This window comes from Escherichia sp. E14V7, assembly GCF_004212225.1.
Taxonomy (GTDB): domain Bacteria; phylum Pseudomonadota; class Gammaproteobacteria; order Enterobacterales; family Enterobacteriaceae; genus Escherichia.
Genome location: NZ_RHJJ01000010.1, coordinates 115,343 through 173,013 on the forward strand (window position 1 = coordinate 115,343; position 57,671 = coordinate 173,013).

Here is a 57,671-nt window from a genome sequence, read left to right on the forward strand (position 1 = left end):
CGTACCACCGACGCTGGCACGCAAAGATATTCTGCCAAAGGTGCGTAACGATCCTGGTTATCTGGAAAGTCATGGCTATACGGTGATGCGCGGCTGGAACAGCAAAGATGCGCTTGACCCGTGGCAGATTGACTGGTCGACGATAACCGCATCGAATTTGCCGTTCCGCTTCCAGCAAGCTCCTGGTCCGCGAAATTCGCTAGGACGGTATAAATTTAATATGCCGAGTTCAGACGCTATCTATTTGCATGACACGCCGAATCACAATCTTTTCAAACGTGAAACGCGCGCGTTGAGTTCTGGCTGTGTGCGGGTGAACAAGGCGTCGGATCTGGCAAACATGCTGCTGCAGGATGCTGGCTGGAATGACAAGCGTATCTCCGATGCTCTGAAGCGGGGTGATACCCGTTACGTTAATATTCGTCAATCGATACCGGTTAATCTTTACTATCTGACCGCCTTTGTTGGTGCAGATGGTCGTACCCAATATCGTACAGATATTTACAATTATGATCTGCCTGCACGATCCAGCTCGCAAATTGTCTCAAAAGCGGAACAATTAATCAGATAAATGAAGTAGTTCGGGAAAATCTGTTGTCGTAATAATTGGCATGTTCGGGGGCTATTCTCTGTAGCCCCCGTCGCTGCTGGGGGTGAGTCATCTTGACGTCAGCTTTATGGGCGGTTAAGGTGCCTCTTGTGCGCCAGAAGTGCATATAAACGATAACATTGACCTGTAGACTTGATTATCATGGACAAATTCGACGCTAATCGCCGCAAACTACTGGCGCTTGGTGGCGTTGCACTTGGTGCCGCCATCCTGCCGACGCCTTCATTTGCGACACTATCTACCCCACGTCCGCGCATTTTGACACTTAACAATCTCCATACCGGAGAGTCAATTAAGGCGGAGTTTTTCGATGGCAGAGGCTATATTCAGGAAGAATTGGCAAAACTAAACCATTTTTTCCGCGATTTCCGCGCGAACAAAATAAGGTCCATCGACCCAGGATTATTCGACCAGTTATATCGCCTGCAAGGGTTGTTAGGCACTCGCAAGCCAGTACAGCTCATTTCTGGCTACCGTTCTATTGACACCAATAATGAATTACGCGCCCACAGCCGTGGAGTAGCAAAGAAAAGCTATCACACTAAAGGGCAGGCGATGGACTTCCATATTGAAGGTATTGCGTTAAGCAATATACGCAAAGCAGCGTTATCTATGCGCGCAGGTGGTGTAGGATATTACCCACGCAGTAACTTTGTGCATATTGATACCGGGCCAGCGCGGCACTGGTAACAATCGCTTAACGAAACAGGGGCAGTATGAACTATCGTATTATTCCGGTCACCGCATTTTCCCAGAACTGTTCATTGATCTGGTGTGAGCAAACTCGCCTGGCCGCACTGGTCGATCCCGGCGGCGATGCGGAAAAAATCAAACAGGAAGTTGACGCCAGTGGCCTGACGCTAATGCAGATCCTGCTGACGCATGGTCATCTGGACCACGTTGGCGCAGCGGCGGAACTGGCACAACACTACGGCGTGCCAGTGCTTGGCCCGGAAAAAGAAGATGAGTTCTGGCTGCAAGGCTTGCCTGCGCAGAGTCGCATGTTTGGCCTGGAAGAGTGTCAGCCATTAACGCCAGATCGCTGGCTGAATGAAGGCGACACTATCAGCATAGGGAATGTGACTTTACAGGTGTTACATTGCCCAGGGCATACGCCAGGCCATGTGGTTTTCTTTGATAATCAGGCAAAACTGTTGATTTCTGGCGACGTCCTTTTCAAAGGCGGAGTAGGGCGCAGTGACTTCCCACGAGGCGATCACAATCAACTGATTTCTTCAATCAAAGATAAATTGCTGCCATTGGGGGATGACGTGACATTTATTCCGGGTCACGGACCATTATCCACTCTTGGTTATGAGCGCCTGCATAATCCCTTCCTGCAAGACGAAATGCCCGTCTGGTAAAAGCACATAAAAAAGCCCGCTTTTAATGCGGGCCTGGATTTCTGGCAAAGTGTGCTTTGTTTATGCCGGATGCGGCGCGAGCACCTTATCCAGCTTACAAAATCGTGCAAATTCAAAATATTGCAGGGGACGCATAGGTCTGATAAGCGTAGCGCATCAGGCAATGTTGCGTTTATCATCAGTCTCAGCCCGCTTTCAGCGGGCTGCATTGGTTTTAACGCTTACAGCACAGCCACAATCGCTTCGCACAGCGGCGCCATGTTATCTGGCGTCATTCCGGCCACGTTTACGCGACCAGAAGCAACAGCATACACGCCAAACTCTTCACGCAGACGCAGTACCTGTTCTTTTGTCAGGCCACTGAAAGAGAACATACCATTCTGTTTGATGATAAAGCTAAAGTCGCGGTTTGCGCCTTTCTCCTGCAGTGTATTAACAAATAACTGACGCATACGCTGAATGCGCTGGCGCATATCGGTCAGCTCTTGTTCCCAGATCGCACGCAAAGCCTCGTTGCTCAGGATCGTAGCAACAACCGAAGCCCCGTGAGCCGGTGGGTTAGAATAGTTTGCGCGAATTACTGCTTTCATCTGGCTGAATGCACGATCGACAGTTTCACTGTCTGCGGCAACCAGAGTACAAGCGCCAACACGCTCGTTGTACAGGCCAAAGTTCTTAGAGTAGGAACTGGCGACGATCAGCTCTTTATGCAGAGCCGCGAAAGCGCGCAGACCTTCAGCATCCTCTTCCAGACCACGGGCGAAACCCTGGTAAGCGAAGTCAAATAGCGGCAGCCAGCCTTTCTCAACAGAAAGCTGCGCCAGTGTTTGCCATTGCTCCAGTGTAGGATCGATGCCGGTAGGGTTATGGCAGCAGCCGTGGAACAGGACAACGTCACCAGCCTGAGCTTCGTTCAGACTGTTAACTAAAGCGTCGAAGTCCAGAGTGTGATTTTCCGCATCGTAATAAGCGTATTCACGAACTTCCAGACCCGCAGAGTTAAATACGCTCTTATGGTTTGGCCAGCTTGGGTTGCTCACCCACACACGCTTAACGCTGGTATTTTTTGCCAGGAAATCGGCAGCTACACGTAATGCACCGGTACCACCTGGGGTCTGGGCTGTACGTGCGCGTTTGTCATTGATTAAGGCGCTACCTTTACCAAACAGCAGTTCCTGAGTACAACGACCAAATTCAGGAATACCGTCAATGCCGAGGTAGTTTTTGGTGGTTTCATTTTCGAGCAGATACTGTTCAGCCTTTTTAACGCTGGTCAATACCGGGGTTTTGCCCGTCTCATCTTTATAGACACCAATCCCGAGGTTAATTTTGCCGGGACGTGCATCGGCACGAAACAGATCGGCCAGGCCCAGAATCGGGTCGGCAGGAGCGGCGGTAATGTTCTCAAACATGACGAGGTTCCATTATGGTTACAGAAGGGAAGTCCGCTATCAGGGTAACGGGAGATTTACAAAATTCCAACTATTACTGATGAAAACGCAGGCTGTTTTTTCAAGACGTGAGATTGCTCTGGAAGGCATAAAAAAACAGGACCAAAGTCCTGTTTTTTCGGCATTTAACAAAGAGGTCTGCTATTAGAACTGGTAAACGATACCTACAGCAACGGTATCATCAGAACCTACGCCCAGTTTGTTGTCAGAATCGATCTGGTTGATGATGTAGTCAACATAAGTGGACATGTTTTTGTTGAAGTAGTAGGTTGCGCCCACTTCAACGTAGTTCACCAGATCAACATCACCGATGCCTTCTACGTCTTTCGCTTTAGATTTGGTGTAAGCGATGGACGGACGCAGACCAAAGTCAAACTGGTATTGCGCAACTAACAGAACGTCTTGCGTTTTGTTGGCAAAGCCACCAGTGATCGGGGTAGCGTTACGGGTTTCACCGTAGTTTGCTGCCAGGTAGATGTTATTTGCATCATACTTCAGGCCAGTTGCCCACTGTTCAGCTTTTTTACCCTGGCCGAGAGGCTGAGCTTCTTGCAGGTCGGTGCGGTCAGCTGCACCATAAGCACCAACGATACCAAAGCCTTCGAATTCGTAGCTGATGGAACCGCCAACACCGTCGCCGTTAGAACGTCGTGCAGTATCACGCTCGTTTTTACCGAGGTACTGAACAGCGAAGTTCAGGCCGTCAACCAGACCAAAGAAGTTGGAGTTACGGTAAGTTGCAACGCCGCCAACACGACCTACGAAGAAGTCATCGCTGTATGCGGTATCGCCACCGAACTCTGGCAGCATATCGGTGTAGCCCAGTGCGTCATAAACAACACCGTAATTACGACCGTAATCGAAAGAACCTACGTCAGCGTATTTCAGACCAGCGAATGCCAGACGGGTTTTGTTGCCAGTTTGAGCGTCAGCACCTTCAGAGTTATTACCCTGGAAGTTGTATTCCCACTGACCGTAACCGGTCAGATCGGAATTGATTTGAGTTTCCCCTTTAAAACCAAGACGGGCATAGGTCATGTCACCATTGCCACCGTAACTGTTTTCACCGTTATCCTTGGAAAAATAATGCAGACCGACAGCTTTACCGTACAGATCTACTTTGTTGCCATCTTTGTTATAGATTTCTGCAGCGTTTGCAGTACCTGCTACTAACAGAGCAGGGACAATCACTGCCAGAATATTGCGCTTCATCATTATTTATTACCCTCATGGTTTTTTTTATAACACCTGCCACTGCCGCCAATAAGTTCTGTCAATGAATCTTTACGGAACTATTGATGAGAGTTTGGTGTTTTATGTATCTGCAGGCATCTTTCCATTCAAACTAACGTTTCGCTACCGTGAAAGTGCTACAAAGATAAAGATATAGTTACAAAAAGCAAAAGTGTGTAACCAATAGTAAAATTTAAGGAACTTTGTGAACGCCGTCATATTTCCATTGGACTTTAATGATATTTGCAGTGGATTTTATCTATTTATATGATTTCCTTATATTTAAATTAACTAAACGAAAATTTTCTTTCTGATCATTTATCCCCGCAGTCACACTGAATCACGCTTTCAGGCGTCCAGAAAGCCAAAAATAAGTATAAAAATTGTGCTATCAGCTAAGAAATTGCTAATCCGCAATAAGACTGTGGGTTAATTTTTTGTTCGCAAATATTTCAGAGAAATATTCCGTAACAGGAAGAGGGGCCTTGAGGGGTTGCAAATAGATTGATTGACTTAACAAACAGATAACTTGACAGAAGGGGATGAAAAAAGAGCCAGCGTGCGCTGGCTCTTTCAGGAAGTGAATTAGAAGCTGGCGTTACGCGGGGTACGTGGGAAAGGAATCACGTCACGCACGTTCTGTACGCCGGTCACGTAGGCAATCAGGCGTTCAAAGCCAAGACCGAAACCGGAATGTGGAACAGTACCGTAGCGACGCAGATCGCGATACCACCAGTAATCTTCTTTGTTCAGGCCCATCTCCAGCATGCGCTCGTCCAGCACGTCCAGACGCTCTTCACGCTGCGAACCACCAATGATCTCACCGATACCCGGCGCCAGAACGTCCATTGCGGCAACGGTTTTACCGTCTTCGTTAAGGCGCATATAGAACGCTTTAATGTCTTTCGGATAGTTTTTAACCACTACCGGTGCTTTAAAGTGTTCTTCCGCCAGATAACGCTCGTGCTCAGAAGAGAGATCGACGCCCCAGTAAACCGGGTTTTCAAACTTCCTGCCGCAGTTTTCAAGGATGGTGACTGCGTCGGTGTAATCAACCTGGGCGAAGTCTGCTTCAATGAAGCGTTCCAGACGTGAAACGGCATCTTTATCTACGCGTTCAGCGAAGAATTTCATGTCGTCAGCGCGTTCTTCGAGAACTGCTTTGAAGACATATTTCAGCATGGCTTCAGCCAGACCGGCGATATCGTTCAGATTAGCAAACGCGACTTCTGGCTCCAGCATCCAGAATTCCGCCAGGTGACGGCTGGTGTTGGAGTTTTCAGCACGGAATGTCGGGCCGAAGGTATAAATTTTCGACAGCGCACAGGCATAGGTTTCGCCGTTCAACTGACCAGATACGGTCAGGAAGGACTCTTTACCAAAGAAGTCTTTGTCGAAATCCACTTTGCCCTGATCGTTACGTGGTAGGTTTTCCAGATCCAGCGTTGAAACGCGGAACATTTCACCAGCGCCTTCGGTATCGGACGCGGTAATAAGCGGCGTAGAAACCCAGAAGAAACCCTGCTCGTTAAAGAAGCGATGCAGCGCCTGTGCCAGCGTGTGGCGAACGCGTGCTACTGCGCCAATCAGGTTGGTACGCGGACGCAGGTGAGCGACTTCACGCAGATATTCGATGCTGTGGCGTTTTGCGGCCATCGGGTAAGTGTCTGGATCTTCAACCCAACCGGCAACTTCAACGTTGCTGGCCTGAATTTCAAATTGTTGCCCCTGGCCCGGCGATGCCACGACTTTACCCGTCACAATAACCGAGCAACCGGTGGTCAGACGCAGTACGTCTTCATTGTAATTGGGCAGAGAATTATTGATGACAGCCTGTACAGGATCAAAGCAGGAACCGTCATAAACGGCGAGGAAGGAGATGCCAGCTTTTGAATCTCGGCGGGTACGTACCCATCCGCGCACGGTGACTTCGCTGTCAACGGCTATGCGGCCCTGGAGTACGTCGGCTACAGGCACAACGCTCATAATATTCTCTCTGTTAATAGTCGGAAAAAATAAACACTTGTCCACCCGTCAATGGGGGGATACCTATGTTACCTGGCATCTGCAATCAGACAAGCAGAATTCGCAGATGGGACAAAAGATTTCGGAATAAAAGGCAAAAAAGGGAGCCGTTATGGCTCCCTGATGATATTAACTGGCTTTTTTAATGTGCGGAAGGTCGAATGCTTTACGTAGCGCGCGGACAAACGCTTTGTCATGGCAGATAGTTTTGCCAGGGCTGTCAGAAAGTTTCGCCACCGGTTTACCGTTACACTCCACCAGTTTAATCACGATATTCAGGGGTTTTACCTGAGGAATATCACAAGTCAGGCGTGTGCCAATGCCAAAACTTAATTGCACGCGAGAAGAGAAGTGGCGATAAAGCTCAACCGCGTTAGGTAAATCCAGATTGTCGGAGAAAACCAGTATTTTGCTTTGCGGATCAATCCCCAGTTTCTCATAATGTGCAATCGCTTTTTCGCCCCATTCTACCGGGTCGCCAGAGTCATGACGCAAGCCCTGATAGCGGCTGGCAAACTCCACGCCGAAATCACGTAAGAATGCATCCATCGTAATACAGTCGGTTAACGCAATCCCCAGTTGATCGGGATACTCTTCCAGCCAGGCAGCAAGTGCAGCTCGCTGGCTGTTGGCAAGGTCCGGGCTGATTTGCTGATGTGCCTGGAACCATTCGTGTGCCTGGGTTCCCATCGGCGTGAGGGAAAGTCGACGCGCCAGATCGTAATTACTGGTGCCAACGAACCACTTTTCCTGTTGTAGGCGTTTAACGATGGTTTCTTGTACTTCGCGAGAAAAACGGCGGCGAGTGCCAAAATCCATCAGATGGAAGCGCGACATATCAAGGTCGGCGGTTAACGCCGAGAAGTTGACTAATTTGCTTTCCAGTGTGTCGAGGGCTTGCGCAACGTCGGCCTGCGGTGAGCGATAGCGATGTACCAGTTCACTAATGACCGCCAGCAAAGGAACTTCCCATAGGATGACTTCACGCCACGGACCGCTTAAACGAATATCCAGCTTACCGTTATCGTTGCTAACAGTGACCTGTTCCGGATTAAAGCGGAATTCACGCAGCCAGTCGAGATAGTCGGCTTTAAAAAAAGGTAGGGCAGAGAGCCACTGATATTCATCATCCCGCAGGCACAAGTTTTCCATCGCCTGAACCTGTTCACGAATAGCATCGGCATAAATACCCAGCAGATCGTCACCACGGCAACGAAATTCCGCCGCGACATGCACATCATAGTAGTGATGAAACACGGCTTGCTGCATATGCAACTTATAAGCATCTGTATCCAGCAACGAGTGCAGAACAGGAGAAGCGAATTGTGTCATAGGTGCGCAGTAGCGTCCTCTTACGGGAGCGTTTAGTACAATAAACATCTTAGGAAACTGCTGGAGTATACCTTGTTTCGCAATTTATTGAACCCCGATCACACCATATGCCACCTTTATGGTCGATAGCGTTGCGCTGTGTATGTTATACAAATGTAGCAATAAAAGCGTTTGTACCTGAAAAGATGAAGATTCTGCGTAGCGAGATTTACGCAACAGGAATAGACTGAACACCAGACTCTATAAAAGATGCTAAAGGTTATTTATGACTCAACAGCCACAAGCCAAATACCGTCACGATTATCGTGCGCCGGATTACCAGATTACTGATATTGACTTGACCTTTGACCTGGACGCGCAAAAGACGGTAGTTACCGCAGTCAGCCAGGCTGTCCGTCACGGTGCATCAGATGCACCGCTTCGTCTTGATGGCGAAGATCTTAAACTGGTTTCTATTCATATTAATGATGAGCCATGGACCGCCTGGAAAGAAGAAGAGGGCGCACTGGTCATCAGTAATTTACCGGAGTGTTTTACGCTCAAGATTGTTAATGAAATTAGTCCGGCAGCGAATACCGCGCTGGAAGGACTTTATCAGTCAGGCGATGCGCTTTGCACCCAGTGTGAAGCCGAAGGTTTCCGCCATATTACGTATTATCTTGACCGCCCGGACGTGCTGGCGCGTTTTACCACCAAAATTATTGCCGATAAAACCAAATATCCATTCCTGCTTTCCAACGGTAACCGCGTTGCGCAAGGCGAGCTGGAAGATGGACGTCACTGGGTGCAGTGGCAGGATCCGTTCCCGAAACCGTGCTACCTGTTTGCGCTGGTGGCAGGCGACTTTGATGTACTGCGCGACACCTTCACCACGCGTTCTGGTCGCGAAGTAGCGCTGGAACTGTATGTCGATCGCGGCAACCTTGATCGCGCTCCGTGGGCGATGACCTCGCTGAAAAACTCCATGAAGTGGGATGAAGAACGCTTCGGCCTGGAGTATGACCTCGACATCTATATGGTCGTCGCGGTCGATTTCTTCAATATGGGCGCAATGGAGAATAAAGGTCTGAATATCTTTAACTCCAAGTATGTACTGGCGCGCACCGACACCGCCACCGACAAAGATTACCTCGATATTGAACGCGTTATTGGTCACGAGTATTTCCACAACTGGACCGGTAACCGTGTGACCTGCCGCGACTGGTTCCAGCTCAGCCTGAAAGAAGGTTTAACCGTCTTCCGCGATCAGGAATTCAGCTCTGACCTCGGCTCCCGCGCGGTAAACCGTATCAATAATGTGCGCACCATGCGCGGATTGCAGTTTGCGGAAGATGCCAGCCCGATGGCGCACCCAATCCGCCCGGATATGGTCATTGAGATGAACAACTTCTACACCCTGACCGTTTACGAGAAGGGCGCGGAAGTGATTCGTATGATCCACACCCTGCTGGGCGAAGAAAACTTCCAGAAAGGGATGCAGCTCTATTTCGAGCGCCATGATGGCAGTGCAGCGACCTGTGACGACTTTGTTCAGGCAATGGAAGATGCGTCGAATGTCGATCTCTCCCATTTCCGCCGTTGGTACAGCCAGTCCGGCACGCCAGTTGTGACCGTCAAAGACGACTACAATCCGGAAACTGAGCAGTACACCCTGACCATCAGCCAGCGCACGCCAGCCACACCGGATCAGGCAGAAAAACAGCCGCTGCATATTCCGTTTGCCATCGAACTGTATGATAACGAAGGCAAAGTGATCCCGTTGCAGAAAGGCGGTCATCCGGTCAATTCCGTGCTGAACGTCACTCAGGCAGAACAGACCTTTGTCTTTGATAATGTCTACTTCCAGCCGGTGCCTGCGCTGCTGTGCGAATTCTCTGCGCCAGTGAAACTGGAATATAAGTGGAGCGATCAGCAACTGACCTTCCTGATGCGTCATGCGCGTAATGATTTTTCCCGCTGGGATGCGGCGCAAAGCCTGCTGGCGACCTACATCAAGCTGAACGTCGCCCGTCATCAGCAAGGACAGCCGCTGTCTCTGCCGGTGCATGTGGCTGATGCTTTCCGCGCGGTGCTACTCGATGAGAAGATTGACCCGGCACTGGCGGCAGAAATCCTCACGCTGCCATCCGTCAATGAAATGGCGGAACTGTTCGATATCATTGATCCGATTGCCATTGCCGAAGTGCGCGAAGCACTCACCCGTACTCTGGCGACTGAACTGGCGGATGAGCTGCTGGCAATCTATAACGCGAATTACCAGAGCGAGTATCGCGTTGAGCATGAAGATATTGCGAAACGCACTCTGCGTAATGCCTGCCTGCGCTTCCTCGCTTTTGGTGAAACGCATCTGGCTGATGTGCTGGTGAGCAAGCAGTTCCACGAAGCGAACAATATGACCGATGCGCTGGCGGCGCTCTCTGCGGCGGTTGCTGCGCAGTTGCCATGCCGTGACAAGTTGATGCAGGAATATGACGATAAGTGGCATCAGGACGGTCTGGTGATGGATAAATGGTTTATCCTGCAAGCCACCAGCCCGGCGGCGAATGTGCTGGAGACGGTGCGTGGCCTGTTGCAGCATCGCTCATTTACCATGAGTAACCCGAACCGTATTCGTTCGTTGATTGGCGCGTTTGCGGGCAGCAACCCGGCAGCGTTCCATGCCGAAGATGGCAGCGGTTACCAGTTCCTGGTGGAAATGCTTACCGACCTGAACAGCCGTAACCCGCAGGTGGCTTCACGTCTGATTGAGCCGTTGATTCGCCTGAAACGTTACGATGCCAAACGTCAGGAGAAAATGCGCGCGGCGCTGGAGCAGTTAAAAGGGCTGGAAAATCTCTCTGGCGATCTGTACGAGAAGATAACTAAAGCTCTGGCTTGATACAAATATGCCTGATGCGACGCTGACGCGTCTTATCAGGCCTACAAGCCCGTTGAAACTGCTGGTTTTGTGCGCCGCATCCGGCAACCGTGTCCAACTGCCTGATGCGACGCTTGACGCGTCTTATCAGGCCTGCAAGCCCGTTGAAATTGCTGGTTTTGTAGGCCGGAAAAGGCGTTCACGCCGCATCCGGCAACCGTGTCCAACTGCCTGATGCGACGCTTGCCGCGTCTTATCAGGCCTACAAGTCCGTTGAAACTGCTGGTTTTGTGCGCCGCATCCGGCATATTAACCTTGACGCCGAATCGGTTGTTCAGAATTCCCACGATGCATCACCCGCTGCAACACTTCCGCTTCCAGCTCCGCTAATCGCACTGATCCTAACCGGCGCGGACGGGGGATATCCACCGTCAAATCCAGACCAATTTTTCCTTCTTCAATTAACAGCACCCGGTCAGCCATCGCCACCGCTTCGCTCACATCATGCGTCACCAACAGTACGGTAAAGCCGTGCTCCTGCCAAAGTGACACAATCAAATCCTGCATCTCGAGTCGCGTTAAGGCGTCCAGCGCACCGAGTGGTTCATCAAGCAACAATAAACCCGGTCGATGAATCAGCGCCCTTGCCAGCGCCACTCGCTGTTTCTGCCCGCCTGAAAGTGCGGCAGGCCATTCCCCGGCACGATTCTCCAGTCCTACCGCAGCCAACGCCCGACGCGCGGCATCGCGCCACTGACCTTTAAGGCCTAACCCAACGTTATCAATCACCGATTTCCATGGCAGCAGACGCGCATCCTGAAACATCATTCGCGTATCATCCTGAATCTCAGCCAGCGGTGTTGTGCCTGCCAGCACATCGCCTGCGGTTGGCGTTTCCAGCCCGGCCATTAGTCGCAGCAGGGTACTTTTACCGCCGCCGCTGCGGCCCACCACCGCCACAAACTGACCTGCCGGAATATGTAAATCCAGTTGGTTCAGGACGATATTTTCCGCGTAATATTTGCTTACTGCATTGAGCAACAATGGTGTGCCCTGGTTCAGACGAGCCGTATTCATACCGTGGCCTCCTTCAGATGATAAGCCGGGTTCCAGCGCAACCAGAGGCGCTCTAACAGCTGCGCGCTGACGTCAGCAAGTTTGCCGAGTAGGGCGTAGAGAATAATGGCAACCACCACCACGTCCGTTTGCAAAAACTCCCGCGCATTCATCGCCAGATAACCAATACCGGAATTGGCCGAAATGGTTTCGGCAACTATCAGCGTCAGCCACATCAGACCCAACGCAAAACGCACGCCGACCATAATTGAGGGTAGGGCGCCAGGCAGGATCACATGGATAAACAGCGGTAATCCGGATAAGCCATAGCTACGCGCCATTTCCACCAGCCCGCGATCGATATTACGGATGCCGTGCCAGGTGTTGATATAAATGGGGAATAGCGTACCGAGCGCCACCAGAAATATTTTTGCGGATTCATCAATGCCAAACCACAAAATCACCAGCGGGATCAGCGCCAGATGCGGCACGTTGCGCAACATCTGAATGGAGGTATCCAGCAGCCTTTCTCCCCAGCGCGACAGCCCGCTAATCAGCCCCAGAATCAAGCCCAGCGATCCGCCAATTGAAAAGCCAATCAGCGCCCGCCAGGAGCTGATCGCCAGATGCTGCCACAGTTCGCCGCTGGTGGAGAGCGTCCAGAACGCCATCATCACCCCTTCCGGTGAGGGCAAAATACGCGTCGACAGCCAGCCAACTGACGAGGCCAGTTGCCACACCGCCACGATGCCCACCGGTAAAAACCAGGGGGCAACGCGCAATAACCACTTCTTCACTGGCGTTGCCATCATCGTGTTCCTTAGCTTTGCGCGACTTTACGGGGGATAAAATCATTCGCCACTGCTTCGCCTTGCGGATTCAGCGGTTGTGGCTGGGGAATTTCCGGGACGGCGACATCCAGATGCGGGAACAGCAACTCGCCAACCCGATACGCTTCTTCCAGATGCGGGTAGCCCGAAAGCACAAAACTGTCGATGCCAAGCGCGGCGTATTCGTTGATTCGCGCAGCGACCGTCGGACCATCGCCCACCAGCGCCGTCCCGGCACCACCGCGTACTAAGCCAACGCCCGCCCATAAATTGGGGCTGATCTCCAGATTGTCGCGCTTGCCGTTATGTAACGCCGCCATTCGCTGTTGTCCTACGGAATCCGTCCGAGCGAATGCGGCCTGTGCTTTGGCGATAGTTTCATCATCAAGATGCGAGATTAGCCGCTCGGCGGCCTGCCACGCTTCGTCGTTAGTTTCACGAACAATCACATGCAGACGAATACCGAAACGAATTTTGCGTCCATGCGCGGCAGCTTTCGCACGCACTTGTTCGATTTTCACTTTAACCAGTTCCGGCGGTTCTCCCCAGGTGAGATAAAGATCAACCTGTTCGGCGGCCAGATCCTGGGCGATGTCTGACGATCCACCAAAGTAAAGCGGGGGGTAGGGCTGTTGAATTGGTGGAAAGAGCAGTTTGGCTCCGCGTACATGAATATGTTTGCCGTTGAAATCGACGGTTTCGCCCAGCAATAAACGTCGCCAGACCTGGGTAAATTCCGCCGAAGCTTCGTAACGCTCGCTATGGTCGAGGAATACGCCGTCGCCTGCCAACTCTTGTGGATCGCTGCCTGTGACCAGGTTAAACAACGCGCGTCCGTTAGAGAGACGATCAAGCGTGGCGGCCTGGCGAGCGGCAACGGTAGGTGAGGTTACGCTGGGGCGCAGGGCGACAAGAAACTTCAGCCGCTGCGTCACCGGGATCATCGACGCCGCCACCAGCCACGCATCTTCACACGATCGCCCCGTTGGAATTAGCACACCGGTATAGCCCAGACGATCCGCCGCTTGCGCAATTTGTTGCAGATAACCATGATCAACCGGGCGTGAACCTTCTTCCGTTCCCAGATAATGCCCGTCACCGTGGGTCGGTAAAAACCAGAACATATTCAGACTCATAATTGTTTTCCTTCCAGTTGCGTGGGCTGCCAGATGCGCTGGCGAATATCGACTTTTTTCGGCACCAGACGGTTTTCATAAAACAGATCTGCCGTTTGCTGCTGTAAGGCGGCAACCTCGGCGTTAACCGGTTTGATGGTGGTGGGAGGACGATGATCCAGATACGAGGCAATTACCGGAGCCGGTAAGCCCATTGTTTTTGCCAGTAAAGCGATGCTTTGCTCGCGCTGGCTGCGGGTTAATGAATCGGCCTCACTAAAGGTTGTGAGCACACCCTGAATAAAGGTGCCGTTTTTTTCTGCATAGGGACGAGCTGCCAGATAAAACGATCCGGTTTGATTGAGACTAGTGCCATCTTTCAACACCCGCACGCCGCCCTGTAATAACGCGGCGGAGTAGTAGGGATCCCAGATAGCCCAGGCGTCGACGTTACCTTGCTGGAACGCGGCGCGGGCATCGGCGGGCGTCAGGTAAGTGGGCTGGATATCGGTGAATTTAAGCCCGGCCTGTTGCAGGGCGCGCAGTAAAAGGTTGTGCGAACTGGAACCTTTCTGAAAGGCAACTTTGTGGCCTTTAAGATCGGCTACGGTTTTGATCGGACTGTTTTCTGGAACCAGAATCACTTCGGCTTTTGGCTTCGGCGGCTCGACGCCCACGTATACCAAATCAGCCCCGGCGGCCTGAGCAAAGATGGGTGGAATATCCCCCGTACTGCCGAGATCAATACTGCCAACGTTTAACGCCTCCAGCATTTGCGGACCTGCGGGAAACTCCACCCACGAGATTTTTGTTTGCGGATAGCGTTTTTCCAGTAACTGGTGGCTTTTTGCCAGCACCATACCAATGCTACCTTTCTGGTAGCCAATATGTAACGCTTCTGGAGTCGACTCCGTAGCAACTGCAAGTGTTGAGACGCTAAGTAATCCCGCCAGCGCCAGTTTAATGATGTTACGCATGGGCATTACCTCGCAGAGAATGAAGGTCAGGAACCTGAACATCACGGCGGTGCAGCGCCTGCCAGAAGGTTTCCAGCGCGGTATCAAGACGGGTTTGCAGATTTGGCGTGAACAGGGGTTTGTGCTGGTAATCAATCACCTGCGAGTCATCGGCAAACACGCCGTGCAGGATCTCCTGGGCTTTCAGCGCGCTTAAAACTGGTTTAAGGGCGTAATCGACCGCCAGCAGATGAGCCACCGTGCCGCCCGTCGCCAGTGGCAGTACCACTTTGCTTTGCAAAGCGCGTTCTGGCAGTAGGTCGAGCAGGGTTTTCAGCGCGCCAGAATAGGCGGCTTTATACACAGGTGTAGCGACTATCAGTCCATCGGCCTGTTGCAGCTGTTCGGTGAAGGTCTTGAGTGCCGGACTATCGAAACGGGCATAGAGCAGATCTTCCGGGGCGAAGTTTTGCAGATTCCAGTGATAAACCTCAACATCCAGGCCATTCAGTTTTTCCCGCGCATATTCCAGTAAGGAACTGGAGCGAGAAGGAAAGCGAGGACTACCCGCCAGGGTGATGACACGCATACTCTCTCCTTATAACCAATTGTTCTTGTTTTGTTAACATTGATAACAATTCGGTCAGTCTGACAGAGGGCGTTCGTGAGTCGAAATGATTTATCTGAAGAAGGAAAGCCAAAAAAAGCATAAAAAAGGCGCAACAAGAAAACGTTTGCTATTTATTGCCGCAGGTCAATTCCCTTTTGCTGCGAACTCGCACATAATACGCCCCCGGTTTGCACACCGGGAATCCAGGAGAGTTCATGTACTACCCCTTCGTTCGTAAAGCCCTTTTCCAGCTCGATCCAGAGCGCGCACACGAGTTTACTTTTCAGCAATTACGCCGCATCACCGGAACACCCTTTGAAGCGCTTGTTCGGCAAAATGTTCCAGCGAAGCCGGTTAACTGTATGGGACTGACCTTTAAAAACCCGCTTGGCCTGGCTGCCGGTCTTGATAAAGACGGGGAGTGTATTGATGCCCTTGGTGCAATGGGATTTGGATCGATCGAGATCGGTACTGTCACCCCGCGTCCACAACCAGGAAACGACAAACCGCGTCTTTTTCGCCTGGTCGATGCTGAAGGTTTAATAAACCGTATGGGCTTTAATAACCTCGGCGTTGATAACCTTGTAGAGAACGTTAAAAAAGCCCACTACGACGGTGTTCTGGGAATCAATATCGGCAAAAATAAAGATACGCCGGTTGAGCAAGGCAAAGATGACTATCTGATTTGTATGGAAAAAATCTATGCCTATGCAGGATATATTGCCATCAATATTTCATCACCAAATACCCCGGGATTACGCACTCTGCAATATGGCGAAGCACTGGATGATTTATTAACGGCAATTAAAAATAAACAAAATGATCTGCAAGCGCACCACCATAAATATGTACCAATAGCAGTGAAGATCGCGCCGGATCTTTCTGAAGAAGAGTTGATCCAGGTTGCCGATAGTTTAGTTCGCCATAATATTGATGGCGTCATTGCAACTAATACGACACTCGATCGTTCTTTGGTTCAGGGGATGAAAAATTGTGATCAAACCGGTGGCTTAAGTGGTCGTCCTTTACAATTAAAAAGTACGGAAATTATTCGTCGCTTGTCGCAGGAATTAAACGGTCGCTTACCGATTATTGGTGTTGGTGGTATTGACTCGGTAATTGCTGCTCGCGAGAAGATAGCTGCAGGGGCTTCTTTGGTGCAAATTTATTCCGGTTTTATTTTTAAAGGTCCGCCGCTGATTAAAGAAATCGTTAACCATATCTAATTATTTCTTTCATTTTCTCTTTATAAGATAATCAGGGCTTTATTTTCAGCCCTGGTTGTTTTATATTCATTGCTGTTACTTATTTAGACATTTTGTACTTTTTTGTTGAGGTTATTAAGCGAAGCGACAATGGAATATGTTGCAGTGGATTTATAGGGTAGAGGAGAAGCATATGCGAATTAAACCAGACGATAACTGGCGTTGGTATTATGATGAAGAGCATGATCGAATGATGCTTGATTTAGCCAATGGCATGCTATTTCGCTCACGTTTTGCGCGCAAGATGTTGACACCAGATGCCTTTTCTCCAGCGGGATTCTGCGTTGATGACGCCGCGCTCTATTTCTCGTTTGAAGAAAAATGCCGCGACCTTAACTTATCAAAAGAACAAAAAGCTGAACTGGTGCTTAATGCGCTGGTGGCAGTTCGTTATCTCAAACCGCAAATGCCGAAAAGCTGGCATTTTGTTTCTCATGGTGAAATGTGGTCGCCAGTGCCGGGTGATGCAGCCTGTGTCTGGTTAAGCGATACCAATGAACAAGTCAGCCTGCTGGTTGTTGAATCTGGCGAAAATGCCGCGCTGTGTCTCCTTGCGCAGCCTTGTGTTGTCATCGCTGGTCGCGCCATGCAACTGGGTGACGCCATCAAAATTATGAATGACAGACTGAAACCTCATATGAGTTATGACAGCTTCAGCCTTGAACAGGCCGTTTAACCTTTCAGTTTCAATGCAGTCTTCGGTACACAACTACAGCAAAGAATTGTCCCGTCGTCGCTCATAGCTGATTTTTTCAGCGGGGTGACTTCGCCTTCCAGAAGCTGAACCCGACAACTTCCGCATATGCCCGCGCGGCAAGAATAGGGGATCCGAATCCCTTGATTTTCTAATTGCTCCAACAAAACCTGTTGATTATTACCGCGAAATGCCAGTCCTTGCCAGTCGATATCTACATTTGCATCCATTTGCTGCGTTGTCGGGAGAGTATCGTCTGCGGCTGCCGCGCCGTAGATTTTCGCCGGTGCAGTTGCAAGAATTTCCACTGCATCACCAACACGAACAACGCCACTATTGCGGGCAATTAAATTCTGACCAAAATCGACATCGCCATTATCCTGGGCAGTGCGGAATGATTGCAGCGTTTTTAACGGTTCGCCTGCCGGATGCTTTTGTCCTTTTTCCGGGCTGACAGTGGTGAAAATACAGCGGCTGCAGGGCTTTACCACGTCAAACACCACATCGCCAATGCGAATCACTTTCCAGGTATCTTCTTCCCAGGCTGCCGCGCCGGAAACCACCAGATTGGGGCGAAATTGCTCCATTTTTACACTTGCCGGGCAGCGTTGCTGCACATCACGCAGTGAGGCTTCATTAGCGAGCAGATACGGATAGCCATCAGCAAACGACAAGGGTACAGTGTTATGGCGTTTTACGCGCCGTGTCATCTGCGGTCCTACCCAGCGCAGTTGCACTTCACGGGAGAAAAAGCCGCTTAACCATTTGTTGATCTCATCTGGCGCAATGCGTGCAGTAAAATGGTTACCCCACACTTCGGTTGGCGCGTCCTGCATAGCGAAATCAGCAAAACGGATGTATGCGCTGCTGCCATCTGGCGCGGTGAGATGTAAGCCGTCATGCACGGGCGAAGGGGTAAACCGCACCATTTGCGGAAACTGGCGGGCAGTAATAAACGTACCGTCAGGTTCTGTGACCATGAAGATGCGATCGAAGGCCAGACCGCTGACATCAGCCAGAGCATGTGTCAGACCGATGCCGCGCATCGATTTAACAGGATGAATAAAAAGCCGGGTTAATGTCGTCACAGTGCGGTCCTCAAATGAAAATAAGCCCTCAACTTTATGACATGACGCGCTTATTAGCTATAATGCGCAACAATTTTCTTAGTGCCTATCCCGTTAGGCTATTTTATTTGTCAGTTTAGCCTTGGGCAGTGCTCGAAATCCTCATGTACTGGTGTACGTTCCGGTTTCTCCGTGCTGTCCATGTCCAAACTGACTGCAACAATTACGCCTACTGCGGTAGGCCTTAGAGTAAAAGTGACGATATGAATTCTCTGTTTGCCAGTACGGCCCGTGGGCTGGAAGAGCTGTTAAAAACTGAACTCGAAAACCTGGGGGCCGTTGAATGCCAGGTGGTTCAGGGTGGGGTCCATTTCAAGGGCGACACGCGGCTTGTTTACCAGAGCCTGATGTGGAGTCGCCTGGCCTCGCGTATTATGTTGCCGCTGGGCGAGTGTAAGGTTTACAGTGACTTAGACCTTTATCTCGGCGTTCAGGCGATCAACTGGACAGAGATGTTTAATCCTGGCGCGACCTTTGCTGTCCACTTCAGCGGTCTGAATGACACCATCCGCAACAGCCAGTACGGCGCGATGAAAGTCAAAGATGCGATCGTTGATGCTTTCACCCGTAAGAATCTGCCGCGTCCGAATGTCGATCGCGATGCGCCGGATATCCGCGTGAACGTCTGGCTAAATAAAGAAACCGCCAGCATCGCTCTCGATTTAAGTGGTGATGGTTTGCATCTGCGCGGCTATCGTGATCGTGCAGGTATTGCGCCGATCAAAGAAACTCTGGCGGCGGCAATTGTGATGCGTTCCGGTTGGCAGCCAGGAACACCGCTGCTCGATCCAATGTGTGGTTCTGGTACGTTGTTGATTGAAGCGGCGATGCTGGCGACCGACCGCGCACCGGGCTTGCACCGCGGGCGTTGGGGCTTTAGCGGCTGGGCGCAACATGATGAAGCTATCTGGCAAGAAGTAAAAGCGGAAGCGCAAACCCGCGCCCGTAAAGGTCTGGCTGAGTACAACTCTCATTTCTACGGTTCCGACAGCGATGCGCGGGTGATTCAACGTGCGCGCACCAACGCCCGTCTTGCGGGGATTGGCGAACTGATCACTTTTGAAGTGAAAGATGTCGCGCAATTGACCAATCCGCTGCCGAAAGGGCCATACGGTACAGTGTTGAGTAACCCGCCTTACGGCGAACGTCTGGACAGCGAACCGGCGCTGATTGCGCTGCATAGCCTGCTGGGCCGAATCATGAAAAACCAGTTCGGCGGCTGGAATCTCTCTTTATTCAGTGCCTCGCCGGATCTGTTAAGTTGCCTGCAGTTGCGTGCAGACAAACAGTACAAAGCGAAAAACGGTCCATTAGACTGCGTGCAGAAAAATTACCACGTTGCCGAAAGCACTCCAGACAGCAAACCGGCAATGGTGGCAGAAGACTACGCCAACCGCCTGCGTAAGAACCTCAAAAAATTCGAGAAGTGGGCGCGTCAGGAAGGCATTGAATGCTACCGCCTGTACGACGCCGATCTACCGGAATACAACGTTGCCGTTGACCGCTACGCCGATTGGGTGGTGGTGCAGGAGTATGCGCCGCCGAAAACCATTGATGCGCACAAAGCGCGTCAACGTCTGTTCGATATTATCGCGGCGACCATTTCGGTACTCGGGATTGCGCCAAACAAACTGGTGCTGAAAACCCGTGAACGCCAGAAGGGCAAAAATCAGTACCAGAAACTGGGCGAGAAGGGCGAGTTTCTTGAAGTCACCGAATATAACGCTCACCTGTGGGTGAACCTGACGGATTATCTTGATACCGGTTTGTTCCTCGATCACCGTATCGCCCGTCGTATGCTCGGTCAGATGAGCAAAGGCAAAGATTTCCTCAACCTGTTCTCCTATACCGGGAGCGCCACCGTGCACGCGGGATTAGGCGGCGCGCGCAGCACCACGACGGTGGATATGTCGCGTACTTATCTGGAGTGGGCAGAACGCAACCTGCGTCTGAATGGCTTAACTGGCCGTGCGCATCGCCTGATTCAGGCCGACTGCCTGGCGTGGTTGCGTGAGGCTAATGAACAGTTCGATCTGATCTTTATCGATCCGCCAACCTTCTCTAACTCAAAACGAATGGAAGATGCGTTTGATGTTCAGCGCGATCATCTGGCGCTGATGAAAGATTTGAAACGTCTGCTGCGTGCAGGTGGGACGATCATGTTCTCGAACAACAAACGTGGTTTCCGTATGGATCTTGACGGACTGGCAAAACTGGGACTGAAAGCACAAGAAATTACGCAAAAAACGCTCTCCCAGGATTTCGCCCGTAACCGCCAGATCCACAACTGCTGGCTGATTACCGCAGCCTGAAAGGAATAGTAATGTCATTAATCAGTATGCATGGCGCATGGCTGTCGTTCAGCGACGCGCCGCTTCTCGATAACGCAGAACTGCATATCGAAGATAACGAACGTGTTTGTCTGGTGGGCCGTAACGGCGCAGGCAAATCGACGTTAATGAAAATCCTCAACCGTGAACAGGGGCTGGATGACGGTCGCATTATTTACGAGCAGGATCTGATCGTTGCGCGTTTGCAGCAGGATCCGCCGCGTAACGTTGAGGGTAGCGTTTATGATTTCGTTGCCGAAGGCATTGAAGAACAAGCGGAATACCTGAAACGCTATCACGATATTTCGCGCCTGGTGATGAACGACCCGAGCGAGAAGAATCTCAACGAACTGGCGAAGGTTCAGGAACAGTTGGATCACCACAACCTGTGGCAACTGGAAAACCGTATCAACGAAGTGCTGGCACAGCTGGGATTAGATCCTAACGTTGCGTTGTCGTCGCTTTCCGGCGGCTGGTTGCGTAAAGCCGCATTAGGGCGAGCGCTGGTGAGCAATCCGCGCGTGTTGCTGCTCGATGAACCGACTAACCACCTGGATATTGAAACCATAGACTGGCTGGAAGGTTTCCTGAAAACGTTCAACGGTACGATTATTTTCATCTCCCACGACCGTTCATTTATTCGCAATATGGCGACGCGTATTGTCGATCTCGATCGCGGCAAACTGGTCACCTATCCGGGTAATTACGACCAGTATTTGTTGGAAAAAGAAGAAGCCCTGCGCGTGGAAGAACTACAAAATGCCGAGTTCGATCGCAAACTGGCACAGGAAGAAGTGTGGATCCGTCAGGGGATCAAAGCGCGTCGTACCCGTAATGAAGGCCGCGTGCGTGCGCTGAAAGCAATGCGTCGCGAACGCGGTGAACGTCGCGAAGTTATGGGTACCGCAAAGATGCAGGTAGAAGAGGCCAGTCGCTCCGGTAAGATCGTTTTCGAAATGGAAGACGTTTGCTACCAGGTTGACGGTAAGCAACTGGTGAAAGATTTTTCTGCCCAGGTACTACGTGGCGATAAAATTGCCCTGATTGGCCCGAATGGCTGTGGCAAAACCACGCTGCTGAAACTGATGCTTGGTCAACTTCAGCCGGACAGCGGACGCATTCACGTCGGCACTAAACTGGAAGTCGCCTATTTTGACCAGCACCGTGCGGAACTCGATCCCGACAAAACGGTGATGGATAACCTTGCTGAAGGTAAGCAAGAGGTGATGGTTAATGGTAAACCGCGCCATGTACTGGGTTATTTACAGGACTTCCTGTTCCATCCGAAACGGGCGATGACGCCGGTGCGCGCGCTCTCTGGCGGGGAACGTAACCGTCTGCTTTTGGCGCGTCTGTTCCTGAAACCCAGTAACTTACTGATCCTCGACGAACCGACCAACGATCTCGATGTTGAAACGCTGGAACTGCTTGAAGAGCTGATCGACAGCTACCAGGGTACAGTATTGCTGGTTAGTCACGATCGTCAGTTTGTTGATAACACCGTAACAGAGTGCTGGATCTTCGAAGGTGGCGGCAAAATTGGCCGTTATGTCGGCGGTTATCACGACGCGCGCGGACAGCAAGAACAGTATGTGGCGTTAAAACAGCCTGCGGTGAAAAAAAACGAAGAAGTAGCTGCGCCGAAAGCAGAAACTGTAAAACGCAGCAGTAGCAAACTAAGCTATAAATTGCAGCGCGAATTAGAACAGCTACCGCAACTGCTTGAAGATTTGGAAGCAAAACTGGAAGCCTTACAGGCGCAGGTGGCAGATGCCTCTTTCTTCAGCCAGCCCCATGAGCATACGCAACAAGTGCTCGCTGATCTGACTGCCGCTGAACAGGAACTGGAGCAGGCTTTTGAACGTTGGGAGTATCTTGAAGCGTTAAAAAATGGTGGCTGATCGCTAATCAGTTAAGTGAAAAGAGAGACTGCTGACAACGGCCAAATTGTCTGATGCGCTACGCTTGTCTGGCCTGGGTGGAAACGTCAATTTATTGCGTTTCCACGAGCTCCCTGAGCGGATAATGCGGTAGTTCAGCATCCGGCATTAAAAGCGAGTGCTATGTCAGCATTCTGTAGAATAGCGCATCATTAAGGAGTACCAATGTGCGAACATCATCATGCCGCGAAGCACATCCTGTGCTCGCAGTGTGACATGCTGGTGGTTTTACCCCACCTTGAGCATGGTCAGAAGGCGGCATGTCCTCGGTGTGGCACAACGTTAACCGTTGCGTGGGATGCCCCTCGACAGCGTCCTACCGCTTATGCGTTGGCTGCACTGTTCATGCTGCTGCTGTCCAACCTGTTCCCTTTTGTCAATATGAACGTTGCAGGGGTAACCAGTGAGATTACGTTGCTGGAAATCCCGGGCGTACTGTTTTCCGAGGACTATGCCAGCCTTGGTACTTTTTTCCTGTTGTTTGTACAACTGGTCCCCGCGTTTTGCCTGATTACTATTTTACTGTTGGTTAATCGCGCGGAAATACCAGTTCGTTTAAAAGAACAACTGGGGCGGGTACTTTTTCAGCTCAAAACCTGGGGAATGGCGGAGATTTTCCTTGCCGGTGTGTTGGTCAGTTTTGTCAAACTGATGGCTTACGGCAGCATTGGCGTGGGCAGTAGTTTCATTCCCTGGTGTTTATTTTGTGTGCTGCAATTACGCGCCTTTCAGTGCGTTGATCGCCGCTGGTTATGGGATGATATTGCCCCGATGCCAGAGCTTCACCAGACGCTGAAACCGGGCATAACGGGAATACGCCAGGGGCTGCGCTCTTGCTCATGCTGTACGGCAATTCTTCCTGCCGATGATCCAGTGTGTCCGCGCTGTGGCACCAAAGGATATGTTCGACGCAAAAACAGTCTGCAATGGACGCTGGCACTGCTTTTTACGTCGATCATGTTATATCTCCCGGCGAACATCTTACCCATTATGGTGACCGATTTTTTAGGCTCTAAGATGCCGTCGACCATTCTCGCCGGGGTTATCTTATTATGGAGCGAAGGCTCTTATCCGGTTGCCGCCGTCATCTTTTTAGCCAGTATCATGGTGCCAACTTTAAAGATGATCGCCATAGCCTGGCTGTGCTGTGATGCGAAAGGGCACGGCAAGCGTGATAGTGAAAGAATGCATTTGATTTACGAAGTTGTTGAGTTTGTAGGCCGCTGGTCAATGATTGACGTTTTCGTGATAGCGGTGCTCTCGGCGCTGGTGCGTATGGGAGGCTTAATGAGTATTTATCCGGCAATGGGTGCATTAATGTTTGCTTTAGTCGTCATTATGACAATGTTTTCTGCGATGACGTTTGATCCACGTTTGTCGTGGGATCGTCAACCTGAACCAGAGCATGAGGAGTCCTGACAGTATGGAATCTAATAGTGGGGAAGCCAAAATCCAGAAAGTGAAGAACTGGTCCCCTGTGTGGATATTTCCCATCGTTACGGCACTCATCGGGGCCTGGGTACTTTTTTATCATTACAGTCATCAAGGGCCGGAAGTTACCCTGATCACTGCTAATGCGGAAGGAATAGAAGGCGGCAAGACTACCATTAAAAGTCGTAGCGTGGACGTCGGTGTGGTCGAAAGTGCCACGCTGGCTGATGATTTAACGCATGTTGAAATCAAAGCGCGTCTCAACGCCGGTATGGAAAAACTGCTGCACAAAGATACTGTTTTTTGGGTAGTGAAACCACAAATTGGTCGTGAAGGCATTAGTGGCCTTGGTACGTTGCTTTCCGGGGTGTATATCGAGTTGCAACCGGGGGCTGCAGGCAGCAAGCAAACAAAATATGATTTGCTTGATTCTCCACCGTTGGCCCCACCAGATGCCAAAGGGATCCGTGTCATTCTTGACAGCAACAAAGCTGGGCAACTCACGGCGGGAGATCCCGTGCTGTTTCGTGGTTATCGCGTAGGGTCGGTTGAAACCAGCACCTTCGATACCCAGAAGCGTAATATCAGCTATCAACTGTTCATCAATGCGCCTTATGACCGCCTGGTAACGAGCAACGTTCGCTTCTGGAAAGATAGCGGCATAGCGGTGGATCTGACCTCGGCGGGGATGCGCGTAGAGATGGGGTCATTGACGACGTTGCTAAGTGGTGGTGTCAGCTTTGACGTGCCTGAAGGGCTGGATTTGGGACAGCCGGTTGCGCCAAAAACGTCATTCGTTTTGTATGATGATCAGAAGAGTATCCAGGATTCACTGTATACAGATCACATTGATTATCTGATGTTCTTTAAAGATTCGGTACGTGGTCTGCAACCTGGCGCGCCAGTGGAATTCCGCGGTATTCGTCTCGGTACGGTAAGCAAAGTGCCATTCTTTGCGCCGAATATGCGTCAGGTCTTTAACGATGATTATCGCATTCCAGTCATGGTGCGTATTGAACCAGAACGACTGAAAATGCAGTTAGGTGAAAATGCTGATGTGGTAGAACACCTGGCCGAATTGCTGAAGCGCGGTTTACGCGGTTCACTGAAAACCGGGAATCTGGTCACGGGAGCGCTGTACGTCGATCTGGACTTCTATCCAAATGCTCCGGCAATTACCGGTGTGCGTGAGTTTAATGGCTATCAAATAATCCCGACCGTTAGCGGTGGTCTGGCGCAAATCCAGCAACGTCTGATGGAAGCGTTGGATAAGATTAACAAACTGCCGTTGAACCCGATGATTGAACAGGCGACCAGTACGCTGTCGGAAAGTCAGCGCACGATGAAAAACCTGCAGACTACGCTGGATAGTATGAACAAGATCCTTGCCAGTCAGTCGATGCAACAGTTGCCGACGGATATGCAGTCGACACTGCGCGAATTGAATCGTAGCATGCAGGGCTTCCAGCCGGGTTCCGCAGCTTATAACAAGATGGTTGCGGATATGCAGCGTCTTGATCAGGTATTGCGTGAACTGCAACCGGTTCTGAAAACGCTCAACGAGAAGAGCAACGCGCTGGTATTTGAAGCGAAGGATAAAAAAGATCCAGAGCCGAAGAGGGCGAAACAATGAAAAAGTGGCTAGTGACGATAGCGGCGCTGTGGCTGGTCGGATGTAGCTCCGGTGAAATTAACAAAAACTATTACCAATTACCTGTGGTGCAGAGCGGTACGCAAAGTACCGCCAGCCAGGGTAACCGCCTGCTATGGGTAGAGCAGGTCGTTGTTCCTGATTATCTGGCGGGGAATGGTGTGGTTTATCAAACCAGTGATGTGAAGTATGTGATTGCCAATAACAATCTGTGGGCCAGCCCGCTGGATCAACAGTTGCGCAATACTTTGGTCGCTAACCTGAGTGCGCAACTGCCCGGTTGGGTCGTAGCCTCCCAGCCTTTGGGAAGTACCCAGGACACGCTTAATGTGACTGTGACGGAGTTTAACGGCCGTTACGATGGTAAGGTGATTGTGAGTGGCGAATGGCTACTAAACCATCAGGGACAACTTATAAAACGTCCGTTCCGTGTGGAAGGGGTGCAGAATCAGGATGGCTACGATGAAATGGTCAAAGTGCTGGCCAGTGTCTGGAGTCAGGAAGCCGCTACTATTGCGCAAGAGATAAAGCGTCTACCTTAATTATAAAGATTTGTAAATATAACCGTCTCCGGCATGTAGCCTGAGGCGGTTTTTTTGTTTATAAGCCATGGGAAAACTTGTTCCGCTTCACATTTTTTGTACAACCGACATGCCCGTGTAGCTCACAAATATGGCAGTGGCGTGAATTTTGCGCATTGACGGCAGTTATGATTCGCGGTATTGCTTAACTGTGATTGCACATTTAGTAATCACTGTTTTCTTTTCCACCAGAAACCAGTATGAGGGAAACGAGGCATGAAGAGACAAAAACGAGATCGCCTGGAACGGGCACATCAACGTGGTTATCAGGCCGGCATCGCCGGACGCTCAAAAGAAATGTGTCCCTATCAGACGCTGAATCAAAGGTCACAATGGCTGGGAGGCTGGCGAGAAGCCATGGCGGACAGGGTAGTAATGGCCTGATTCTGTCTCTTTAAAAAGAAACCTCCGCATTGCGGAGGTTTCGCCTTTATATACTCTGTCTGATTAAAATCAGAATGCAGACGTATCCTGGAACAGACCCACTTTCAGGTCGTTGGCGGTATAGATCAAACGACCATCAACCAGCACTTCGCCATCCGCCAGGCCCATAATCAGACGACGGTTAACAATGCGTTTAAAGTGAATACGATAGGTCACTTTTTTCGCCGTCGGCAGCACCTGGCCTGTGAATTTCACTTCGCCAACGCCCAGGGCGCGGCCTTTACCTTCGCCGCCCAGCCAGCCGAGGTAGAACCCTACCAGCTGCCACATCGCGTCCAGGCCCAGGCAGCCCGGCATTACCGGATCGCCGATGAAGTGGCAACCGAAGAACCACAGATCCGGATTAATATCCAGCTCTGCTTCTACATACCCTTTGTCGAAGTTACCGCCCGTTTCAGTCATTTTGACCACACGGTCCATCATCAGCATGTTCGGTGCTGGCAATTGTGGGCCTTTAGCACCAAACAGTTCACCGCGACCAGAGGCAAGAAGGTCTTCTTTTGTATAGGATTCGCGTTTATCTACCATGTTCTCTGTAAGCCTTATTTTATTGAAGCACGCAGGATAGCTAACACGTGTACGCTGAACAAGTCCGATCAGTTCGGAATAAACCAGTTCAGCCAACGTAGTGGCCACGGAAAACGGTGACGCCCTTCCTGTTGCGATGCTTGCGCGATACGTTCCTGGATAGTTTGCATCAGCGTCGTCTGGCCTTCGCCATCCCACACCAGATTTAATAATAACGGCAGTGCATCAGTCACATCGTCCACTGCCCAAATGGTGAATTTGCCTTCCTCTACCGCCTTCACCAGTTCACTGTGAAGACTTAAATGGCGAACGTTAGCGCTGGGGATAATCACACCTTGCTTCCCACTTAACTCACGCTGCTGGCAGATAGCAAAGAAGCCCTCGATTTTCTCATTCAGACCGCCCACAGGCTGGGCGCGACCAAACTGATCCACTGAACCTGTAATGGCGATACTCTGATTCACCGGGACATCAGCAAGGGCGCTGATCAGAGCGCAGAGCTCGGCCATTGATGCGCTGTCACCATCCACTTCACTGTAAGATTGTTCAAAGGTCAGTGACGCCGAGAAAGGGATCTGTTGCTCAAGCTGAAGTTCCGACATCAAAAACGCCTGCATGATCATCATCCCTTTAGCGTGAATGTTGCCGCCAAGCTCCGCTTTGCGTTCGATGTCGGTGAATTCACCATCGCCAATATGCACAACGCAGCTAATGCGAGAAGGTTCGCCAAATGCGCGTGGATGGCCTGGAAATTCAATGACCGAAAGGGCGTTAATTTGCCCGATGCGTTCACCTTCGGTTTCAATCAGGATCTGCTCCTGAAGGATTTCATCCTGCATACGCTCGGCGAGGAAACCTTCGCGCCATTCCCGCTGCTGTAGCATTAAGTTTAGCTGCTCGCCAGAGAAGGTATCACCTTCGCACAATGAAGCGACCTCCTTACACTGGCGGAGGATCCACTGCGGACTAAGGGGCAGCGTTTCTTGCTCACCGGTATAGCGTACTGCTTCGCGGATAAGCACCGGCCAGGCGTCGGCATCTGGCGCTGGCAAGTGGTTAAGTCTGGCAATAAACGTCACCCAGCGACACCACTGGCGTACGGATTCGGCATCGACTATCTGCAGAGTATCTTCAAATTCGCTATAGATCGCTTGTTCAGACAGTTCTGGCTCCATCTCCTGGAAATCGGCCAATGAATCGCGTTCGCCTACCAGAATGACTTTCAGCTTCAATGGCATCGAAGGTACAGAGACGGGGAGAGGGCGCGACTCATCAAATGCTACCCAATCGAAGCGTTCGCGGTTGACGATGTTCTTCAGACGCATCCACAGCAATGGCTGGGCCAGCAGTGTACGCAAGGAGATAATCAAAATGCCGCCATTGGCCTGATGTACCAGTCCTGGCTGCAAGGTAATGTCGCCATTAAACTGGCGCAAACAGCCAAAAAGCTGTTCGGCTTCAGCCCAGTCAGCACTAACAACCTGGGTTAAGGTCGCAAAATTATCGTCAGTGCTAACTGCGTTCCGTAAGCGTATGGTGTGGCCGGAAATCTCATAGTGAGCGCCCATCAGTTGGCCTGCATCGCTTTGTAGCGTGCGTGCAGCATCGGCTATAAGATTCAGATAATCGGATTCTTCCGGCGCTTTTGCCAGTATAAAAGAGGATGATGCCCGCGCGTGCAGCAACTGCTCAAGCGCAAATTGCAGTCGCGGTTGAGTGTCACTGAATAAAGGATCGTTTTCGTCAATCAAATGTGGCTGTGCGAATACTTCCTGATAGCTTTCGGTATCAGGAATCAGGTCACGCCATGCAAGTTTCGTAATGGTCAAAGTCGATGTTTTTTAGTCTGTTGTCAAAGGCGCGATTATACCGTAACCGGCACTGCAGCACACGTAGAAAGCACCGACAAAAGTCCCGGCATGCGCGTTAAAGCTCACAGGACAGAGATTCTTTTCATCAAGCAGGTAAAAAGCTGATATTCTGTAAAGAGTTACACGGTAACATTGAGATCGCTATGAAATATCAACAACTTGAAAATCTTGAAAGTGGTTGGAAATGGAAATATCTGGTGAAGAAGCACCGTGAAGGTGAGTTGATCACCCGTTACATAGAGGCCAGTGCCGCCCAGGAAGCCGTCGATGTGTTGCTATCGCTGGAGAACGAACCTGTACTCGTAAATGGCTGGATTGAAAAACATATGAATCCAGAGCTGCTTAATCGCATGAAACAGACGATTCGGGCCAGACGAAAACGGCACTTTAATGCGGAGCATCAGCATACGCGCAAAAAATCTATCGATCTGGAATTTATTGTCTGGCAAAGGTTAGCAGGGCTTGCGCAACGTCGCGGCAAAACGCTATCCGAAACGATTGTCCAGCTGATTGAAGATGCGGAAAACAAAGAGAAGTATGCGAATAAAATGTCTTCTTTGAAGCAGGATTTGCAGGCATTACTTGGTAAGGAATAACTGGCGAAGGTCATTTACTTTACTACAGATGAAAAAAAACCCCGCAGTAGCGGGGTTTTTTATTAGACGAGAACTTAAGCCTGCGGCTGAGTTACAACGTCTTTGATGCCTTTAACTTCGATCTCTACGCGACGATCCGGAGCCAGGCAGTCGATCAGAGCAGCACGCTGTTTCACGTTGTCACAGGTGTTGCCAGTAACCGGGTTGGATTCGCCCATACCACGTGCGGAGATCTTGTCAGACGGGATACCTTTAGAGATCAGGTAATCAACGACGGACTGAGCACGACGCTCGGACAGACCCTGGTTGTAAGCGTCAGAACCGATGCGGTCAGTGTAACCCAGAACAACTACGGAACCGTCTTTCGGATCCAGGTTGCTCAGCTGGCTGTACAGCTGATCCAGAGCAGCCTGACCTTCCGGTTTCAGGGTTGCTTTGTTGAAGTTGAACAGAACGTCAGACTTCAGAGTGAAGTGCTTGGTCTGTACTTCTGGAGCCGGAGCCGGAGCCGGAGCAACTACTGGAGCTGCTTCGCCCTGACCGAAACGGTAGGAAACACCCAGGCTCAGCAGACCGTTGTCCGGACGAGTACCGATGGTGTTAGCGTCACCGATGTTGTTGGTCCACTGATATTCCAGACGGGTAGCGATTTCTGGAGTGATCGCGTACTCAACACCACCTGCGAATACCGGAGAAACGCCGGTGTCGTGGTCTTTAAAGGATGGGCCACCAGGTACGTTAGCCTTGGTGTCTGCGCGCCATACCATACCACCCAGACGAGTGTAGATGTCCAGATCGTCAGTGATTGGGTAACCCAGTTTAGCGGTCAGCTGAACGCCCTGAGCTTTGTATGCGCCGTTGATGTTGTCGCCTTTGTACGGCATACGACCTAACCAGTCGTAACCCATTTCAAAGCCAACATACGGGTTAACCTGGTAACCACCAAAAGCACCTGCACCCAGTTGGTTTTCGTGGGTCGGACCATTGTTAGGAATGAAACCAGTGTCATGGTACTGGGACCAGCCCAGTTTAGCACCAGTGTACCAGGTGTTATCTTTCGGAGCGGCCTGCGCTACGGTAGCGAAACCAGCCAGTGCCACTGCAATCGCGATAGCTGTCTTTTTCATTTTTTGCGCCTCGTTATCATCCAAAATACGCCATGAATATCTCCAACGAGATAACACGGTTAAATCCTTCACCGGGGGATCTGCTCAATTGTAACTCTGCCGATAAATTCGGCTTATGCCGAGCACCCCTGGCGATGTAAAGTCTACAACGTAGTTGAAAACTTACAAGTGTGAACTCCGTCAGGCATATGAAAAAAAAGACTTGTATAAGGTACGTTTAACCTTTTTTGTTAACGATACTTTACAGGATAAAATCGCGGAAACCGCTTCAGACAAGCCTCCACAAGTAAAATTAGTGACAAGTGAAAGCGTCTACGGGTTAACAAAAAAAGTTCCAGGATTAATCCTAAATTTACTTAATGATACAAATTTGAGTGAATTTTTAGCCCAGAAAGTTGTCTCGTGGCGTGAGAGTGTGTGCTTACTGGACGCATAATAAACCCCATTGCGTTACCTTCATTGGCGGCATCGACAAGATCAGCATGCTCTTCTTCTGTCAGATCGTCTGCCAACCAACCGATCACTACGCTGTAATTTCCCGTACGCAAAGCACGAACCATTGATTCCACGGTGTGACAAGGGGAAAGCTGGCTTATCTGCATCACCTTAGTTAAGGGTAGTCCCGCTGCCTGCACCCATTCACGACTTAGTTTTTGTTGCGGCGTTAACCAAAGTTGCCAACGCGATTGTTGGCCGAGTTGCTGTAATAATGGCAAAAGCAGGAGTTGCGTCATCATGGGCTGATCTTCGCGATAGACAACTTCACTAATTAGCCCGGCTGTAGTGTTTTCCGTAGAGACACGCGCAATTTTGCTTGCTGTGGAGGAGAACATCGAAGAACGATTTGCGTAGCCTGAAGTGTACATAATCAATCCAGCCCTGTGAGTTACTGTATGAATATACAGTACATCCAGTGACAACAAAGATCAACACAAATTTCGGAAAGAGCCTCGCAATTTTTGTCGTTGGTGACCTGAAAACTTAAATTAATCTTGCCCCTTGAGAATAAGTTGCCTATTTTCGTATTTAACGGATCCGTTAATGTGAATTATTCTTTTATATTATGATTTTAAAAGGAATTTTATGAAAAGCCTCTCCTACAAGCGGATCTATAAGTCACAAGAATATCTGTCGATGTTAGGCACTATTGAATATCGATCGTTGTTTGGCAGTTACAGTCTGACCGTTGACGATACAGTGTTTGCGATGGTTTCTGATGGTGAGTTGTACCTTCGAGCTTGTGAGCAAAGCGCACAGTACTGTGTAAAACATCCGCCAGTCTGGCTGACATACAAAAAGTGTGGCCGCCCCGTTACTCTCAATTACTACCGGGTTGATGAAAGCTTATGGCGGAATCAACAGAAGTTGGTGCGGCTGTCGAAATATTCGCTGGACGCTGCGCTTAAAGAGAAAAGTACGCGCGACACCCAGCAACGGCTGAAAGATTTGCCCAATATGTCTTATCACCTGGAAGCGATTCTCGGGGAAGTGGGGATTAAGGATGTTCGGGCGCTACGTATACTTGGGGCGAAAATGTGCTGGTTGCGACTACGGCAGCATAACAGTCTGGTGACAGAAAAGATTCTGTTCATGCTTGAAGGCGCAATTATCGGTATTCATGAAGCTGCGCTCCCGGTGGCACGCCGCCGGGAGCTTGCAGAATGGGCAGATTCTATTACACCGAAACAGGAGTTTCCTGAGGAACTTGAGTAATCCGGCGTTGCAGACGGCCAATTTCTGGCAGTAATGCAATCAGTAACCCGATTTGCTGTACGACCAGAGGTTCCTTGCTGTCTGCCCGCGGTTCAAGTTGTTGCATCCGCTGTTTCAGGCCAGCTAATGCCTGATTGACGCGTTCTTCATCGGCAGGTTGATGATGTAGCGCGTCATCAACATAGCAAACTGCGTCATCAAGAAACGCCAGAATTTCAGGGTTGGTTAACTGCTCGCGGTGTGCGCCGAGGGCAGAAATATAGCTGGTAAACGTATGGTTAAGGCACAGTAAACGGAATGCGTCATCGCGAATTTGCGGTGTGACGTTCGGCTCACTGGACATATTCGACACCACGGACGCCAGTTCAGCATCACGGTTGTGAGCATCGCGACGGGCAATACGATACGCCAGACGGTTGTCACGCCCCTGATGATATTGCTCAAGAATGGCATCGAGATAACGGCAGTTAGCATCCGTCGCGCGTTCAAGCATTCGCGGCAGATTGCGAAACCGCCAGTCGGGCCAGATGTAGCTCACCGCCGCCCATGCTATTGCACAGCCGATCAGTGTATCGATTACGCGAGGCAGCGCGACTTCAAAACCTTCACCCAGCAGGTTGAAGCACAGTAACACCAGAAGTGTAATGAACATCGTTGCATGAGCGTATTGCACGTTACGGAAAGCAAAAAAGAGCACGCCGGTAATCACCAGCAGCACCAGTTGTCCTTCCAGTGACGGAACAAACCACAGCACAGGAATACCAATCGCAATACCCACTAACGTACCAATAATCCTTAACTTCAGTCGGTGGCGCGTGGCGTTATAGTTTGGCTGGCAGACAAACAGACTTGTCAGCAAGATCCAATACCCGTGATGCATTCCGGTAATCTGAATGATGGCGTAACCAACACACAATACCAGCGACATTCTCACTGCATGGCGAAAGAGTGCAGACTCCGGCGTTAAGTTACGTTTAAGACGCAGCCAGATATCGCTAAACCCGCGAGGGCTGTCGTCGGCGAGTTCATTTTCGTCTGCATTGTGGGGCAGCGCCTGGGCTTGTTCTGATTCAATCGTCGCCAGTTGGGCATCTATGGCACGTAAATTGTTCAGCAGGAATCCCAGTATTTTTAGCAGATCGGCGGGCGCACCGTTTTCGCGCATTCGCTCAAGTGCGGCGTCAATATGCGTAAAAGCGCGTTCAAAATGTGGATCGTGCTGATAAGGCTGGCGCAGTAAAATACAGCGTGACAATTGTTGGCAGGCTTGTCCCTGCATCGACATCAGGCGCTGGAAGCGGAACAGCACGTCGCTGTGGCGAAAATGTTCTCGCAGCGTTTGATACTGAATATGTGAAGAGCTCGCTCGCTCGTGGATATCCTGCGCTACAAAATAGTAATGTAGTGTACGACGCGTTCCCCGCTGGCCGCGGTCGCCGCGTAAGCGGGTCAGCAACGAGATTTTCGTCTGGTTCAGCGTCACCATAAGTTGCCCGTTGGCGAGCGCCAAATCATACAGCGGAGCCTGGCTTTCATCCTCAATATCAGGATCAAACATACGTGACTTGAGTTCCAGATACCGAGCCAGTTGTTCATAAGAACGTGCCAGGTTGTCCTGCAACGGGCGGACAGGGAACAGCAAATGACCAATAAGCGTCAGGATGTTGTACCAAACCGCACCAGCAAGCAGATAGATAGGCTGCTGATACCAGTGCTCATACAGGGTGGTTCCCAGCATCGTGTAGATGGCAATCAGCAATGCACCGAAAGCGATGGTCGCATAGCGTTGACCCAGACCGCCGAGCAAAATAAAGCCGCTGGTGGAGAGCGTTAAACCAATGGCGAACAGCCAGGGCCACGGAAATAACAGCTCTACTGAAGCCGAGGCAATAAAAAAACAGAACAGCGTAATAATGAGATTACGCAGACGTCCCGCCAGTCGGTCGTCGAGATCGGTCAGTGCTGCCGCCACCATTCCGAGAGTCAGCGGAATCGTAAGTTTTACATCACCCAGCCACCACGGAAACGCAGTAGTGCCGCAAAGTGCAATAAAAATGCGCGCGTAATACAGCCAGGTGCTGTTCCAGGTATAGCGTTTGAGCAAAGGACTTAGCATAAAGGCCATAATGTTGGATTATTGGAAACGGCGACGTGCATTGGCTTCACGCGCAGCTTGAGCTGTTTCTACCGATACCACGCGGCGTCCGACCGGCCACAGTGCAATAGCGGCAATTTTAAAGTTCGCAATACCAACCGGAATACCAATGATGGAAATGCATTGCGCGATACCTGTTGCGATATGCATCAGACATAGCCACCAGCCGAAGAAAATCAGCCAGAAAATATTCAGCACCGTACCGCCAGTGTTAAGCAGCACATTTTTGCCTGTCGGGTTTAGTTCATCGACATGAATAGCTTCATTGCCATAAGGCAGCAGAGACAGTTTGGTTATCTCCCAGCAGGACCGTGTCAGCGGTAAGGTGAAAATCAGCACAATACTGACCAGGGTCGCTAACAGCCAGCCAAGAGTGGTGGCGAATCCGCCAAGCACAAAGTTCAGAATGTTCAAAACGGTACGCATAAAACCTCGCTTTACTGTGGTTTTCAGTAATGGGCGGCAATTGTAACGTTTTTTTGGGCTGGAGCACGTTTTCTCTGGCGGTTACACTGATAAGAAATGACATCGTGTGGATCTACAGAGACATGGAACTGAAAGCGACAACTCTTGGCAAACGTCTGGCACAGCACCCTTACGATCGGGCGGTGATCCTCAATGCCGGGATAAAAGTTTCCGGCGATCGCCACGAATACCTTATTCCTTTCAATCAATTACTGGCTATTCACTGCAAACGTGGTTTGGTCTGGGGTGAGCTGGAATTTGTATTGCCTGATGAAAAAGTCGTGCGTCTGCATGGCACTGAATGGGCAGAGACGCAGCGTTTTCACCATCATCTTGATGCTCTCTGGCGGCGCTGGAGCGAGGAAATGAGCGAAATTGCCGCTGGCGTATTGCAGCAACAACTGGATCTTATTGCTGCCCGCACTGGAGAAAATAAATGGCTGACGCGGGAGCAAACCACTGGGGTACAGCAACAAATTCGTCAGGCTTTGTCAGCGTTGCCATTACCGGTTAATCGCCTGGAGGAATTTGATAACTGTCGTGAGGCGTGGCGCAAATGTCAGGCCTGGCTGAAAGATATTGAAGGCAGTCGGTTGCAGCATAATCAGGCGTATACCGAAACCATGCTTAACGAATATGCGGATTTTTTCCGTCAGGTTGAGTCTTCACCGCTTAATCCGGCGCAGGCCCGGGCGGTGGTTAATGGTGAGCATTCCCTGTTAGTGCTGGCTGGCGCAGGAAGCGGAAAAACGTCTGTGCTGGTGGCGCGCGCTGGCTGGTTACTGGCGCGTGGTGAAGCATCTCCCGAGCAAATTTTATTGCTGGCGTTTGGCCGAAAAGCGGCGGAAGAGATGGACGAGCGGATCCGCGAACGGCTGCATACCGAAGAGATTACCGCGCGCACGTTTCATTCTCTGGCCCTGCATATTATTCAGCAAGGCAGCAAAAAAGTACCGACAGTCAGCAACCTGGAAAATGACACCGCAGCCCGTCATGAACTCTTTATTGCTGAGTGGCGCAAGCAGTGTAGTGAAAAGAAAGCACAGGCGAAGGGCTGGCGACAATGGTTGATGGAAGAACTTCAGTGGTCAGTGCCAGAAGGCAACTTCTGGGATGATGAAAAATTGCAACGTCGTCTCGCATCTCGCCTCGATCGCTGGGTCAGTCTGATGCGGATGCACGGCGGCGCGCAGGCTGAAATGATTGCCAGTGCGCCAGAAGAGATTCGGGATCTGTTCAGTAAACGAATCAAATTGATGGCACCGTTGCTGAAAGCCTGGAAAGGTGCGCTGAAAGCGGAAAATGCCGTCGATTTTTCAGGTCTGATTCATCAGGCGATTGCTATCCTTGAGAAAGGGCGGTTTATCAGCCCGTGGAAACATATTCTGGTTGATGAATTCCAGGACATCTCCCCACAGCGAGCTGCCTTGCTGGCAGCATTGCGTAAACAAAATAGTCAGACAACGTTGTTTGCCGTTGGCGATGACTGGCAGGCTATTTACCGCTTCAGCGGCGCGCAAATGTCGCTCACCACGGCCTTCCATGAAAACTTCGGTGAAGGCGATCGCTGTGATTTAGACACGACTTACCGTTTCAATAGCCGTATCGGAGAGGTGGCAAACCGTTTTATTCAGCAGAACCCTAATCAGTTGAAAAAACCGCTGAATAGCTTAACGAATGGTGACAAAAAAGCCGTCACCTTGTTGGATGAGAGTCAGCTTGACGCTTTACTGGACAAGCTATCTGGTTATGTCAAACCCGAAGAGCGCATTCTGGTACTGGCGCGTTACCACCATCTGAAGCCCGTTACTCTGGATAAAGCCACGACGCGCTGGCCGAAGCTGCAAATCGACTTTATGACCATTCATGCCAGCAAAGGGCAACAGGCCGACTACGTCATCATCGTTGGTTTGCAGGAGGGGAGTGATGGCTTCCCGGCTGTGGCGCGTGAGTCCATTATGGAAGAGGCGTTACTGCCGCCGGTAGAGGACTACCCGGACGCCGAAGAACGGCGATTGATGTACGTTGCGCTCACTCGCGCACGGCATCGGGTTTGGGTACTGTTCAGCAAAGAGAATCCTTCTCCCTTTGTGGACGACCTGAAAAAACTGGATGTACCGGTAGCAAGGAAACCGTAAGAAGCAGGCGGCGAGTGCCGCCTGTGCGAACTTACTTCAGGCGTTCTGCGAGATAACGCTGATAATCCGGGATCAGAATATCTACAGCGTCGTTGAAATGTGGTGACTGGATGATGAAATCAGCCGTTGCCACGTTGGTGGCGACCGGAATGTTCCACACCGTCGCCAGACGCAGCAACGCTTTCACGTCGGGGTCGTGTGGTACAGCATTCAGCGGGTCCCAGAAGAAAATCAGCACATCAATTTTCCCTTCTGAGATCAATGCGCCAACCTGCTGATCGCCGCCCATCGGGCCGCTCAGCATCGCGTTGACGTTCATTCCTGTCGCGCGGGAAATTAAGTTACCCGTGGTGCCCGTTGCATAAAGTTCGTGCTGCTCCAGAAGCGGCTGATGCCGTTCCACCCAGCTCATGAGCATTTGCTTGCAGTGATCATGTGCCACCAGCGCAATATGTTTACGCGCCGCCATTGTGCGAGTTGTCAGTTCCATAATTTACATCCGTAGTTAACTTTCCTACAGACTACTGTAAGCACTTATCGCTGCAAGATAAAGACTGAAAAAGCCTGCGCACAGGCACAAAAATCTCAGGAAGAAGGTTGTTTTTCCGCCCATTGCAGAAAGTTATTACGCGTTTGTGGGTCAGCCAGTTTAAACCAATACTTCAGCCGTTGTTCAGTGAGCACCTGTGACTGCGGAGGAATTGCATCCAGTTCCGAAACGCCGGAGAGCAGTGTACTGTCGTCCGCCATCATAGTGGCAAATTGCGGTAGCGAAGCGCGTTTTGCGGATTTGTTATAGCGTTCGACTTCCAGCTCATAATCGATTGTTTTCCCGGCAGAGGTAATGGCGAGAATATCCAGCTTCACCGGAATCGGCGTCGCATCGCCATCTAACAATTCAAGGTTCGGCGCTGCGTCAAAATGGTTCGCTTCTCGTTCATTCTCCAGGCGAGGGAGACGAAAATTCACCTGACTAATGAGCTGGGTATTAAAGCTAACGACCAGCGGCGGGGAGATATAAAGTCGCTCTTCGTTACTGGAAAGATGGATTGTCTTTTCAACGCGAAACACTAACTGATGTGGTCCATTATCCAGTTCGATGCTATCAGCACCGCGAAGCAGAGAACTGGAAACCTTTTTACCGTCGAGTATCAGGAGATCAACATCGCTGGATAGCCGCAGTGTGGTGGCAAAAACGGATACCGGCAAACACAGTGCAATCAAGGTGGTCATAATGCCGGTTTTCATAGGTAGCTCCTGTCCAAAGACCGCCCGACTAATAATGTATCAAAATTTTTCTTTAATCATACTTACTAACATATAGACATGTTTTCTGCTTTTGCTCTCATACATTCGTAGTAGCTACATGGTTGGCATGTCGGGATTGTCGTACACTTTGGTAAATAGTCTGGAGGAAATGATGAAAGAAACCGATATTGCAGGCATTTTAACGTCCACTCGCACCATTGCGCTGGTGGGAGCAAGTGACAAACCCGATCGTCCAAGTTATCGCGTAATGAAGTATCTGCTCGATCAGGGCTATCACGTTATTCCCGTCTCGCCAAAGGTTGCTGGTAAAACGCTGTTAGGCCAGCAAGGTTACGGCACACTGGCGGAGGTTCCGGAAAAAGTGGATATGGTCGATGTTTTCCGTAATTCAGAAGCAGCATGGGGCGTGGCGCAGGAGGCGATCGCTATTGGGGCGAAAACCTTATGGATGCAGCTGGGTGTTATAAATGAACAGGCGGCAGTGCTGGCGCGTGATGCAGGGCTAAACGTGGTGATGGATCGCTGCCCGGCGATTGAGATCCCTCGTTTGGGCCTGGCGAAATAAAAAAATACCCGGAAGGCGAAAACCTTCCGGGCATGTTTATGAGGATTAGTTACGTAGACGCGGCGCCTGGAGTTGTTTGCGGATAGTCTGCGCTAGCTCATCCATTGACGGTTGCTCTGGATGTTCATCCTGCAATTCGCTACTTAGCTGGGCTTCAGCCAGGTAGGTATGAACCGGTAGGCCGTTGTCATCCTCCATCACCACGTGATACCACGGAGCGGCGCGAAGCTCGTCATTCACCGCCAGCTCATCAGGCGACGGTTCAGAGAGCGAGTAAACCGGGTCGATATCCACGACCACTCCGAGATAACCTAACAGGGAATGGCGGACCTGCTGGCCGATACCGAATTTGCTGGCAATCATAGTCACCTCCCGGGAAATCTTTACCTTTGATATATGGGCAAAATTTCACTTTTCAAGTTACATGACGCGACAGGCAAACCCTTTCAGATATAGCCCTTCCGGGTAGGTAGCGATCACCGGGTGATCGGCGGCCTGACGGAACTGCTCTATAAATTGTACATCACGACCAGCATCAATTGCGGCGTCAGCGATGATTTTCTGAAATAAATCGCTGGTCATCAGGCCAGAACATGAGAAAGTCAGGAGAACTCCGCCTTCATTCAGCAGCTGAATGGCCAGCATGTTGATGTCTTTATAGCCACGGCATGCGCCCATCAACTGGCTTTTATTCTCAACAAACTTCGGCGGGTCCATCACGATAACGTCAAATTTTTCACCGCGATCGCGATAGGTACGCAGCAATTTAAAAACGTCATCACGGACAAACTCAGCCTTGCTCAGATCCAGCTTGTTCAGCTCAACGTTCTGCCGCGCGATATCCAGGGCTTCCTGCGAAGTATCGACACTGACTACCTGGCTGCATCCACCCATTAATGCCGAGACGGCGAAACCACCGGTATAGGAGAAACAGTTGAGTACGCGTTTATTTTCAACGTAGCGGCGGGTAGCCAGGCGGCTGTCACGCTGGTCAAGGTAGTAGCCCGTTTTGTGACCGTGTTGAATGTCCACCAGCAACTTCATACCGTGTTCTTCAATCGGCAGCAGGGCAGGCGGCAGCTCGCCGGTAACGGGACCCTGGGTCAGCTCCATACCTTCTTTTTTACGTACAGCGACGTCGCTGCGGTCGTAAATTGCGCACTCCGGATAGAGCGTTTGCAGGGCGCTAATTAATGCCGCGCGCTGATACTCTGCGCCAGCACTCAGCAGTTGCAGCACCAGAAAATTGCCGAAGCGGTCGATAGTAATGCCAGGCAGGCCATCAGATTCGCCAGCGATTAAACGATAGCTGTCGAGGCCATCTTTTTTCGCCAGCCAGTCGCGCCACTTTTGCGCCTGTTGTAAACGGCGAGTAAAAAAGGCAATGTCGATGGATTCTGACGGGTCAAACGTCCAGACGCGCGCACGGATTTGCGATGCTGGCGAATAAGCGCCGCGTGCTAACCATTTTCCCTGATGATCAACAATATCGATGGTTTCTCCGAGGCTGGCTTTACCTTCCATTCGGGCAACGGCGCCGGAAAAGACCCACGGATGGCGACGAAGTAATGATTTTTCGCGCCCTTTGGCTAACACTAAACGTACACTCATAATTAACTATTCTGTCGATGCAAAGAAATGGGCGCCATTGTCCGGAGTTTTCCATGGATTTGCAACGCGTCCATTAAGGATAAGGAGAGCAGTCATGTCGAAAGTCTGCATAATTGCCTGGGTATACGGCCGGGTTCAGGGCGTAGGGTTTCGCTATACCACCCAGTACGAAGCGAAAAGGCTGGGATTAACTGGTTACGCCAAAAATCTTGACGATGGCAGCGTGGAAGTCGTTGCCTGCGGTGAAGAAGGGCAGGTGGAAAAATTAATGCAGTGGTTAAAAAGCGGCGGCCCGCGTTCAGCGCGTGTGGAACGGGTGCTTAGCGAGCCGCATCATCCCTCCGGGGAGTTAACGGATTTTCGTATTCGTTAAATGCATTTCACCGGTTTAGGCAGGCCAGCAATTTTGGTGGCTTGCTTTGCCGGGCCTTTCGGGAACAGTCGGTACAGATAGCGGCTATTGCCTTTCTCTTCACCAAATTTATTCGCCATCGCTTTAACCAGCATACGAATTGCCGGAGAGGTATTAAATTCCAGGTAGAAGTCACGCACAAAACGCACCACCTCCCAGTGTTCTGGCGACAGTGTAATACCTTCGTTCTCTGCAATGACCACCGCCAGTGGTTCGCTCCACTGGCTACTCTCTTTGAGATAGCCTTCGGTATCGGTTTCTATCTCTTTACCTTCGAAGATCAGCATAATTATTTACTACCTTAGTCAGACTGGCGGCAGTGTAACAAAAAACAAAGCCCCGCATAAAGCGAGGCTCAGAAAGAGATAGCGGGCGAGATTAATCGCGGCTGGCGAAGCCCAGAATGCTCAACAGGCTAACGAAGATGTTATACAGCGACACATACAGGCTTACAGTGGCACGAATGTAGTTCGTTTCACCGCCGTGGATGATGTTGCTGGTTTCAAACAGAATTGCGCCAGAGGAGATCAGAATGAACACTGCGCTGATCGCCAGATGCAGAGCAGGCAGTTGCAGGAAGATATTCGCCACCATCCCGATCAGGACAACAACAATACCCGCCATCAGCATACCGCCGAGGAACGACATATCTTTGCGAGTGGTCAGCACATACGCAGAGCAGCAGAAGAACACTAATGCCGTACCGCCCAACGCCATGGCAATTACGTCACCCATTCCGGCTGACAGATAGGTGTTCAGAATTGGCCCGAGGATATAACCCAGAAAACCGGTAAACGCGAATGCGGAGATAATCCCGGTTGGCTTATTCGCCGTTTTATAGGTCAGGAACATCAAACCATACATACCCACCAGCGTCAGAATCAGCCCCGGAGATGGCAGCATCAGAACCGTACTGGCCGTCGCGGTAATCGCCGAAAAGGCCAGTGTCAGGCTCAGGAGAAAATAGGTATTACGCAGCACCTTATGGGTGCTAAGCAGCGATGTACGGTCATGTGAAGAACTAACAATACGATCCATTGAGTCACTCTCTATGACAGATGTAATTAATGAAGCAGCATAATGATAATGCCGAAAGCTACCCAGAGGTTTTACCCATCTTTACGCATTTGATCTGGAACAGGTTTAGCAGAGGATGGTTAAGCCACTGAGTGTGGTATAGCATTTTGACAGGTAAAAGAAAAAGGGGTTAGCATTTAGCTAACCCCTTATCTTATTTGGCGGAAGCGCAGAGATTCGAACTCTGGAACCCTTTCGGGTCGCCGGTTTTCAAGACCGGTGCCTTCAACCGCTCGGCCACACTTCCGGAATGACGCGAACTATAAACATCCCGATGCGTCGTGTAAACCCCCAATTTGTTTGTTTGCTTGAAAAACAGACAAATGCGTGTCGATAGCTTGAAATAACAGCAATTTGGACATTCTGTCGCCATAAAAATGGGCTCGTAATTCTTCTGCGCCAAACCTTAAGGAAAATAAGGTCCATTTTTATCGCTAAAAGACAAATCCACACAGTTTGTATTGTTTTGTGCAAAAGTTTCACTACGATTTATTAACAATACTTTCTGGCGACGTGCGCCAGTGCAGAAGGATGAGCTTTCGTTTTCAGCATCTCACGTAAAACGATGGTTTGCCTTGCTACAGGGACGTCGCTTGCCGACCCATAAGCGCCCGGCGTCCTGCTGGTGTCGCAAGGAGAAGAGACGTGCGATATGAATAACGAGGAGACATTTTACCAGGCCATGCGGCGTCAGGGGGTCACCCGGCGCAGCTTTCTCAAATATTGCAGTCTGGCTGCAACCTCGCTGGGATTAGGCGCGGGAATGGCACCAAAGATTGCCTGGGCGCTGGAAAATAAACCGCGCATTCCGGTGGTGTGGATCCACGGTCTGGAATGCACCTGCTGTACCGAATCTTTTATCCGCTCCGCTCACCCACTGGCGAAGGATGTCATTCTTTCCCTTATTTCTCTCGACTACGACGATACTCTGATGGCTGCCGCCGGAACTCAGGCGGAAGAAGTCTTTGAAGACATCATCACGCAATACAATGGCAAATATATCCTTGCGGTAGAGGGCAATCCGCCGCTGGGCGAGCAGGGGATGTTCTGTATCAGCAGCGGTCGACCGTTTATTGAGAAACTCAAACGTGCCGCTGCCGGAGCCAGTGCGATTATCGCCTGGGGAACCTGCGCGTCCTGGGGCTGCGTGCAGGCCGCGCGACCTAATCCGACGCAGGCAACGCCTATCGACAAAGTCATCACCGACAAACCCATTATCAAAGTGCCTGGCTGCCCGCCGATCCCGGATGTGATGAGCGCCATCATTACTTACATGGTGACGTTCGATCGCCTGCCGGATGTCGACAGAATGGGGCGTCCGCTGATGTTCTATGGCCAGCGAATCCACGATAAATGCTATCGCCGCGCCCACTTCGACGCCGGAGAGTTCGTCCAGAGTTGGGATGATGACGCGGCGCGTAAAGGTTACTGCCTGTACAAAATGGGCTGCAAAGGGCCAACTACGTATAACGCCTGTTCCTCTACCCGCTGGAACGATGGCGTTTCCTTCCCGATCCAGTCTGGTCACGGTTGTCTTGGCTGTTCTGAAAATGGCTTCTGGGATCGCGGCTCGTTTTACAGCCGCGTGGTCGACATTCCGCAAATGGGTACTCACTCCACCGCCGATACCGTCGGCTTAACCGCGCTTGGCGTGGTGGCTGCGGCGGTTGGCGTACATGCAGTCGCCAGCGCCGTTGACCAGCGCAGACGTCATAACCAGCAACTTGCAGAAGCAGAACAACAGCCGGGCAACGAGGATAAACAGGCATGAGCACTCAGTACGAAACTCAGGGATACACCATCAACAATGCCGGGCGCCGCCTGGTGGTCGACCCGATCACGCGCATCGAAGGCCATATGCGCTGCGAAGTAAACATCAACGATCAGAATGTGATAACCAATGCCGTCTCCTGCGGCACTATGTTTCGCGGACTGGAGATCATCCTGCAAGGGCGCGATCCGCGCGATGCGTGGGCGTTCGTTGAACGTATTTGCGGCGTTTGCACCGGCGTACACGCCCTGGCTTCGGTTTACGCCATCGAAGATGCCATCGGTATTAAAGTGCCGGACAACGCCAATATCATCCGCAATATTATGCTGGCAACGCTCTGGTGCCACGATCATCTGGTGCATTTCTATCAGCTCGCCGGGATGGACTGGATCGATGTGTTAGATGCGCTGAAAGCTGATCCGCGGAAAACCTCCGAACTGGCGCAAAGCCTCTCTTCGTGGCCGAAATCGTCCCCTGGCTATTTCTTCGATGTGCAAAACCGACTGAAGAAATTTGTTGAAGGCGGGCAGTTGGGGATCTTCCGCAACGGCTACTGGGGCCATCCGCAATATAAACTGCCGCCAGAAGCCAATCTGATGGGCTTTGCCCACTATCTCGAAGCTCTCGATTTCCAGCGTGAAATTGTCAAAATCCACGCGGTCTTTGGCGGTAAAAACCCACATCCAAACTGGATTGTCGGCGGGATGCCTTGCGCCATTAACATTGACGAAAGCGGCGCGGTCGGGGCGGTCAATATGGAACGTCTGAACCTGGTGCAGTCGATCATTACCCGTACGGCGGACTTCATTAATAACGTGATGATTCCCGACGCTTTAGCCATCGGCCAGTTCAACAAACCGTGGAGCGAGATCGGCACGGGCCTTTCGGATCAATGCGTCCTCAGCTACGGTGCGTTCCCCGATATCGCCAACGACTTTGGCGAAAAAAGTCTGCTGATGCCTGGCGGCGCAGTAATTAACGGCGACTTCAAAAACGTGTTGCCAGTAGATTTAGTGGATCCGCAGCAGGTGCAGGAGTTTGTCGATCACGCCTGGTATCGTTATCCCGACGATCGGGTTGGACGTCATCCCTTCGATGGTATTACCGATCCGTGGTACAACCCCGGCGATGTCAAAGGCAGTGACACCAACATTCAGCAGCTGAATGAACAGGAACGCTACTCGTGGATCAAAGCGCCACGCTGGCGCGGTCATGCGATGGAAGTGGGGCCACTGGCGCGCACATTAATCGCTTACCACAAAGGCGATGCGGCAACCGTTGAGTCTGTCGATCGTATGATGTCGGCGTTGAACCTGCCGCTTTATGGCATCCAGTCAACGTTGGGCCGCATTTTGTGCCGCGCGCACGAAGCGCAGTGGGCCGCAGGTAAGTTGCAATACTTCTTTGACAAGCTGATGACCAACCTGAAAAACGGCAATCTCGCCACCGCCTCCACTGACAAATGGGAGCCTACTACCTGGCCGAAAGAGTGCCGTGGCGTTGGCTTTACTGAAGCGCCGCGCGGGGCGTTAGGTCACTGGGCCGCCATTCGCGATGGCAAGATTGATCTCTATCAGTGCGTGGTGCCGACCACCTGGAACGCCAGCCCGCGCGATCCCAAAGGGCAAATAGGTGCGTATGAAGCGGCGCTGATGAACACCAAAATGGCTATTCCTGAACAGCCGCTGGAAATCCTGCGTACTTTGCACAGCTTCGACCCGTGCCTCGCCTGTTCAACTCATGTGCTGGGCGACGACGGTAGCGAGCTTATCTCCGTGCAGGTGCGTTAACAGCGAAGGAGAATCATCATGCAACAGAAAAGCGACAACGTTGTCAGCCACTATGTCTTTGAAGCGCCCGTGCGGATCTGGCACTGGCTGACGGTGCTGTGCATGGCAGTGTTGATGGTTACTGGCTACTTTATCGGCAAACCGCTGCCTTCGGTCAGCGGCGAGGCGACGTATCTGTTCTACATGGGGTACATCCGGTTAATTCACTTCAGCGCCGGGATGATTTTTACCGTGGTATTACTGATGCGGATCTACTGGGCATTTTTCGGTAATCGCTACTCACGCGAGCTGTTCATCGTGCCGGTGTGGCGTAAACGCTGGTGGTTGGGCGTGTGGTATGAAATCCGCTGGTATCTGTTTCTGGCAAAACGCCCGAGTGCTGATATTGGTCATAATCCCATCGCCCAGGCCGCGATGTTCGGCTATTTCCTGATGTCCGTTTTTATGATCGTCACCGGTTTTGCGCTGTTCAGCGAACACAGTCAGTACGCCATCTTCACACCGTTCCGTTACGTGGTGGAATTTTTCTACTGGACGGGCGGCAACTCAATGGACATTCACAGCTGGCATCGGCTGGGGATGTGGCTGATTGGCGCGTTTGTGATCGGTCATGTGTACATGGCGTTGCGTGAAGACATTATGTCTGACGACACGGTGATCTCCACCATGGTGAACGGCTACCGCAGCCACAAATTTTTTAAAGTCAAAAGCAACAAGGAGCGTTCATGAGTGAGCAACGCGTGGTGGTGATGGGGCTGGGAAATCTGCTGTGGGCCGATGAAGGCTTCGGCGTGCGGGTGGCAGAACGGCTGTATGCCCATTATCACTGGCCCGAGGAAGTGGAGATTGTTGATGGCGGCACTCAGGGGCTGAACTTGCTGGGCTATGTCGAAAGCGCCAGCCACTTGTTGATTCTCGATGCCATTGATTATGGGCTGGAGCCAGGAACGCTACGAACCTATGCCGGAGAACGTATTCCGGCCTATCTCAGCGCGAAGAAAATGAGCCTGCACCAGAACAGTTTCTCCGAAGTGCTGGCGCTGGCAGATATCCGCGGACATCTGCCAGCACATATTGCCCTCGTCGGCCTGCAACCGGCGATGCTCGACGACTACGGCGGCAGCCTGAGCGAACTGGCGCGAGAGCAACTGCCCGCTGCGGAACAGGCGGCGCTGGTCCAGCTGGCTGAGTGGGGAGTTGTGCCGCAACCGACTGAGGAGTCTCGTTGTCTCAATTATGACTGCCTGTCGATGGAAAATTACGAAGGCGTTCGTTTGCGCCAGTACCGGATGACGCTGGAGGAGCAGGGATGAGCAACGACACACCATTTGATGCGTTGTGGCAACGAATGCTGGCGCGTGGCTGGACGCCGGTCAGTGAATCCCATCTTGATGACTGGCTTACGAAAACGCCAGACGGCGTGGTGTTGTTAAGCAGTGACCCAAAACGGACGCCTGAAGTCAGCGACAATCCGGTAATGATCGGCGAGCTACTGCGCGAGTTTCCAGACTATGTGTGGAAGGTGGCGATTGCCGATCTTGAGCAAAGCGAAGCCATTGGCGATCGCTTTGGTGTTTTTCGCTTTCCCGCCACCCTGGTGTTTACCGGCGGTCGCTATCGCGGCGTGTTGAACGGCATCCACCCGTGGGCGGAGCTGATAAACCTGATGCGTGGGCTTGTCGAACCGCAACAGGAGCGAGCCTCATGAGCGACACTTTCTTCCATCTGCTGGGACCGGGAACACAACCTGGCGACGACAGTTTCAGTATGAATCCACTGCCGATTACCTGTCAGGTGAATGATGAACCAAGTATGGCGGCACTGGAGCAATGTGTGCATAGCCCGCAGGTGATTGCGCTGTTAAACGAGTTACAACATCAACTAAGCGAACGCCAGCCGCCGCTGGGTGAGGTGCTGGCAGTCGATCTGTTAAATCTCAACGCCGACGATCGTCATTTCATCAATACGCTGCTTGGAGAAGGGGAAGTGTCAGTGCGCATCCAGCACGCTGACGGCAGTGAAAGTGAAATTCAGGAGGCGATCTTCTGTGGATTATGGCGTGTACGCAGACGTCGCGGCGAACAGTTGCTGGAGGACAAACTGGAGGCTGGTTGCGCGCCGCTGGCGTTGTGGCAGGCGGCAACGCAAAACGTCTTGCCGACAGATTCGCTGTTACCGCCGCCCATTGATGGCCTGATGAATGGCTTACCGCTGGCCCATGAGTTGCTGGCGCATGTACGAAACCCCGACGCGCAGCCGCACAGTATTAACCTGACGCAGTTACCCATCAGCGAAGCTGACCGGCTTTTTATGTCGCGTCTTTGCGGACCGGGCAATATTCAGATTCGGACCATTGGCTACGGCGAGAGCTATATCAACGCTACGGGATTACGCCATGTCTGGCATTTACGCTGTATGGACACCTTAAAAGGCCCGCTGCTTGAGAGTTATGAAATCTGCCCGATACCCGAAGTTGTGCTGGCTGCGCCGGAAGATCTGGCGGACTCTGCGCAGCGTCTCGGCGAGGTTTGTCAGTGGCTGGCGGAAAGCGCACAACAGTAAAAACGGTGGCAAATATCGCTTTCGGTCCTGTGAATATCGCAATTAGCGAATACAACTACCTACAAACTGTAAGGATAAAAAGAGGGATCTACTATTAAAGGGTTATTACCCTCTCTTCGCCTACAGGAGTTAGCATGTGGGATGTTATTGACTTATCGCGCTGGCAGTTTGCGCTGACCGCGCTGTATCACTTTTTATTTGTGCCCCTTACCCTGGGGCTGATTTTTTTGCTGGCCATCATGGAAACTATTTACGTGGTTACCGGCAAAACAATCTACCGCGATATGACGCGTTTCTGGGGTAAGCTCTTCGGTATCAACTTTGCTCTCGGCGTGGCCACTGGCCTGACGATGGAGTTTCAGTTTGGTACTAACTGGTCATTCTATTCCAACTATGTAGGCGACATTTTCGGCGCACCGCTGGCGATGGAAGCATTAATGGCCTTCTTCCTCGAATCCACTTTTGTTGGTCTGTTCTTCTTCGGCTGGCAACGCCTGAACAAATATCAACACCTGTTGATCACCTGGCTGGTGGCATTCGGTTCAAATATCTCCGCATTGTGGATCTTGAATGCCAATGGCTGGATGCAGTTCCCGACCGGGGCGCATTTCGATATCGATACCCTGCGTATGGAGATGACCAGCTTCAGCGATCTGGTCTTTAACCCTGTCAGCCAGGTGAAATTTGTGCACACGGTGATGGCAGGTTATGTGACCGGGGCGATGTTCATTATGGCGATCAGCGCGTGGTATTTGCTGCGTGGGCGGGAGCGCGACGTTGCACTCCGCTCGTTTGCCATCGGTTCTGTCTTCGGGACCCTGGCGATAATCGGCGCGCTGCAACTCGGAGACAGCTCTGCATATGAAGTCGCACGAGTACAGCCGGTAAAACTGGCGGCGATGGAAGGGGAGTGGCAAACCGAACCGGCACCCGCGCCGTTCCATCTCGTTGCCTGGCCGGAACAAGATCAAGAACGCAACGCTTTTGCCATTAAAATCCCGGCCCTGTTAGGGATCCTCGCGACTCATTCATTGGATAAACCTGTTCCCGGGCTGAAAAATTTGATGGCCGAAACCTACCCACGGCTGCAACGCGGGCGCATAGCCTGGCTGTTAATGCAGGAGATATCGCAGGGCAACCGCGAGCCGCATGTATTACAGGCGTTTCGCGAGTTAGAAGGCGATCTCGGTTACGGCATGCTGCTCTCCCGCTATGCACCGGATATGAATCATGTCACTGCTGCGCAGTACCAGGCGGCGATGCGTGGCGCAATCCCGCAAGTGGCGCCGGTATTCTGGAGTTTCCGCATCATGGTTGGCTGCGGTTCGCTGCTGTTACTGGTGATGCTGATTGCGCTCGTCCAGACGCTGCGCGGCAAAATCGATCAACATCGCTGGGTGCTGAAAATGGCGCTCTGGAGTTTGCCACTGCCGTGGATTGCCATTGAAGCCGGGTGGTTTATGACCGAGTTTGGTCGTCAGCCGTGGGCGATTCAGGACATCTTACCGACATACTCCGCGCACTCTGCATTAACCACGGGCCAACTGGCCTTCTCTCTGATCATGATCGTAGGGCTTTACACCCTGTTCTTAATCGCCGAAGTCTACCTGATGCAGAAATATGCCCGCCTGGGGCCGAGTGCGATGCAGAGTGAACAACCAGCGCAGCAACAGGGGTAAAGGAGAGAGTCATGTTTGATTATGAAACATTACGGTTCATCTGGTGGCTGCTGATGGGCGTCATTCTGGTGGTCTTTATGGTCACCGACGGATTTGACATGGGGATCGGTTGTCTGCTGCCACTGGTGGCGCGTGACGATGATGAACGCCGGATAGTGATCAACAGCGTTGGCGCTCACTGGGAGGGTAACCAGGTCTGGCTGATCCTCGCAGGTGGGGCATTATTTGCCGCCTGGCCCAGAGTCTATGCAGCGGCGTTTTCTGGCTTTTATGTGGCGATGATCCTGGTGCTGTGCTCGCTGTTCTTCCGCCCGTTAGCTTTTGATTATCGCAGCAAAATAGCGGATGCCCGCTGGCGCAAAATGTGGGATGCCGGTCTGGTCATTGGTAGTCTGGTCCCGCCAGTGGTCTTTGGTATTGCGTTTGGTAACTTGTTACTTGGCGTGCCGTTTAGCTTCACACCACAATTACGCGTGGAGTATCTCGGTAGCTTCTGGCAGTTGCTGACGCCATTCCCTTTGCTGTGCGGCTTGCTCAGTCTGGGTATGGTGATTTTGCAAGGGGGCGTCTGGTTGCAGCTGAAAACCGTTGGCGCTATTCATCTGCGTTCACAACTGGCGACCAAACGCGCCGCGCTGCTGGTGATGCTCTGCTTCCTGCTGGCGGGTTACTGGCTGTGGGTCGGTATTGATGGCTTTGTGTTACTCGCTCAGGATGTCAACGGTCCGTCCAATCCACTGATGAAAATGGTGACGGTACTGCCAGGCGCCTGGATGAATAACTTCGTCGAATCGCCCGTCTTGTGGATCTTCCCACTGCTCGGTTTCTTCTGCCCGTTACTGACGGCGATGGCAATTTACCGTGGTCGCCCCGGTTGGGGATTTCTGATGGCGTCATTGATGCAATTTGGTGTGATTTTCACCGCTGGCGTTACGTTATTTCCCTTTGTTATGCCTTCGAGTATCAGTCCGATATCCAGCCTGACCGTGTGGGACAGTACCTCCAGCCAACTGACACTTAGCATTATGTTAGTAATTGTACTGATATTTTTGCCAATAGTGTTGCTCTACACTCTATGGAGCTACTACAAAATGTGGGGTCGTATGACGACTGAAACTCTGCGCCGTCACGATCATGAGCTGTACTAAGGAGCATGAACAATGTGGTATCTATTGTGGTTCGTCGGCATTTTGTTGATGTGTTCGCTTTCTACCGTCGTGTTGGTATGGCTGGATCCGCGTCTGAAGGGATGACTGGCGTACAACGAACTTAGGCCTGATACGACGCGTCGCATCAGGCAGTCATGTCGGATATGAAAAACGGAAACATATCGATGAAAGCGATTTTGATCCCATTTTTATCTCTTCTGATTCCGTTCACCTCGCCACCTGCATTCGCTCAGAGTGAGCCGGAACTGAAGCTGGAGCGGGTGGTGATTGTCAGCCGTCATGGCGTGCGTGCGCCCACCAAAGCCACGCCACTCATGCAGGATGTCACTCCAGACACATGGCCTGAGTGGCCGGTGAAATTGGGCTGGTTGACCCCGCGTGGCGGCGAACTGGTCACTTATCTTGGGCATTATCAACGCCAACGCCTGGTCGCTGACGGTTTACTGGCAAAAAATGGCTGCCCGAAACCTGATCAGGTTGCGATTATTGCGGATGTCGATGAACGTACGCGTAAAACAGGTGAAGCCTTTGCTGCCGGGCTGGCACCCAACTGTACGATTACAGTACATACCCAGCCAGATACTTCCCGGCCCGATCCCCTGTTTAATCCCCTTAAAACTGGCGTTTGCCAACTGGATAAGCCGAACGTTACCGCGACTATTCTCAGTAGAGCAGGGGGATCGATAGCGGAGTTTACCGAGCATCGGCAAACCGCATTTCGCGAACTGGAGCAGGTTCTCAATTTCCAGCAATCAAATCTGTGCCTTAAACGAGACAATCAGGACGAAAGTTGTACGTTGACTCAGGCATTGCCGTCCGAACTCAAAGTGAGTGATGACAATGTATCCCTGACCGGTGCGGCAAGCCTGGCTTCAATGCTGACGGAGATATTTCTCCTGCAACAGGCACAGGGAATGCCGGAGCCTGGCTGGGGGCGAATTACTGATTCACACCAGTGGAACACCTTGCTAAGTCTGCATAACGCGCAGTTTTATTTGCTGCAACGGACACCAGATGTTGCCCGTAGTCGTGCCACGCCGTTGCTGGATTTAGTGCTGACGGCGCTGACGCCAAATAACACGCAACAACAGGTTTATGGCGTGACATTACCCACTTCACTGCTATTTATTGCCGGACACGACACTAATCTGGCGAATCTGGGGGGCGCGTTAGAGCTTAACTGGACGCTACCAGGCCAGCCGGATAATACCCCACCGGGGGGCGAACTGGTTTTTGAACGCTGGCGGCGACTTAGTGATAACAGCCAGTGGATTCAGGTATCGCTGGTATTCCAGACCCTACAGCAGATGCGTGACAAAACTCCGTTGTCGCTAAAAACGCCGCCAGGCAAAGTGGAGTTAACGTTGGCTGAGTGTGGCGAAAGAAACGCGCAGGGCATGTGTTCGTTGGCTGGTTTTACGCAAATCGTGAATGAAGCACGCATTCCGGCGTGCACTCTCCATCAGGACAAATAAACGTTTGCCGCTGAGGGGCCACGCAGGCCATTGACGCGGCAAAATTCCACGCGTAACCCTGGGGTGAGCACTTCTGCGTCGCGGGGGGTGAATGCGGAAATATGGACCTGGACTTCTTTACGACCGTCGGAGGGGATGATGAATCCTTTGCCGCTTTTGCGATCAAAGGTTTTGACAATTCCTGTCATTTTACGGGACAAACAAATTCCTTACTGATAAATCTGCGCTGCACTATACGGTCTAAATAAAATAAAGCCAGTTTTATTTAAGACCGCTGGACGGCCAAAATAAAGTTTGCTTAATCTTATTTATCATGCGTTAATAGCTGCGTCGGTTTGAAAGACAGACATCATACAAAGTAGTTTACTAAAGCAGTTCTCATTATCAGGCATTATCCCCTTCTTTTGAGTCTCTCTCCTGAACACTAAGTAGTTTCTGTATTAAAGCCCTGTTTGCCGAAAGGCCCAAAATGAAGGAAGTAAAAATATGTCTAATAAAATGACTGGTTTAGTAAAATGGTTTAACGCAGATAAAGGTTTCGGCTTTATCACTCCTGATGATGGCAGCAAGGACGTTTTCGTCCATTTCACCGCCATCCAGAGCAATGAATTCCGCACGCTGAACGAAAATCAGAAAGTCGAATTTTCTATTGAGCAGGGGCAACGTGGTCCCTCGGCAGCGAACGTTGTTACGCTCTAAGGTTGCCGCTATTACTCAGCATCTCCATTTCCGCTGTCCATGTTGTCATGGTTCACAGTACCGCACATCGGCATTCGATGTGACGGAGCGAAACCCTTTAGGTGCAAAGTGTATTTTCTGCAAATCGACGATGATCACCTTTGATAACATCGCATTGCAAATACGCACTGACCAGACACCACTGGATTTCACCAAATAATATCAGGCTCCCTCGTGGAGCCTTTTTTATATCTGGCTTATTTTTCCTCAACTCTGTATGTATAATAAGCGATAACCTGTTGATTATTGAATCTTTCAGGGAGATAGCTTATAACATTTCTTACCTGACCAGGTACCGGGAACCAACACCTTACTGGCGTGTTGCTGTCTTTTAAGACCAGAAGAGGTTAACAGTGAATATTGAAGAGCTAAAAAAACAAGCCGAAACGGAAATCTCAGATTTTATCGCGCAAAAAATCGCCGAATTTAACAAGAACACAGGGAAAGAAGTCTCTGAAATTCGCTTCACCGCGCGGGAGAAAATGACCGGGCTTGAAAGTTATGATGTCAAAATCAAAATAATGTGATTTTGTGAACATCACCCCGTGCGAGGTGATGTTCCGCTTGTTGCTAATTTAGTGACCAATCATTGGCGCTTGTGGAATTAAGCGTCGGTACAACTCCTCTGGCACCGGGCTCTGCCATACTCCCGCATACATCGCATAAGCAATCACCGCGAACATAATTCCCAATACCAGTAGTGCCATGAGCCAGCCAGACAAGGCAAAGACCTTTTTATTTGCCGCAGGTTTTTGCAGCGAAAAGGTCAATGTTGAGGCCACCGGGCATGACTCCACGCAGGTCATACAACCGGTACATTCCACCGTTCTGACCTGAATTAATTTATCGACTGGGATCCGTGATGGGCAATTTTTCGCACATTTACCGCAGTCGATACAGCTTTCGGCATTGCGACGAATCTTAAACGGCGATAATAGCGAAACCAGTCCCATCAGCGCACCATATGGGCAGAGATAACGACACCAGGCATGGCGAATAAATAGGCTGGCAATCAGCAAAAGCGTCACGCTGATTAATGTCGCTTTCCCCATATGGCGAAAGAAATCGAGCATTTTAACGTCCATCACCACGCTATAAGGCGATAGCATAAAATAGTGAATCGCCTGGGCGGGCATGAATAACGCGATATAAAGAAAAAAGCTTAATAGCAAATATTTCACCGCGCGTAGAGGAATATCCAGCCAGCGGGGAGGGGCGAATTGTCGACCAAACAGTTTTTTCCCGAGATCGCCAATTAATTCAGAGAGCGTACCAACAGGGCATAGCCACGAACAAAAGGCTTTTTTCAGCAGTAAGCTAATAATGATAAAAGCGGCCAATAACAGCATCGCGGCGGCGTGCACGGAAGGTAACTGACCTGTTGCAAGGCTGTATTTCAGATTCATCAGACCAGCAATAGGCAGCCAACCTTCAATGCCCCCCGGTCTGGCGACAAATGCCGTATTACCTGCTGTTTCGTAATAGCGCACCCAGTACCAAAAGGTGACGGCAATATAAATATTGATTGCCAACAGTAATAATTGCGTCGCTTTACGCCAGGTCGTGGCATTGCGCCAGTCATTCCACGGTAATTTACCGCCCGTCGTGCCTGGCCGTCGCTGCCAGCGGATTCTTTTTTTCTCTGTCATAATTTTGCCCGCCCGTTAAGTTGCATACTAAATACCACTATTCTAAGTTTTCTCAACGGGATGATATTGATTCACATCGGGTTTGGGGCGTTCTTATTCAGCCACTGTTCCAGGGCCGCGATGCTACGCGTAATTTCTTCACGCGGCAGGGCCGCGGTTAATGGTTCCAGCTCAAGTTGTCCGCACAACTGACTGGCACTGCGCATGCCCAGACTGGCACAGCTGCTTTTCAACTGGTGCGCGGCACGTTTGATTTTGTCGCTGTCGTGACTGGCGCGGGCAGTGTCCATTTCATCGAGAAGGGGCAGGGCATGTTGTTTAAATAATGCCAGCCATTCGTGGATTTTCTCCACCCCCATTAACTGCGCATCTTCATTGAGCTGCGATACATCCAGTGGTTGATGGTTATGTGTTTGCAGGTGCAGATAGTGAGCCAGTAACTGACCAAGCACTTCACGCGACACCGGTTTAGGGATAATTCCGCGAAATAGCGAACTGGTACGCTGGCGCAGCGTTTCGTCGATGACATGGGCGCTAAAGCCAATCAAAACCAGCGACGGATATTGGAGCGAAAGTTGCCGGGCAAGTGTAATGCCGTCGATATCCGGCAGATCAAAATCCACCAGTGCGGCAGCAAACGGTTCACTATTTTGCAGCGTCTCTAAAGCCTGCGCGGCATTTCCTACGGCTGCGACCTGAGCGCCACTGGTGTTAAGTATCTCGATGGTAATACGCTGCGTTAGCGGGTTATCTTCAATCAACAGTAATCGTAAACCGTCCAGACGCACCGCCTGATTGACTGTTTTTGGTGCAGGCGCAGTGGCAACACGTAACGGTAACCGTAAGCCAAAACAGCTTCCAACTCCCGGCCTGCTGGTGGCGGTCAGTTCGCCGCCCATCGCCTGAGCCAGACTGCTACTGATAGTCAGCCCCAGGCCGCTGCCGCCGCGTTTGCCGCTCACCTGAACAAACGGCTGAAAGATATCAGCCAGTTTCGCGGGATCAATACCACAGCCGCTGTCTTCAACTTCGACCAGCCATTGCTCGCCATCAATGCGGCTGCGCAGGATAATCTGCCCCTCATCGGTGAAACGCAGGGCATTACTCAACAAATTGGTAATAACCTGGCGAATACGGCGCGGATCGCCCATTAATGCGGTTGGGACATCGTCGGCAATTTCTGTTACCAGTCGAATCGGACGACCTTTAACCCGTCCGCTCATTAATTGCAGGGTACTTTCCAGCAGTGGGCGCGGTTCAAAGGGCTCATCGCTGACCGAAACATTCTTGCCACCTGCTTCGATAGCCGAATAATCGAGAATATCATTGAGGATGGTCAGCAATGATTCGCCAGAGTCGGTAATCGCCCGCAAATCATCACGCTGGGCGTTAAGCGCCGGGTTATCTGCCAGCAACTGCGCGGTGCCGAGAATTCCGTACAGCGGAGTGCGGATCTCATGGCTCATTGCTGCCAGAAACGCCGATTTTGCCTGACTGGCTTTTTCTGCTTCCGCCCGTGCCAGGCGGTGTTCTACCACCAGTTCCTGCAATTCGGCAGTGCGCGCTTTGACCTGCGCCGCCAGTTGTTCGCGGTGGCGATTAAGCGCATGAACACTGCTGCGAAAAGCATCCATCAGCCGCCCGATGGTATCCAGTTCCCGCACGCCAGCGGTTTCCGGGAAAGGGGAGTCGATATCACCATCCAGCAAGCGTTGCAGCGCCTGCGTTTGTTCGGCAAGTGGACGCGTGACTGAGCGATAAACCACGCGCCAGAGGATCAGAATCAATGAGCAAAGTGAAACGACGCCCAGCAGTAGCAGGTTAAACCGTACATGTTCACTGGCGCTTTCCAGATGTGTAAGTCCGGCCCGATTACGCTGCTCAATGGTTGCGACCAACTGATTAACTTCGTTGCTGAACTGTGCAAACTGCACAATATTATTTTGCGTCAGCGTCTGCAGGTGAGTATTGAGTGCTTTTTCTCGTTGGTAGAGCGCCAGTAACTCGACATATCGTTGTACTGTCTCCAGTGCCTTTTCCGCCTGCGCGCGAACCGGTGGGGCCTTAATGCGCCTTTGTTGAAGCTGTACCCTGTTAAGGGCGTTTTTCAATTGAACAGGCAGCCTGTTCTTATTTTTTTCACTCTCCTCCAGCTCCAGTTTCATAACGAAATGCTGTATTTGCAGAGCGCTAAAGCGCATTTCGTGCATCTGCCTGACGTACTCACGATCGCCAGCAACCCACTGTTCGACGGCGCTCTCCGCCGACCTGTTATGATTGTGGCCAAACACACTTTGCGGGCCAGACTGCGGTGATGCGGTGGCGATTGCAATGTAATGGGTCTGGGATTGCGCGATGTTGGCGATTTCTCCGGCCGCGGCGACGATTTGCTGGCTGAGTTGTTGCTGT

General features: G+C 51.2%; 55 protein-coding genes, 1 tRNA gene and 1 pseudogene (2 of these 57 running past the window's edge). 31 read left to right on the top strand and 26 right to left on the bottom strand.

Translation table 11 applies throughout. The features are described from left to right. The 3 genes from ldtD to gloC all read left to right on the top strand — a co-directional run. On the top strand, positions 1–571 hold the end of the coding sequence (gene ldtD, locus D9741_RS11675) for a L,D-transpeptidase (RefSeq protein ID WP_130215763.1). It extends 1,277 nt beyond the left edge of the window; only the last 571 of its 1,848 coding nucleotides appear in the window; its start codon lies beyond the left edge, outside the window; its stop codon occupies positions 569–571. 180 nt (positions 572–751) lie between these two features. Continuing rightward, positions 752–1,300 (top strand): YcbK family protein, encoded by a 549-nt coding sequence (locus D9741_RS11680; RefSeq protein ID WP_130205347.1) that lies wholly within the window; start codon positions 752–754, stop codon positions 1,298–1,300. A gap of 26 nt (positions 1,301–1,326) precedes the next feature. Continuing rightward, complete coding sequence (gloC, locus tag D9741_RS11685) at positions 1,327–1,974, top strand: hydroxyacylglutathione hydrolase GloC (protein WP_130205349.1); 648 nt, start codon at positions 1,327–1,329, stop codon at positions 1,972–1,974. 221 nt (positions 1,975–2,195) lie between these two features. On the opposite strand, the gene aspC is transcribed toward gloC, so the two are convergent. The 4 genes from aspC to pncB all read right to left on the bottom strand — a co-directional run bounded on the left by aspC (position 2,196) and on the right by pncB (position 8,015). Next, a complete protein-coding gene (gene aspC, locus D9741_RS11690; RefSeq protein ID WP_130215765.1) occupies positions 2,196–3,386 on the bottom strand; it encodes an aspartate transaminase in 1,191 nt (396 codons plus the stop codon). A 183-nt stretch (positions 3,387–3,569) separates the two neighbouring features. Continuing rightward, positions 3,570–4,640, bottom strand: a complete 1,071-nt coding sequence (gene ompF / locus D9741_RS11695; RefSeq protein WP_130205353.1) for a porin OmpF — start codon at positions 4,638–4,640, stop codon at positions 3,570–3,572. Positions 4,641–5,243: 603 nt separating this feature from the next. Next, positions 5,244–6,644, bottom strand: coding sequence for an asparagine--tRNA ligase (gene asnS / locus D9741_RS11700; RefSeq protein ID WP_130215767.1), 1,401 nt, complete (start codon positions 6,642–6,644; stop codon positions 5,244–5,246). A gap of 168 nt (positions 6,645–6,812) precedes the next feature. Beyond that, positions 6,813–8,015 carry a nicotinate phosphoribosyltransferase gene (gene pncB / locus D9741_RS11705; RefSeq protein WP_130215769.1) on the bottom strand — a complete coding sequence of 401 codons (1,203 nt, stop codon included), beginning with the start codon at positions 8,013–8,015 and terminating at the stop codon, positions 6,813–6,815. Positions 8,016–8,280: 265 nt separating this feature from the next. On the opposite strand from pncB, the gene pepN reads away from it, so the two are divergent. Beyond that, a complete protein-coding gene (gene pepN / locus D9741_RS11710; protein ID WP_130215771.1) occupies positions 8,281–10,893 on the top strand; it encodes an aminopeptidase N in 2,613 nt (870 codons plus the stop codon). A gap of 288 nt (positions 10,894–11,181) precedes the next feature. Here pepN and ssuB read toward each other — a convergent pair whose 3' ends face one another. Genes ssuB through ssuE form a run of 5 tightly spaced genes read right to left on the bottom strand, consistent with a single transcriptional unit; the run spans position 11,182 to position 15,418 of the window. Further along, positions 11,182–11,949 (bottom strand): aliphatic sulfonates ABC transporter ATP-binding protein, encoded by a 768-nt coding sequence (gene ssuB / locus D9741_RS11715; RefSeq protein WP_130215773.1) that lies wholly within the window; start codon positions 11,947–11,949, stop codon positions 11,182–11,184. Then, positions 11,946–12,737, bottom strand: coding sequence for an aliphatic sulfonate ABC transporter permease SsuC (gene ssuC / locus D9741_RS11720; RefSeq protein ID WP_130216133.1), 792 nt, complete (start codon positions 12,735–12,737; stop codon positions 11,946–11,948). Before ssuC ends, ssuB begins: the two co-directional genes overlap by 4 nt. Positions 12,738–12,748: 11 nt before the next feature. Further along, positions 12,749–13,894, bottom strand: coding sequence for an FMNH2-dependent alkanesulfonate monooxygenase (gene ssuD / locus D9741_RS11725; protein WP_130215775.1), 1,146 nt, complete (start codon positions 13,892–13,894; stop codon positions 12,749–12,751). Then, positions 13,891–14,850 carry an aliphatic sulfonate ABC transporter substrate-binding protein SsuA gene (ssuA, locus tag D9741_RS11730; RefSeq protein ID WP_130215777.1) on the bottom strand — a complete coding sequence of 320 codons (960 nt, stop codon included), beginning with the start codon at positions 14,848–14,850 and terminating at the stop codon, positions 13,891–13,893. The genes ssuD and ssuA overlap by 4 nt, the downstream gene beginning before the upstream one ends. Then, positions 14,843–15,418 (bottom strand): NADPH-dependent FMN reductase, encoded by a 576-nt coding sequence (ssuE, locus tag D9741_RS11735; RefSeq protein WP_130215779.1) that lies wholly within the window; start codon positions 15,416–15,418, stop codon positions 14,843–14,845. Before ssuE ends, ssuA begins: the two co-directional genes overlap by 8 nt. A gap of 236 nt (positions 15,419–15,654) precedes the next feature. Between ssuE and pyrD the strand changes: the two genes are divergently transcribed. Further along, positions 15,655–16,665 carry a quinone-dependent dihydroorotate dehydrogenase gene (gene pyrD / locus D9741_RS11745; protein WP_130205367.1) on the top strand — a complete coding sequence of 337 codons (1,011 nt, stop codon included), beginning with the start codon at positions 15,655–15,657 and terminating at the stop codon, positions 16,663–16,665. A gap of 172 nt (positions 16,666–16,837) precedes the next feature. Beyond that, positions 16,838–17,380 (top strand): cell division protein ZapC, encoded by a 543-nt coding sequence (zapC, locus tag D9741_RS11750; RefSeq protein WP_064528385.1) that lies wholly within the window; start codon positions 16,838–16,840, stop codon positions 17,378–17,380. Here the strand turns inward: zapC and ycbX are convergent. Beyond that, positions 17,377–18,486 (bottom strand): 6-N-hydroxylaminopurine resistance protein YcbX, encoded by a 1,110-nt coding sequence (ycbX, locus tag D9741_RS11755; protein ID WP_130215781.1) that lies wholly within the window; start codon positions 18,484–18,486, stop codon positions 17,377–17,379. The two genes, zapC and ycbX, sit on opposite strands and share 4 nt — an antisense overlap. A gap of 242 nt (positions 18,487–18,728) precedes the next feature. Here ycbX and rlmKL point away from each other — a divergent pair, with 242 nt between their 5' ends. The 6 genes from rlmKL to rmf all read left to right on the top strand — a co-directional run bounded on the left by rlmKL (position 18,729) and on the right by rmf (position 26,842). Further along, a complete protein-coding gene (gene rlmKL / locus D9741_RS11760; RefSeq protein ID WP_064528388.1) occupies positions 18,729–20,837 on the top strand; it encodes a bifunctional 23S rRNA (guanine(2069)-N(7))-methyltransferase RlmK/23S rRNA (guanine(2445)-N(2))-methyltransferase RlmL in 2,109 nt (702 codons plus the stop codon). A gap of 11 nt (positions 20,838–20,848) precedes the next feature. Then, entirely contained in the window at positions 20,849–22,756 is a 1,908-nt protein-coding gene (locus tag D9741_RS11765) for an ABC transporter ATP-binding protein (protein ID WP_130215783.1), read from the top strand. A gap of 204 nt (positions 22,757–22,960) precedes the next feature. Further along, on the top strand, positions 22,961–24,214 hold the full coding sequence (gene pqiA, locus D9741_RS11770) for a membrane integrity-associated transporter subunit PqiA (protein ID WP_130215785.1): 1,254 nt from the start codon (positions 22,961–22,963) through the stop codon (positions 24,212–24,214). A 4-nt stretch (positions 24,215–24,218) separates the two neighbouring features. Next, complete coding sequence (pqiB, locus tag D9741_RS11775) at positions 24,219–25,859, top strand: intermembrane transport protein PqiB (protein ID WP_130205377.1); 1,641 nt, start codon at positions 24,219–24,221, stop codon at positions 25,857–25,859. Beyond that, positions 25,856–26,419 (top strand): membrane integrity-associated transporter subunit PqiC, encoded by a 564-nt coding sequence (gene pqiC / locus D9741_RS11780; protein WP_130215787.1) that lies wholly within the window; start codon positions 25,856–25,858, stop codon positions 26,417–26,419. The genes pqiB and pqiC overlap by 4 nt, the downstream gene beginning before the upstream one ends. A gap of 255 nt (positions 26,420–26,674) precedes the next feature. After that, the gene (gene rmf, locus D9741_RS11785) at positions 26,675–26,842 is read left to right on the top strand and encodes a ribosome modulation factor (protein WP_000828648.1); all 168 of its coding nucleotides are present in this window, start codon (positions 26,675–26,677) and stop codon (positions 26,840–26,842) included. Positions 26,843–26,911: 69 nt separating this feature from the next. On the opposite strand, the gene fabA is transcribed toward rmf, so the two are convergent. Together fabA and D9741_RS11795 are read right to left on the bottom strand one after the other, a co-directional pair. Beyond that, the gene (fabA, locus tag D9741_RS11790) at positions 26,912–27,430 is read right to left on the bottom strand and encodes a bifunctional 3-hydroxydecanoyl-ACP dehydratase/trans-2-decenoyl-ACP isomerase (RefSeq protein ID WP_000227926.1); all 519 of its coding nucleotides are present in this window, start codon (positions 27,428–27,430) and stop codon (positions 26,912–26,914) included. Between the two features lie 68 nt (positions 27,431–27,498). After that, positions 27,499–29,259, bottom strand: a complete 1,761-nt coding sequence (locus tag D9741_RS11795; protein WP_130215789.1) for a Lon protease family protein — start codon at positions 29,257–29,259, stop codon at positions 27,499–27,501. Between the two features lie 185 nt (positions 29,260–29,444). On the opposite strand from D9741_RS11795, the gene matP reads away from it, so the two are divergent. After that, on the top strand, positions 29,445–29,897 hold the full coding sequence (gene matP, locus D9741_RS11800) for a macrodomain Ter protein MatP (RefSeq protein WP_064528401.1): 453 nt from the start codon (positions 29,445–29,447) through the stop codon (positions 29,895–29,897). A gap of 74 nt (positions 29,898–29,971) precedes the next feature. Here matP and ompA read toward each other — a convergent pair whose 3' ends face one another. Next, entirely contained in the window at positions 29,972–31,024 is a 1,053-nt protein-coding gene (ompA, locus tag D9741_RS11805; protein ID WP_064528817.1) for a porin OmpA, read from the bottom strand. A gap of 356 nt (positions 31,025–31,380) precedes the next feature. Beyond that, entirely contained in the window at positions 31,381–31,890 is a 510-nt protein-coding gene (gene sulA / locus D9741_RS11810; protein ID WP_064528402.1) for an SOS-induced cell division inhibitor SulA, read from the bottom strand. Between the two features lie 217 nt (positions 31,891–32,107). Between sulA and sxy the strand changes: the two genes are divergently transcribed. Continuing rightward, positions 32,108–32,737, top strand: a complete 630-nt coding sequence (gene sxy / locus D9741_RS11815) for a CRP-S regulon transcriptional coactivator Sxy (RefSeq protein WP_130215791.1) — start codon at positions 32,108–32,110, stop codon at positions 32,735–32,737. On the opposite strand, the gene yccS is transcribed toward sxy, so the two are convergent. Together yccS and D9741_RS11825 are read right to left on the bottom strand one after the other, a co-directional pair. Continuing rightward, positions 32,700–34,862: a YccS family putative transporter gene (gene yccS / locus D9741_RS11820; protein WP_130215793.1), complete on the bottom strand. Its 2,163-nt coding sequence runs from the start codon at positions 34,860–34,862 to the stop codon at positions 32,700–32,702. The two genes, sxy and yccS, sit on opposite strands and share 38 nt — an antisense overlap. 9 nt (positions 34,863–34,871) lie before the next feature. Next, positions 34,872–35,318: a YccF domain-containing protein gene (locus tag D9741_RS11825; protein ID WP_130215795.1), complete on the bottom strand. Its 447-nt coding sequence runs from the start codon at positions 35,316–35,318 to the stop codon at positions 34,872–34,874. 122 nt (positions 35,319–35,440) lie between these two features. On the opposite strand from D9741_RS11825, the gene helD reads away from it, so the two are divergent. Beyond that, complete coding sequence (gene helD, locus D9741_RS11830; RefSeq protein WP_130216135.1) at positions 35,441–37,495, top strand: DNA helicase IV; 2,055 nt, start codon at positions 35,441–35,443, stop codon at positions 37,493–37,495. Between the two features lie 31 nt (positions 37,496–37,526). Here helD and mgsA read toward each other — a convergent pair whose 3' ends face one another. Further along, on the bottom strand, positions 37,527–37,985 hold the full coding sequence (gene mgsA / locus D9741_RS11835; RefSeq protein ID WP_064528411.1) for a methylglyoxal synthase: 459 nt from the start codon (positions 37,983–37,985) through the stop codon (positions 37,527–37,529). Between the two features lie 95 nt (positions 37,986–38,080). Next, complete coding sequence (locus D9741_RS11840; RefSeq protein ID WP_130205387.1) at positions 38,081–38,743, bottom strand: DUF2057 family protein; 663 nt, start codon at positions 38,741–38,743, stop codon at positions 38,081–38,083. A 172-nt stretch (positions 38,744–38,915) separates the two neighbouring features. On the opposite strand from D9741_RS11840, the gene D9741_RS11845 reads away from it, so the two are divergent. Further along, on the top strand, positions 38,916–39,329 hold the full coding sequence (locus D9741_RS11845) for a CoA-binding protein (protein WP_064528416.1): 414 nt from the start codon (positions 38,916–38,918) through the stop codon (positions 39,327–39,329). Between the two features lie 45 nt (positions 39,330–39,374). Here D9741_RS11845 and hspQ read toward each other — a convergent pair whose 3' ends face one another. Then, positions 39,375–39,692: a heat shock protein HspQ gene (hspQ, locus tag D9741_RS11850; RefSeq protein ID WP_001295356.1), complete on the bottom strand. Its 318-nt coding sequence runs from the start codon at positions 39,690–39,692 to the stop codon at positions 39,375–39,377. Between the two features lie 57 nt (positions 39,693–39,749). Further along, entirely contained in the window at positions 39,750–40,940 is a 1,191-nt protein-coding gene (gene rlmI / locus D9741_RS11855; RefSeq protein ID WP_064528417.1) for a 23S rRNA (cytosine(1962)-C(5))-methyltransferase RlmI, read from the bottom strand. Positions 40,941–41,034: 94 nt separating this feature from the next. Here rlmI and yccX point away from each other — a divergent pair, with 94 nt between their 5' ends. Continuing rightward, positions 41,035–41,313: an acylphosphatase gene (gene yccX, locus D9741_RS11860; protein ID WP_000048252.1), complete on the top strand. Its 279-nt coding sequence runs from the start codon at positions 41,035–41,037 to the stop codon at positions 41,311–41,313. On the opposite strand, the gene tusE is transcribed toward yccX, so the two are convergent. The 3 genes from tusE to D9741_RS11875 form a co-directional block, all read right to left on the bottom strand. Then, on the bottom strand, positions 41,310–41,639 hold the full coding sequence (tusE, locus tag D9741_RS11865; protein WP_000904443.1) for a sulfurtransferase TusE: 330 nt from the start codon (positions 41,637–41,639) through the stop codon (positions 41,310–41,312). The genes yccX and tusE overlap by 4 nt on opposite strands. A 91-nt stretch (positions 41,640–41,730) precedes the next feature. Next, entirely contained in the window at positions 41,731–42,390 is a 660-nt protein-coding gene (yccA, locus tag D9741_RS11870) for an FtsH protease modulator YccA (RefSeq protein ID WP_000375136.1), read from the bottom strand. A gap of 198 nt (positions 42,391–42,588) precedes the next feature. Continuing rightward, positions 42,589–42,676 (bottom strand) — tRNA-Ser (locus D9741_RS11875). A 405-nt stretch (positions 42,677–43,081) separates the two neighbouring features. On the opposite strand from D9741_RS11875, the gene hyaA reads away from it, so the two are divergent. From hyaA to D9741_RS11930, 10 genes are all read left to right on the top strand, one after another. Continuing rightward, positions 43,082–44,200, top strand: coding sequence for a hydrogenase 1 small subunit (gene hyaA / locus D9741_RS11885; RefSeq protein ID WP_010344442.1), 1,119 nt, complete (start codon positions 43,082–43,084; stop codon positions 44,198–44,200). Beyond that, entirely contained in the window at positions 44,197–45,990 is a 1,794-nt protein-coding gene (gene hyaB, locus D9741_RS11890; RefSeq protein WP_130215797.1) for a Ni/Fe-hydrogenase large subunit, read from the top strand. The genes hyaA and hyaB overlap by 4 nt, the downstream gene beginning before the upstream one ends. A gap of 18 nt (positions 45,991–46,008) precedes the next feature. Next, a complete protein-coding gene (hyaC, locus tag D9741_RS11895) occupies positions 46,009–46,719 on the top strand; it encodes a Ni/Fe-hydrogenase b-type cytochrome subunit (RefSeq protein ID WP_130215799.1) in 711 nt (236 codons plus the stop codon). Next, positions 46,716–47,303 carry a hydrogenase 1 maturation protease gene (hyaD, locus tag D9741_RS11900; RefSeq protein WP_130215801.1) on the top strand — a complete coding sequence of 196 codons (588 nt, stop codon included), beginning with the start codon at positions 46,716–46,718 and terminating at the stop codon, positions 47,301–47,303. Before hyaC ends, hyaD begins: the two co-directional genes overlap by 4 nt. Further along, the gene (hyaE, locus tag D9741_RS11905) at positions 47,300–47,698 is read left to right on the top strand and encodes a hydrogenase-1 operon protein HyaE (RefSeq protein ID WP_130215803.1); all 399 of its coding nucleotides are present in this window, start codon (positions 47,300–47,302) and stop codon (positions 47,696–47,698) included. Before hyaD ends, hyaE begins: the two co-directional genes overlap by 4 nt. Beyond that, on the top strand, positions 47,695–48,552 hold the full coding sequence (locus D9741_RS11910) for a hydrogenase expression/formation protein (protein ID WP_130215805.1): 858 nt from the start codon (positions 47,695–47,697) through the stop codon (positions 48,550–48,552). The genes hyaE and D9741_RS11910 overlap by 4 nt, the downstream gene beginning before the upstream one ends. Positions 48,553–48,686: 134 nt before the next feature. Beyond that, on the top strand, positions 48,687–50,231 hold the full coding sequence (gene appC / locus D9741_RS11915) for a cytochrome bd-II oxidase subunit 1 (RefSeq protein WP_130215807.1): 1,545 nt from the start codon (positions 48,687–48,689) through the stop codon (positions 50,229–50,231). Positions 50,232–50,242: 11 nt separating this feature from the next. Beyond that, positions 50,243–51,379, top strand: a complete 1,137-nt coding sequence (gene appB, locus D9741_RS11920; protein WP_130215809.1) for a cytochrome d ubiquinol oxidase subunit II — start codon at positions 50,243–50,245, stop codon at positions 51,377–51,379. A 12-nt stretch (positions 51,380–51,391) separates the two neighbouring features. Beyond that, a complete protein-coding gene (cbdX, locus tag D9741_RS11925; protein WP_032161491.1) occupies positions 51,392–51,484 on the top strand; it encodes a cytochrome bd-II oxidase subunit CbdX in 93 nt (30 codons plus the stop codon). A gap of 80 nt (positions 51,485–51,564) precedes the next feature. Beyond that, the gene (locus tag D9741_RS11930) at positions 51,565–52,875 is read left to right on the top strand and encodes an AppA family phytase/histidine-type acid phosphatase (RefSeq protein ID WP_130215811.1); all 1,311 of its coding nucleotides are present in this window, start codon (positions 51,565–51,567) and stop codon (positions 52,873–52,875) included. On the opposite strand, the gene cspH is transcribed toward D9741_RS11930, so the two are convergent. Then, positions 52,863–53,075, bottom strand: coding sequence for a cold shock-like protein CspH (cspH, locus tag D9741_RS11935; protein ID WP_130205408.1), 213 nt, complete (start codon positions 53,073–53,075; stop codon positions 52,863–52,865). The genes D9741_RS11930 and cspH overlap by 13 nt on opposite strands. A gap of 286 nt (positions 53,076–53,361) precedes the next feature. On the opposite strand from cspH, the gene cspG reads away from it, so the two are divergent. The 4 genes and pseudogenes from cspG (at position 53,362) to D9741_RS11955 (ending at position 54,140) form a co-directional block, all read left to right on the top strand. Next, positions 53,362–53,574 (top strand): cold shock protein CspG, encoded by a 213-nt coding sequence (cspG, locus tag D9741_RS11940; RefSeq protein ID WP_000066493.1) that lies wholly within the window; start codon positions 53,362–53,364, stop codon positions 53,572–53,574. A 10-nt stretch (positions 53,575–53,584) separates the two neighbouring features. Then, positions 53,585–53,773 (top strand): cold-shock protein, encoded by a 189-nt coding sequence (locus D9741_RS11945; RefSeq protein WP_130216139.1) that lies wholly within the window; start codon positions 53,585–53,587, stop codon positions 53,771–53,773. Further along, positions 53,742–53,977, top strand: a pseudogene (locus tag D9741_RS11950) (cold-shock protein). The gene D9741_RS11945 and the pseudogene D9741_RS11950 overlap by 32 nt, the downstream one beginning before the upstream one ends. Then, positions 53,967–54,140 carry an addiction module toxin, GnsA/GnsB family gene (locus D9741_RS11955; protein WP_130205410.1) on the top strand — a complete coding sequence of 58 codons (174 nt, stop codon included), beginning with the start codon at positions 53,967–53,969 and terminating at the stop codon, positions 54,138–54,140. Before D9741_RS11950 ends, D9741_RS11955 begins: the two are co-directional and overlap by 11 nt. 48 nt (positions 54,141–54,188) lie before the next feature. Here D9741_RS11955 and D9741_RS11960 read toward each other — a convergent pair whose 3' ends face one another. After that, a complete protein-coding gene (locus D9741_RS11960; protein ID WP_130215813.1) occupies positions 54,189–55,262 on the bottom strand; it encodes a 4Fe-4S binding protein in 1,074 nt (357 codons plus the stop codon). A gap of 71 nt (positions 55,263–55,333) precedes the next feature. Next, a protein-coding gene (gene torS, locus D9741_RS11965) for a TMAO reductase system sensor histidine kinase/response regulator TorS (RefSeq protein WP_130215815.1) crosses the window boundary here: on the bottom strand, positions 55,334–57,671 show its 3' portion. The gene runs 407 nt beyond the window's last position; only the last 2,338 of its 2,745 coding nucleotides appear in the window; its start codon lies off the right edge, out of view; the stop codon is at positions 55,334–55,336.

Coding starts and splice junctions, on each gene's coding strand:
- yccA (WP_000375136.1), bottom strand. CDS start 42,390: ATGGATCGTATTGTTAGTTCTTCACATGACCGTACATCGCTGCTTAGC.
- ompF (WP_130205353.1), bottom strand. CDS start 4,640: ATGATGAAGCGCAATATTCTGGCAGTGATTGTCCCTGCTCTGTTAGTA.
- ssuC (WP_130216133.1), bottom strand. CDS start 12,737: ATGGCAACGCCAGTGAAGAAGTGGTTATTGCGCGTTGCCCCCTGGTTT.
- D9741_RS11840 (WP_130205387.1), bottom strand. CDS start 38,743: ATGAAAACCGGCATTATGACCACCTTGATTGCACTGTGTTTGCCGGTA.
- pqiB (WP_130205377.1), top strand. CDS start 24,219: ATGGAATCTAATAGTGGGGAAGCCAAAATCCAGAAAGTGAAGAACTGG.
- rmf (WP_000828648.1), top strand. CDS start 26,675: ATGAAGAGACAAAAACGAGATCGCCTGGAACGGGCACATCAACGTGGT.
- D9741_RS11845 (WP_064528416.1), top strand. CDS start 38,916: ATGAAAGAAACCGATATTGCAGGCATTTTAACGTCCACTCGCACCATT.
- asnS (WP_130215767.1), bottom strand. CDS start 6,644: ATGAGCGTTGTGCCTGTAGCCGACGTACTCCAGGGCCGCATAGCCGTT.
- mgsA (WP_064528411.1), bottom strand. CDS start 37,985: ATGGAACTGACAACTCGCACAATGGCGGCGCGTAAACATATTGCGCTG.
- matP (WP_064528401.1), top strand. CDS start 29,445: ATGAAATATCAACAACTTGAAAATCTTGAAAGTGGTTGGAAATGGAAA.
- D9741_RS11930 (WP_130215811.1), top strand. CDS start 51,565: ATGAAAGCGATTTTGATCCCATTTTTATCTCTTCTGATTCCGTTCACC.
- appC (WP_130215807.1), top strand. CDS start 48,687: ATGTGGGATGTTATTGACTTATCGCGCTGGCAGTTTGCGCTGACCGCG.
- D9741_RS11960 (WP_130215813.1), bottom strand. CDS start 55,262: ATGACAGAGAAAAAAAGAATCCGCTGGCAGCGACGGCCAGGCACGACG.
- gloC (WP_130205349.1), top strand. CDS start 1,327: ATGAACTATCGTATTATTCCGGTCACCGCATTTTCCCAGAACTGTTCA.
- fabA (WP_000227926.1), bottom strand. CDS start 27,430: ATGGTAGATAAACGCGAATCCTATACAAAAGAAGACCTTCTTGCCTCT.
- pepN (WP_130215771.1), top strand. CDS start 8,281: ATGACTCAACAGCCACAAGCCAAATACCGTCACGATTATCGTGCGCCG.
- hyaE (WP_130215803.1), top strand. CDS start 47,300: ATGAGCAACGACACACCATTTGATGCGTTGTGGCAACGAATGCTGGCG.
- pqiC (WP_130215787.1), top strand. CDS start 25,856: ATGAAAAAGTGGCTAGTGACGATAGCGGCGCTGTGGCTGGTCGGATGT.
- hyaC (WP_130215799.1), top strand. CDS start 46,009: ATGCAACAGAAAAGCGACAACGTTGTCAGCCACTATGTCTTTGAAGCG.
- D9741_RS11910 (WP_130215805.1), top strand. CDS start 47,695: ATGAGCGACACTTTCTTCCATCTGCTGGGACCGGGAACACAACCTGGC.
- hyaA (WP_010344442.1), top strand. CDS start 43,082: ATGAATAACGAGGAGACATTTTACCAGGCCATGCGGCGTCAGGGGGTC.
- ssuB (WP_130215773.1), bottom strand. CDS start 11,949: ATGAATACGGCTCGTCTGAACCAGGGCACACCATTGTTGCTCAATGCA.
- aspC (WP_130215765.1), bottom strand. CDS start 3,386: ATGTTTGAGAACATTACCGCCGCTCCTGCCGACCCGATTCTGGGCCTG.
- zapC (WP_064528385.1), top strand. CDS start 16,838: ATGCGAATTAAACCAGACGATAACTGGCGTTGGTATTATGATGAAGAG.
- hyaB (WP_130215797.1), top strand. CDS start 44,197: ATGAGCACTCAGTACGAAACTCAGGGATACACCATCAACAATGCCGGG.
- rlmI (WP_064528417.1), bottom strand. CDS start 40,940: ATGAGTGTACGTTTAGTGTTAGCCAAAGGGCGCGAAAAATCATTACTT.
- appB (WP_130215809.1), top strand. CDS start 50,243: ATGTTTGATTATGAAACATTACGGTTCATCTGGTGGCTGCTGATGGGC.
- D9741_RS11680 (WP_130205347.1), top strand. CDS start 752: ATGGACAAATTCGACGCTAATCGCCGCAAACTACTGGCGCTTGGTGGC.
- D9741_RS11825 (WP_130215795.1), bottom strand. CDS start 35,318: ATGCGTACCGTTTTGAACATTCTGAACTTTGTGCTTGGCGGATTCGCC.
- sulA (WP_064528402.1), bottom strand. CDS start 31,890: ATGTACACTTCAGGCTACGCAAATCGTTCTTCGATGTTCTCCTCCACA.
- pncB (WP_130215769.1), bottom strand. CDS start 8,015: ATGACACAATTCGCTTCTCCTGTTCTGCACTCGTTGCTGGATACAGAT.
- rlmKL (WP_064528388.1), top strand. CDS start 18,729: ATGAATTCTCTGTTTGCCAGTACGGCCCGTGGGCTGGAAGAGCTGTTA.
- helD (WP_130216135.1), top strand. CDS start 35,441: ATGGAACTGAAAGCGACAACTCTTGGCAAACGTCTGGCACAGCACCCT.
- cspG (WP_000066493.1), top strand. CDS start 53,362: ATGTCTAATAAAATGACTGGTTTAGTAAAATGGTTTAACGCAGATAAA.
- ssuD (WP_130215775.1), bottom strand. CDS start 13,894: ATGAGTCTGAATATGTTCTGGTTTTTACCGACCCACGGTGACGGGCAT.
- ompA (WP_064528817.1), bottom strand. CDS start 31,024: ATGAAAAAGACAGCTATCGCGATTGCAGTGGCACTGGCTGGTTTCGCT.
- tusE (WP_000904443.1), bottom strand. CDS start 41,639: ATGCTGATCTTCGAAGGTAAAGAGATAGAAACCGATACCGAAGGCTAT.
- ssuA (WP_130215777.1), bottom strand. CDS start 14,850: ATGCGTAACATCATTAAACTGGCGCTGGCGGGATTACTTAGCGTCTCA.
- pqiA (WP_130215785.1), top strand. CDS start 22,961: ATGTGCGAACATCATCATGCCGCGAAGCACATCCTGTGCTCGCAGTGT.
- D9741_RS11765 (WP_130215783.1), top strand. CDS start 20,849: ATGTCATTAATCAGTATGCATGGCGCATGGCTGTCGTTCAGCGACGCG.
- hspQ (WP_001295356.1), bottom strand. CDS start 39,692: ATGATTGCCAGCAAATTCGGTATCGGCCAGCAGGTCCGCCATTCCCTG.
- yccS (WP_130215793.1), bottom strand. CDS start 34,862: ATGGCCTTTATGCTAAGTCCTTTGCTCAAACGCTATACCTGGAACAGC.
- ssuE (WP_130215779.1), bottom strand. CDS start 15,418: ATGCGTGTCATCACCCTGGCGGGTAGTCCTCGCTTTCCTTCTCGCTCC.
- cbdX (WP_032161491.1), top strand. CDS start 51,392: ATGTGGTATCTATTGTGGTTCGTCGGCATTTTGTTGATGTGTTCGCTT.
- yccX (WP_000048252.1), top strand. CDS start 41,035: ATGTCGAAAGTCTGCATAATTGCCTGGGTATACGGCCGGGTTCAGGGC.
- pyrD (WP_130205367.1), top strand. CDS start 15,655: ATGTACTACCCCTTCGTTCGTAAAGCCCTTTTCCAGCTCGATCCAGAG.
- sxy (WP_130215791.1), top strand. CDS start 32,108: ATGAAAAGCCTCTCCTACAAGCGGATCTATAAGTCACAAGAATATCTG.
- hyaD (WP_130215801.1), top strand. CDS start 46,716: ATGAGTGAGCAACGCGTGGTGGTGATGGGGCTGGGAAATCTGCTGTGG.